The following is a 57,671-nucleotide window of genomic DNA, read 5'->3' on the forward strand; positions in this document are numbered from 1 at the left end:
TCGACGACAGGGCTTACAGATTGAACGACTTGTGATACTTTTTCGATATTGTTTATCATATTAGTTGGATTCGAAATTAAATTCGAAAAAAAACTGCCGATGCCGCTGCTAGATGCTGCTGTAGTGGCTGCACCGCCGCGCGTTTCGTTTGATTCATACATTTGAGGGGGAATCATTTGCTCTGGATACTGCTGCATGTATGGTTGATATTGCTGTGAGTATTGATGCGGGTATTGTTGTTGGTATTGTTGTTGGTATTGCTGTTGATATTGCTGTTGATATTGGGGTGGCTGTTGTTGGTGCATCATTGGCGGCTGTCCTTCTATTTGTCGATAAGGCGGAACCATTTGCATGAAAGGTTCGGTTGGATCGTGTTTTTTAAAGAGTTTAGCAAGGAACCCTTTCTTTTTTTGTGCCATCGGTGGTAGTTGTGGAATGGGGTATGGTGTATAAGGTTGTTGGCTTGGATGTGGATACATTTGCCTTACGGGAGATTTTGGAAACATGTGAGAAATCCTCCTTTCTTCAGTTAGGTATATACACATACAATATGCAATAAGAGTGAAGAAGGTTAGTTTTTGAAGTAAAAACCTAAACTAAAGATGGATTTTACTTGTAGATTTCGATATAATGTAGACTTGACTGATTTGTGCGCGCAGTAGAAATTTAGAAAGAAGGTGTAACTTATGACACAACAAACTTTTACACAGTATGATTTTAAACCATTTTTAATAGATGCAATTCGTGAACTACGCTTTACAGAGCCGACAGGAATTCAACAGAAAATTTTCCCGGTCGTGAAAAAAGGTGTAAGTGTAATTGGACAATCCCAAACAGGTTCTGGGAAAACACATGCATACTTACTTCCTACATTAAACAGAATTAATCCAAGTCGTGAAGAAGTACAGCTTGTTATTACAGCGCCTACTCGTGAGTTAGCACAACAAATTTACGAAGAAATCGTGAAATTAACAAAGTTCTGTGCAGAAGATCAAATGATTACAGCACGTTGTTTAATTGGTGGAACTGATAAACAACGATCGATTGAAAAGTTGAAAAAACAACCTCATATTGTAGTTGGAACACCAGGACGTATTAAAGACTTAGTAGAAGAAAAGGCGCTATTTGTTTATAAAGCGGATACTATTATCGTCGATGAAGCGGATTTAATGCTTGATATGGGATTCATTCAAGATGTAGATAAAATTGCAGCACGTATGCCTAAAAACTTGCAAATGCTAGTTTTCTCTGCAACAATTCCTCAAAAATTAAAACCATTTTTGAAGAAATATATGGAGAATCCAGAACATATTCATATTAATCCGAAACAAGTTGCAGCAGGAAATATTGAGCATTACCTTGTGCCTTCAAGACACCGTAATAAAATTGAATTAGTGAAAAATATGCTACTTCAATTTAAACCGTACTTAGCAATTGTATTTACAAACACGAAGAAGAAGGCTGATGAAGTAGCCGATGGATTAGCTGAACGTGGGTTAAAAGTAGGGCGTATACACGGTGATTTATCACCACGCGATCGTAAAAAAATGATGAAACAAGTTCGTGATTTAGAGTTCCAATACATTGTCGCAACAGATTTAGCGGCACGCGGTATTGATATTGAAGGAATTAGCCATGTTATTAACTATGAACTTCCATCGGATTTAGATTTCTTCGTTCACCGCGTTGGAAGAACTGCACGTGCGGGTCATTCAGGGATTGCAGTGACAATTTATGATCCAGCAAATGAAGAAGCGTTAGATAGTTTGGAAAAACAACGTCATATCGAGTTTAAGCATGTAGATTTACGCGGAGATGAGTGGGCGGATTTAGGTGACCGTCGTCGTCGTAAGAGTCGTAAAAAACCAAATGATGGACTAGATGTTATGGCAACAAAAGTTGTTAAAAAGCCGAAAAAAGTAAAACCAAACTATAAGCGAAAACTTGCAACAGAACGTGACAAAGTGAAGAAAAAATATAGCAATAAAAAAAGATAAGGGATTTCCCTTATCTTTTTTTTATCCAGCTATTTGTGAGAGTCGTAATCAATATGGGTAGAAAAATATGGATTAAAGCTTCACTTAATCCAGTTCATTTAAATGAAGAGTATAGTCTGTTTAAATAGTTATATAAATTTGTGTAGTGCGTTTTTTGTGAACAAACAATTCACTACATATTTCTACAAATTATGCTATCATTATAACTATTGTATATTGAAGAGGTGATTGTATGTTAAAGATTGGATCTCATGTCTCAATGAGTGGTAAGAAAATGTTATTAGCAGCAAGTGAAGAGGCTGTTTCATACGGTGCAACAACGTTTATGATTTATACAGGTGCACCGCAAAATACACGAAGAAAACCAATTGAAGAATTGAACATAGAAGCAGGACGTAAACATATGGAACTGAATGGTATTAAGGAAATTATCGTCCATGCACCATATATTATTAACGTTGGTAATACGACGAAGCCAGAAACATTCCAATTAGGTGTAGACTTCCTGCGCATGGAAATTGAAAGAACAGCGGCATTAGGTGTTGCGAAACAAATTGTTCTTCACCCAGGAGCGCACGTTGGTGCTGGAGCAGATGCGGGTATTCAACAAATTATTAAAGGGCTTAATGAAGTAATAACGCCTGAACAGACGGTTAACATTGCGCTAGAGACGATGGCTGGAAAAGGAACAGAGTGCGGTCGTAGCTTTGAGGAAATTGCAAAGATTATTGATGGTGTAAAATATAATGAGAAGCTATCTGTATGTTTTGATACGTGTCATACGCATGATGCGGGTTATGACATTGTAAATGATTTTGACGGTGTATTGAACGAATTTGACAAGATTGTTGGTGTAGATCGATTACAAGTGCTTCATATTAATGATAGTAAAAATGTGCGTGGGGCCGGAAAGGACCGTCACGAAAATATCGGTTTTGGTCATATCGGTTATAAAGCATTGCATCATATTGTACATCATCCGCAGTTAATGAACGTGCCAAAAATTCTTGAAACACCATATGTAGGTGAAGATAAAAAAGATAAGAAGCCACCATATAAATTAGAAATCGAAATGCTGAAAAACGGTACTTTTGATGAGGGGATTCTTGAAAAAATTAAAGCGCAATAAGGAGGGGGTTATCCCCTCCTTATTTTAGTAGTTGCTGAAATAAAGTGTTTACTTGTTGCGCGGTAGCAGGGGAAGTTACTTTTGCGATTTGTTTTAAGAGTTCTAGTCGCTCATTATTATCATAAATGTTAATATTCTTTCCTTTCATAAGTAAAACAATTTGATCAGCTTGTGCAGTTGTAATTGAAACTTCATATTCTTTACTATATTTCAATAACTCTTTTGTAGAAATATGATTTAATTTTTTATTCACAATTTGTTTAATGAGATTCATCGAGTTATCCTCCTTCATACGTTCTTCTATCGAAATATATGAGTGCGTAGCTTGTACATATTCTTATAGAGTTTCTTTTTTCATGAGGAAAAGAAGCGTATGTTATAATGTAAGGACAAAACTACAGAAAAAGAATATAAGGAGGACTTATGGAACAAAAGCAACATCGAAAAGAAAGCGTTATCCATCTCATTTATCGTTTAGTAATGATTATTTTTGGGGCAGCGTGCGCGGCGGTAGCGATTGAATTATTCTTAATGCCAAATAAAATTATTGATGGTGGAATTATTGGTATTTCTCTTATATTAGATTATCTTACTCCTAATATTTGGTGGTTAAGTTTTTCTACTTTAGTTGTTATCCTCAACATTCCGTTTATGTACTCTGGGTATAAGCAAATCGGAAAAACATTTATGTTATCCTCAGCATTTGGGATTGTAGCTTTAGCATTTATTGAATCGACATTACATGCTGTTCCACCATTTACAACTGAGCCCATTTTAGCAACAGTTTTTGGTGGCCTTATTTTGGGGCTTGGTGTAGGACTTGTTATTCGTCATGGCGGATCAATGGACGGAACAGAAATTATGGGGATTTTATTAACGAAGAAATTACCGTTTTCTGTTGGTGAATTCGTAATGTTTGTGAACTTATTTGTTTTTGCATGGGCAGCATTTGTATTTGGTGTCGAACAAGCTATGTATTCTGTTATGACGTACTATATTGCATTCAAAACAATTGATACGGTAATTCAAGGTTTAGATGAAACGAAAGCAGTTTTAATTGTATCAGATCAGTATGAGGAAGTATCAAATGCCATTTTGCATCGTCTCGGTCGTGGAACTACAAAGCTTGTAGCCAAAGGTGGTTACACGGATAAAGAAAAAGAAGTTATTTATGCAGTTGTAACGCGTTTGGAAGTGACGAAGTTAAAATCAATTGTGCATGAAATTGATGAAAATGCGTTTGTTACGATTATGAGTACACAAGAAACAAATGGTGGTAAGTTTAAATCAGCTATCCACTAAAAAGTTACTTGGAATATTTTTCGAAAGCAGAGAATTTTTCTCTGCTTTTTGTTATAATAGTAAGGTTTCTTGAAAAAATAGATATAATTTAGGCAGATTGGTTTACAACTATAATAAGCTGTACTATAATTCAAATAGATATAAATCGGAATCATTCTGAATTAAAATAGGTGAGATGCTATGAATAATATATTGGAAATAGAAGGATTAACGTTTCGATATGAAGATCGAAATGTGTTAGAAAATATTAATTTGCAAGTTCCGAAGGGAGCTTTTTTAGGTTTAGTTGGGCCAAATGGTTCTGGGAAATCCACTTTACTAAAATGTTTATTAGGCGTTTTAAAGCCTAAACAAGGGAGTATTCGCTTGTTTGGTGTTGATAGCAAGAAGTTTAAAGAATGGAACAAACTTGGCTATGTATCCCAAAAGGCAAATAGTTTCAACTCTGGTTTTCCAGCAACTGTTTTTGAAGTTGTGTCAATGGGGCTCGTTTCGAAAAAAGGTCTTTTTCGCTTTTTCACGAAAGACGACAAGGCGAAGGTAGAAAAGGCGATTGCTGATGTAGGGATGAGTGAATTTCAAGGTCGCAATATTGGAGAGCTTTCTGGTGGACAACAACAACGTGTATTTATTGCTCGTGCGCTCGTTAGTGATCCTGAATTACTTATTTTGGACGAGCCTACTGTTGGGATTGATGTGAAAAATGTGGAAAGTTTTTATGAGATATTAGAGGATTTAAACAAAAGGCTTGGGATTACATTGATTCTTGTTACTCATGATATGGGGGCTGTTACCGAGAAAGTAACACATGTTGCATGTCTAAACCAACATTTACATTTTCATGGGAATGTAAAGGAGTTCCGAGAGTTAGAAGATGCAGAAATGTCCGTCTTATATGGACATCATGTCCATCGTTTAAAACACGAGCATGAGCATCACGGGAGGATATAATGATACAAGATTTTTTACAATATGACTTTTTACGTAATTCTTTATATGCAGGTATTTTAATTGGACTTGTTGCACCGCTTATCGGTGTGTTTGTTGTTATTCGTCGTTTATCTCTTATTGCAGATGCATTAAGTCACGTGACGTTATCAGGTATTGCAGCAAGTTTACTACTTGAAAAAACAATTTTTACAGGTGGCTTTTTAAATCCCCTATATATGGGGATGATTTTCTCGATTGGGGGAGCGTTACTAATTGAAAAGTTACGAACTGTATATAAGCATTATCAAGAATTAGCAATTCCGATTATTCTTTCAGCAGGAATGGGAATTGGAGTTATTTTCATTTCACTTGCAAATGGATTTAACACAGACTTATTTAGTTATTTATTTGGTAGTGTAAGTGCTGTAACGAGTACGGATTTAATTATTATTGGGATTGTAGCAATTGTTGTTATTGCGACAATTATTTTATTATATAAAGAGCTGTTTTTATTATCATTTGATGAGGAATACGCAGTATCAACTGGTCTAAGGGCAAAATGGATTCACTTTATCTTCATTATATTAGTTGCTCTTGTCATTGCAGTATCAATGCGTGTAGTAGGTGTTCTTCTCGTATCCTCATTAATGACGTTACCAGTTGCAGCAAGTATTCGTATTGCTAAAGGATTTAAACAAACAATTTTCTTTTCCATTTTATTTGGTGAAATTGCAGTAATTGGTGGAATGTTTGCTTCGTATCAACTTGATCTAGCACCAGGTGGTACAATTGTTATGATAGCAGTTCTTATTTTAATCGGTGCGATTTTATGGAAGAAGAAAAAAACTGCATAAAGTAGGGATAGGTATGAATCTAACAGAAGCTTTACGCCTAATGAAAGAAAAAGGATACAAGCATACTGGGAAAAGGGAAGAGATGCTCAGATTATTTGCAGCTCACAATCGTTATTTAACAGCAAAAGATGTTTTAGAGCATATGAAGGATGATTATCCAGGTCTTAGTTTTGATACGATTTATCGTAACTTAACGGTTTTTGCTGAAATCGGCGTTTTAGAACAAACAGAATTAAATGGTGAAAAACATTTTCGTTTTACATGTTCCATTATGGAACATCATCATCATTTTATTTGTTTAGATTGCGGGGGAACGAAAGAGATTACTTCCTGTCCAATGGATTTTATGAATAAAGATTTTAACGGTTATGAAGTAACAGGGCATAAATTTGAAATATACGGCCGTTGTCCAAAATGTGCAAAATAAAAACTCGTCGGTTATATAACTGACGAGCTTTTTTGCATAAAAAAGAAGGTTGCTCACAAATATTGTGGGCAACCTTCTTTTTATTGTTCTTGTGTTTCTTTTTCTTTATCTCTTTCAGCAGCCATTTCAGCAGCAATTACATCGATTTCTTTTTTCAGTTCTTCTACCATTGTTTCTTCTGGTACTTTACGAACAACTTGCCCTTTACGGAATAATAATCCTTCTCCACGTGCACCGGCAATACCGATATCAGCTTCACGAGCTTCACCAGGGCCGTTTACAGCGCAACCAAGTACTGCAACTTTAATTGGTACTTGCAGTGTAGAAATATATTCTTCCACTTCGTTAGCGATGCTAATTAAATCAATTTCAATACGACCGCAAGTTGGACAAGAGATAAGTGTTGCTGCATTAGATGCAAGACCGAATGACTTTAATAGTTCACGTGCAACTTTTACTTCTTCAACTGGATCAGCACTTAATGAAATACGAAGTGTGTTTCCGATGCCTTTACTTAAAATTGCTCCAAGACCAGCGGCACTTTTTACAGTTCCAGCAAACAATGTGCCAGATTCTGTAATACCTAAATGTAATGGATAATCAAAAGCGCGAGCAGCTTTTTCATATGCTTCAATTGCTAAATTAACATCAGAGGCTTTCATAGATACGATAATATCGTGGAAATCTAAGTCCTCTAAAATTTTAATGTGATGTAGTGCGCTCTCAACCATGCCATCTGCAGTTGGGTATCCGTACTTTTCTAAAATGTGACGCTCTAATGAACCAGCGTTTACACCGATACGGATTGGAATGCCGCGCTCTTTTGCTGCATTTACAACAGCTTCTACTTTATGGCGACGACCAATGTTACCTGGATTGATACGTACTTTATCAATGCCACCTTCAATTGCTTTTAAAGCAAGGCGATAATCAAAATGAATATCAGCAACAAGTGGAATGTTGATTTGTTTTTTAATATCAGCAATAGCATTTGCTGCGCGTTCATCTGGAACGGCAACACGAACAACCTGACAACCAGCTTCTTCTAAACGTTTAATTTCAGCAACTGTTGCTTCAACATCATGTGTTTTTGTTGTTGTCATACTTTGTATAATTAATTCATTATTACCGCCAATTGTTAAATTACCGACTTTAACTGGACGTGTTTTTGTACGATGAGTCATTTCATTCACGAATAGATCGCTCTCCTTATAAAAGAAGTTTCTTATTTAGTCCCTCATATCAATGATAGTATACGTGATATAGGGCTATAGAAACCGAAGTGCTCGGTTTCACTTTTACTATTGTATCAGCGCCTTTATGTAATTGACAAGGATTAAGTGATCGCTTATTGATATAACGGGAATTTATAAGTCTTTCCAATTTGAATTTTTGTAGCAGATGTACTGTTATTTAATTGTTTAAAGTCATCAATTACCTTTTCAATAGAAGGGATTTTTTTCTTATTAATTTGTTCTGTAATCGAAAGAACGGTCTCACCAGTTTTTACTTCAATGGCTTTATAAGTAACATCTGTTTCTTCCTTTTTGCTTTGTTTTGTAGTTGTTTCTTCTTTTTTTATAGTTTGAGCAGCTGTTGTTTTTTTGTATGAACTTAACATCGGTAAAGTACCGATTTTTATATCGTAATAAAATATATAACCGAGAACAAGCACGAATAAGAATATACCTAATCTCTTCATATTCTTCACTCCTTTGCTAGGAATATATGCTTGTCCAAAAAAAAAATGCCTATTTAGGCATTTTTTATCGTTCTTATTTTTCTTTCGGTTGTGGAACTTCTTTAAGTGTTAAGTATAGAACAATTAAAACAACTGCGATATAAATGAATGTTGAACCAGGTACGACGATTTTAAATAAATCCATAATCATAAAGAAGATTGTTGGAATTGTGTAACTGTAAGCAGTTAATGTCCAAACTTGTTTGTAGGATAATTTACGTTGTCCGCTCATAGCAGAACCGATGAACGCAAGTAAAGTCACGCCTACAAAAGTAATGAATAATTGGAATAGGTACACTAAAAACCCGATAACAAATAATAAAATTGGATAGATACTATCGAATAGAGAAATAAAGTCTTGTAAATCTTTTTTCTCAAGAGATGCACCTAATAAGTCGTTATAGGAATACGTTTGTGTTTGACCATTTCCCATGGAGACTACTTTATCTTTTAAAACAAATAAACCCGTTTTATTTTGATATTTTTCTAAGTCTGTTGAATTTGGATCAAATACGAAAAGGGCATTGCCATCTTCTTTTTCGATAGGTTGATCAATATCTGCTGTTAGTTCGCCATTTTCAATTTTAAAATTAGGTAAATCTTTTTCGATTACTTTATTTACCATATTAACACCGTCTTGAATAACGCTACCGTACAAGAAAGTTCTTGGAATAGTAGTGATTAGGCAAAGAAGCATAATATACAAAATGGTTTTACCGATTTTTTGAAAACGGAAAAGCGCAATATCTTTAGGCGAATATACGCTTTTTGCTAGCTGTTTAAAAATGGACATAGATTCACTTCCTTTATGTATGTATAAAGTCATTGTAACGTAGGAATCTAGAGAATCTCAAGATATATTATATTTACATATAGTGGAGATAACTAAATTTCTTTTTAATAATTTTCTTCTTTTAAATGAGAAAAATACAATTGACACTTTTCTTTTTTATATGGTAAATTTATCTTACATTTCTTAAAGGATATATCCGATAGGAATTCAATTGTTTAATATGTTATTACATACATAATTATGGACCCTTAGCTCAGCTGGTTAGAGCAGACGGCTCATAACCGTCCGGTCGTAGGTTCGAGTCCTACAGGGTCCATACCCATTTCACATGTTTATTATGTCAGCAGGAAGCTTCCTTGTAGAAGGAAGCTTTTTTTACGGAATATATGAGCATTTTAATTGAAAAGAAGTGGGAATTTTGCTACTTTAATGATAGCAAGACAATGTGATTTATTTGTTTGCACCCTATGGCAATTAGGGTAGAATGAAGTTGTATGTCACACATATGGTGGCAATACATAAACTGGGAGGAATATAACAATGGCAAAACACGAATTACCAAACTTACCTTATGCGTATGATGCTTTAGAGCCTCACTTTGACAAAGAAACAATGAACATCCATCATACAAAACATCACAACACGTACATTACAAACTTAAACGCTGCTTTAGAAGGTCATGCAGAACTAGCTGACAAAAGCGTTGAAGAATTAGTTGCAAACTTAAACGAAGTACCAGAAGCAATCCGTACAGCAGTACGTAACAATGGTGGTGGACATGCTAACCATACATTCTTCTGGACAATTCTTTCTCCAAACGGCGGGGGACAACCAGTAGGCGAACTTGCAACTGCGATTGAAGCGAAATTCGGTAGCTTCGATGCATTCAAAGAAGAATTCGCAAAAGCTGGCGCAACTCGCTTCGGTTCTGGTTGGGCTTGGTTAGTAGTAAACAATGGTGAGTTAGAAGTAACAAGCACGCCAAACCAAGATTCTCCTCTAACTGAAGGTAAAACTCCAGTTATCGGTTTAGATGTTTGGGAGCATGCTTACTACTTAAATTACCAAAACCGTCGTCCAGACTATATCGGTGCATTCTGGAACGTTGTAGATTGGAACGCTGCTGAAAAACGTTACCAAGAAGCAAAATAATTATAATAATTATAGAAAAAAGCTAGGAGAATGCTCCTAGCTTTTTTCTATGCTTTCCTTTTACATAATTGGGCTTGTCTTTGGAAGACTAGAACATGAAGTAAAGGAGAGTTGTGTATGAAGTGGAAACATATAATTGGTGACGTTGAAGTGAATCGGGATTTAGTGTTATTGCTCCTTATTGGAGGTTTATACACGCTCGCAATTTCTTTATCGAATACGTTTGTTAATATTTATTTATGGAAACAAACACAAAATTATGTGAATCTTGGCTTGTATAATTTGGCCAGCGTTATATTGCAGCCTCTCACATTTCTTATAGGTGGGAAATTAGCGAAACGTATTGACCGCTCAATCTTGTTACGAATAGGCGTAGGCACGTTAGCAATTTTTTTTATCGTTGTTTTAGTAGCGGGAAAAAGCGCTTCTCACTATATTTTATTAATGGGGGCTCTTTTAGGAGTCGGATATGGTTTTTATTGGCTCGCGTTTAACTTATTGACATTTGAGATTACAGAACCAGAAACAAGAGATTTCTTTAATGGGTTTCTTGGACTTCTTACATCCTTCTCTGGAATGATTGGACCGATAGCGGCAGGATACACAATTTCACGTATGGCAAAATGGAGTGGTTATACTGTCATATTCTTTCTTTCATTAGTGCTATTTGCAATTGCTGTCGTTTTAAGCTTTTTTTTATCTAAGAGAGAATGTGAAGGGCGTTATGAAATTACAAAAGTATTGAAAGAGCGACGGATTGATAAAAATTGGGGGAGAATTACACGTGCTCATTTTTTCCAAGGGTTGAGAGAGGGAACATTTATTTTTGTTATTTCAGTATATGTGTACTTAGCAACCGATAGTGAGCTCGCATTAGGGAAATATAGCTTAGTCAACTCCGCTGTATCATTTGTATGTTACTACTTAGTTGCTCGTATGTTAAAGAAAGAGTGGCGAAAAAAAGCGATTTTGCTTGGAGGCATTATTTTATATGCGGTCGTATTTTTAGTTATATTCAATGTTACATACACAAAATTACTTATTTATGCAGCATGTATCGCGATCGCATACCCTATTTTACTCGTTCCGTACGGGTCAATGACATATGACGTAATTGGTAGAGCGAAAAATGCGAGAGAGTGGCGTGTAGAGTATGTAGTTGTCCGGGAATTATGGTTAAATGCTGGAAGGATTTGTTCGGTTTTAAGTTTTTTATGTGCTGTGTTATTCTTTCCGCCTGAAAAAAGTTTACCTTTCTTACTATGTATTTTAGGTGCTGGACATTTTCTTATTTATTTTGCAGTTAAAAATGTCAAATATGATGAGGGAAATGTGGGGAAAACCAGCGTTGTAGCGCAAGAAACTACTCAGAATCAAACTGAACCAGAAGGTTAACTTATCGTTTGTTTTATGCTAAAATAGAAAAAGATGTAAGACAGCAGTGAGGACACCTGTATGAAGGTGTCCCTTTCACATTACATAGCTGTTGGTAGAGGGGGTTTGTATGAGCAAGAAGCAGAAACAACAAAAGAAAAAAACTCACGTTCCTTTTCGATTAAACGTGCTGTTTTTTTGCGTATTTTTAATGTTCTCCGCGGTTATTGTAAGGCTCGGATATGTACAAATTGTTCGTGGTGAGGAATATAAGAATGAAGTAGAGAAGAAAGAGAATTCAACGATAAGTAATCCTGTACCGCGCGGGAAAATCTTTGACCGCTATGGGCGACCTGTAGTAGATAATACAGCTGTTCGTACTATTACATTTACAAAAATGAAAGGATCAACTGCAGAAGATCGCTTAGAAACAGCGAAAAAATTAGCAGAGTTGATTGAAGTACCGACAGATAAATTAACAGATCGAGATAAAAAAGATTATTGGATTGCGATGCATAAAGAGGAAGCGAAAACAAAAATTACGAGTAAAGATCGTCAAGAATTGAAAGATAACAAAATTGATGATAAAGAATTAGACGAGCGTCAACGAAGTCGTGTGACAGAAGAAGAGATTAATCAATTATCCGCAAAAGATTTAGAAATACTAGCGATTAAAAGTAAGATGGACGGCGGATATGCAATGACACCTCAAGTTATTAAAAAAGATGCTACAGAAAAAGAATATGCGATTATTAGCGAGAGCCTAGCAACATTACCAGGTGTAGATACGAATGTTGATTGGGATCGAAAATATACGTATGATGATTTATTCCGAAGTGTTCTTGGTGGGGTGTCGACGGCGGATGAAGGTTTACCGAGAGAAAGACTAGATTACTATCTTGTTCGTGATTATAATCGAAATGACCGAGTAGGGAAAAGTTATCTTGAACAGCAATATGAAGATAGCCTGCACGGTACGAAAGCAGAAGTGAAAAATATTACAGATAAAAATGGTAATATTTTGGAAACGATTAATGTATCGCAAGGACAAAGCGGTAATGACCTGAACTTAACAATTGATATGGAATTACAAAAGCGTGTGGAAGATATTCTTGCGAAAAACTTAATGAGATTTAAAGGAGCGGAACCTCTTTTAGATCGTGCTTTCGTTGTTATGACGAATCCGAAAAACGGTGAAGTGTTATCTATGGCTGGAAAACAGCTTGTTACGAATGATGAAGGAAAAACTGATGTGAAAGATTTCGCTTTAGGTACGATGACAAGCTCGTATCCTGTAGGTTCAACAGTAAAAGGTGCAACGATTCTGACAGGGTATCAAACAGGTGCAATTCAACCAGGATCGGTACAGTTAGATGAACCAATCAAATTAAAAGGTACACCGACGAAATCATCTTGGAAAACAATGGGATATATTAATGATCTTACAGCGTTAAAAATGTCTTCTAACGTATATATGTTTAAAACAGCGATGAATATTGCTAATGTTCCATATGTGAGAGGTGGTACGTTAGATATAAAACAAAAATCATTTGATACGATGCGTTACTATTTCGGGCAGTTTGGATTAGGTGTAAAAACAGGAATTGATTTACCGAATGAATCTGCTGGTCAGATGGGTAGAACAGACAATATCCCAGGGTTTTTACTTGATTATGCAATCGGTCAATATGATACGTATACACCACTTCAATTAGCTCAGTATATTTCAACAATTGCCAATGGTGGATATCGTATGCAGCCGCAAGTTGTGAAAGAGATTCGTCAACCGGCAGTGAAACCGGAGGAAGTTGGAAAAGTTGTTCATTCGATGGAACCGAAAGTGCTAAATCGTATTGATATGCCTGAATCACAAATTAAACGTGTTCAAGAAGGATTTAGACAAGTATTTAACGATTCGGGTGGTACAGCTACAAAATACTTTACAGGTGCAAAATATAAAGCTGCAGGGAAAACCGGTACAGCCCAAACTGTGTATGGCGGAGATAAAGAGATTGGTAGAAATGCAAAAGGTGAGCGTGTTCAAGTTTATAACTTAACATTAGTAGGTTATGCGCCACTTGAAGACCCTGAAGTAGCATTTTCTGTTGTTGTTCCGTGGGTACATGATGATAAGACTGGTATTAATGGATATATTAGTCGTGAAATTATGGATGCTTACTTTGATTTGAAAAACCAAGAAATAAATGGTGAAGCTCCAAAAGATGCAAAAGATAATAAAAATGAAAAAGAAGATCAAGATGAGGAATAAAAAAGTTGTAAAAAAAGCACACTATCTGAAAAGATAGTGTGCTTTTTTTTATGGTTTATGCATATCGTGTAATAAATGTGGACAAGTATAAAATGTTGGAAAAAGCACGCGGTCTCACAAATGATAATTTTATATTGTGTATAGGGGGATAACTGTCTTATGGACTAATTAATTATCAGTGGAAATGAATAGCGGCTACTGATTAAACTTTTATCTTATGTTGATTCCTGTGGAACTTTACAAAACTTTTACAAACAATTAAAACCGAATTAATAGTTTAGCAGTATTCTTATATCTGTAATCCTGTTATTTCCGGTTACTTCTAGGAGGAAGAACACGTGAAATGGATGAGTGCATCGATTAAAGTTTTTATATTATCGACATGGTTCCTTTGTTTTGGCATGTCTACTGCATTTGCTGTGAACGAAATGGGAGAAGTGAGAGTTGATGGATCCTCAACGGTTTTTCCTATTATAGAAGCAGTAGCGGAGGAATATACAAAGGAGCATCCAAACGTGAAAATTTCTATTAGTGTTTCTGGAACTGGAGGAGGATTTAATCGTTTCAGTAAAGGAGAAGTGGATATAAATAATGCTTCGAGAGTAATGAAACAAGTGGAAGAAAATGAAATGAAGAATAACTCCATTCAGTTTACACCCTTTGAGGTTGCTTATGATGGTCTTACGATTGTTGTAAATCGTCACAATACTTGGGTAGACAATATGACAGTAGACGAGTTACGTCTCTTATGGAGTGAAGATGGAAGAGAGAAGCGATGGTCGCAAGTTCATTCAACATGGCCACGTGCACAAGTGAAGTTTTATGCACCAGGTGTAGACTCTGGTACTTATGATTATTTTCAAAATGTCATCTTACAAAATCGTCGCATTGTAAAAAAAGTCTCTTTGTCTGAAGATGATCAAGTTATTATGCAAGGAGTAATGCATGATAAAAATGCCATTGCTTTTGTAGGATATGCTTATTATATGGCCAATCGAGATAGGGTGAAAGCGATAAAAGTGAACGGTGTATTTCCGACGAAAGAGACTATTCAATCAGGTGATTATAAGCCGTTATCTAGATCGTTATTTACTTATGTGAATGATGCATCTATCCGACAAAAAATAAATGTAGCAAATTATGTTGAGTTTATGATCAAACATGTTGGTAACCTCGCTGAAGAGGTTGGATATGTAAAATTACGAAAAGAAAAATATAATGAACAGCTGCGAATGTTAACAGAAATCAAAAGGTAATGTCAGGGTGGAAAGGGGTTTTCATCTTTGGCTCATAATGACAAAAGTCAAATTACATTTTCTGTACAACATTTGATTGAAAGAAATACAAAACAAAGAAAAAAAACGCAGCGAATCAATCAAATAGTTCCATTATTATTAAAAATAATTGCTAGTGTGTCTATTGTGACGACAATTGGAATTATTTTTACGTTGGCAAATGAAACAATGATGTTTTTTCAAAAAATATCATTATACTCCTTTTTGACGGAGAAAGAATGGTTACCGTTTTTTGAAGATCCTAAATTCGGTATATTACCACTTATATGTGGAACAGTCCTTGTAACAGCAATCGCCATGTTTGTAGCAATTCCTATCGGTTTAGCGTGTGCTGTATTTTTGAGCGAATACGCTTCAAACGGTGCGCGAAAAATATTAAAGCCGATGTTAGAACTATTAGCAGGTATCCCGACAATTGTATATGGTTTTTTTGCATTAACAGTTGTCACGCCACTTTTACAACGAATGATACCGGATTTACAGTTTTTTAATGCAATTAGTCCAGGAATCGTGATTGGATTTATGATGATACCTACAGTTGCATCTTTATCTGAAGACTCGATGAGAGCTGTGGCGAAAGGAACGAAAGAAGCCTCGTTAGCGCTCGGTGCGACTCGGTTTGAGATGGTAAAACAAGTAGTGTTTCCCGCAGCTTTTACAGGAATTATGGCAGCGATTATATTAGCGGCTTCTAGGGCAATCGGTGAAACAATGATAGTTGTAATTGCAGCGGGATCCACACCGAATGTATCGCTGGATCCGACGCACTCTATTCAAACGTTAACAGCCTATATTGTGCAAGTGAGTTTAGGCGATGCTCCGCATGGAACGATTGCTTATTACAGTATGTATGCCGTAGGCGCAACGTTATTCTTGTTTACTTTTATAATGAACATCATTTCACAGTATATTGTGCGCCGTTTTAGGAGGGTGACATAATATGCGAATGTTGAATCATAAAAAAATACAAGAAAATATGGCATCACGTTTTTTTAAAGATCGAATTTACAAATTGTTATTTTATATAGCAATTTTGTTTTCAATCGTAATTTTGCTTATTTTGCTTTTTCAAATTTTTGAAAAAGGGTTAAGCTATCTTTCAATAGATTTCTTTACAAACTTCGCTTCACGTAATCCGAAAGAAGCCGGGATTGCTGCAGCTTTGTCGGGGACAATATTATTTATGAGTATTGTTATACCGGTCTCGTTTATATTTGGAGTCGGGACTGCCCTTTATTTAGAGCAATATGCGAAGGAATCTATATTTAAAAAGGTAATAGAAATTAATAATCAAACGTTAGCAGGAGTACCTTCCGTTGTATTTGGATTACTTGGCTTAACTATTTTTGTATATGCTCTTCATTTAGGCGAGAGTATTGTTGCAGCGGCGCTGACGATGAGTTTGCTCGTCTTACCGACAGTTGTTGTAGCTAGTCAAGAAGCGATACGATCTGTACCAAGTTCATTATTAGAGGCTTCTTACGGATTAGGTGCTACGAAGTGGCAAACGATGTATCAAATTGTATTGCCGGTAGCTTTCCCAGGAATTATAACGGGTTGTACGTTAGCGGTATCAAGAGCAATTGGAGAAGCGGCACCGTTGTTAGTAATCGGAGCATTAGCGTTTGCAAATTATGTTCCATTTAGTATGTTTGATAGATTTACAGTTTTACCAATTCAAATTTTTAATTGGATGAGTAGACCACAAGAAGAATTTCAGTATGTAGCAGCAGCTGGGATGATTGTTTTGCTAGGTCTGTTACTCTTTATCAATATATTTGTCTTATGGTTACGGAATCGAAAATAAGTTGGAAGTGGATGAAAGGGGAATTCAAATGGTAGCAACAGTAGTAAATGTACAGGTGAAAAACGAAGAGAAAATCCAGACTGCTCCAAAAAAAGTAGTATTTGATACGAAAAACCTAAATTTATGGTATGGAGAAGACCATGCTTTAAAGGATATTAACTTAAGTATTCATGAGAATGAAGTTACAGCAATTATTGGACCAAGTGGTTGCGGTAAATCAACGTACTTAAAAACATTAAATCGTATGGTAGAGTTAGTACCGATCGTTCGAACTACAGGCGTGATTGAATATAGAGAACGTAATATATTTGATAAATCGTATCCAGTTGAAGAATTACGCACACATGTAGGAATGGTGTTCCAAAAGCCAAATCCATTTCCAAAATCTATTTATGAAAATGTAGCATATGGACCGAAAATCCACGGTGTTCGTGATAAAAAAACGTTGGACGAAATTGTTGAAAAAAGTTTACGCGGGGCAGCAATTTGGGATGAATTAAAAGATCGTTTGCATGATAACGCATACGGTTTATCTGGTGGACAGCAACAACGCTTATGTATTGCACGTTGCTTAGCGATTGAACCAGACGTTATTTTAATGGATGAACCTACATCGGCGTTAGATCCAATTTCGACGTTAAAAGTAGAAGAATTAATTCAAGAGTTAAAGAAAGACTTTAGTATTGTAATTGTAACGCATAACATGCAACAAGCAGCGCGTATTTCAGATAAAACAGCTTTCTTCTTAAGTGGGGAAGTTGTGGAGTATACAGATACAAATAAATTATTCACAACCCCTTCAGATAAGCGTACAGAAGACTATATCACAGGACGATTCGGTTGATATCGCTAGCAAGGCTAAGAGAAAATGCCCTCTTAACAGAGGGCATTTCTTATTTTTACCTCATTTTAATAGAGAATTAAAACTTCTCCTATCTTACTGCTTATGGCAAGTATAAGAGGTTAGATAGGAGATTTATATAAAATGGCACATAATATTGAGGGGGAAGAAACGATGGTAAGAGAACAGTTTCAGTGTGATTTAAAAACGTTACAGCAAAAGGTAATTGAGCTTGGTGAATTAGCAAAGGAAGCTTTATTAATTGCTATGGAAGGTCTGCATACAAGAGATGTAGAGAAAGCGTTAGAGGTCATTGATGGTGATTACCGCATGGATAATTTAGAAGAGGAAATAAACGATCTTGCTCTTATGCTTATTACGAAGCAACAGCCTGTAGCAAGTGATTTAAGAAGAATTTTTATTTCAATTAAAACAGCGACAGATTTAGAGCGTATTGCAGACCATGCTGTTAATATTGCGAAATCCACAATTCGTCTTGGAGAAAAAGAAGTAACAGTTAGTTTGCAAAATCTTGATGAAATGTTTGCGATTGCTCATAAGATGCTAAATTTAGCATTGGAAGCATACGAACAAGAAAATTTAACTTTTGCTAAACAAATTGCTGAGATGGATGATTCAGTTGATGAAATATATGGGAAGGCAATTCGTGAATTTATATCCTCGATCCCTGAACAACCAGAGGCTATTACACAAATTACACAATTATCCTTTGTTGCAAGATATATTGAGCGTGTAGCAGATCATGTTACAAATATTGCTGAGAATGTATTTTATTTAGTAAAAGGAAAGCATTATTTATTGAATGAATAGGAAGGAAAGTAGGTGATGAGAAATCACCTGCTTTTTTTAGTCAAAACATGACAAAAAAAGCTCATTGTTTCCTTTAGTTTATGATGATAAGATGTATCATAATATAATGGGAAAATTAGTATTATTGGTTTTTATTCAGTGCTTTTTTACTAAGTTAATAGTAAGCGCTTTCTTTGTTGTTTGAGGGTGATAAAAATAGCCCTTCTTATTAAAGTTTCATTTTATATGGAAGAAGATTATAAGCAGAGATTTTCCATAGCACAATGATTTGTTGAAACAATCAAGCTTATATTGCTAGTTCATGTGGGATAGAGAATATACATATGGTGTATGGATTTATTGAACATTATATAAGTGGAGGCTGAAGTATATGAAGGGGGTTATTTTAGCTGGAGGAAAAGGAAGACGCCTTAGACCATTAACATGTAATACTCCAAAGCCGATGTTGCCATTATTAGAAAAACCAGTTTTGGAATACAATATTGAATTGTTACGTCAGCATGGTATTCGTGAAATTGCAATTACAGTTCAATATATGAGTGCGGCCATTAAGCAATATTTTGGCGATGGTAGTAAATGGGGAGTTAACTTGTACTATTTTGAAGACTCCCCTCCACTTGGAACGGCAGGAAGTATTAAACAAGCGGAAAACTTTTTAGATGAAACATTTGTTGTTATAAGTGGAGATGCATTAACTGATTTTCGATTATCAGAAGGAATTGCGTTTCATGAACAAAAGAAAAGAATGGTAACTATGTTTGTAAAGGAAGTAGAAAACCCACTCTCATTCGGTTTGGTTGTAATGAACAAAGAGCAAGAGGTTACACGATATATAGAAAAACCAAGCTGGAATGAGGTAATCTCCAATATTGTGAATACAGGGATTTATATTATGGAGCCAGAAATCTTTTCTTACATACCACCCCGAGAATTTTTTGATTTCAGTCAAGATGTGTTTCCATTATTAGCAAATAAGAACGCGTTATTTGCATATTTGTCAGAAGGTTATTGGTTAGATATCGGTACATTTGATCAATATCGACAAGCACAATTTGATTTGTTAACGAAAAAATTGCAAGTACCTATTCCTTATACGGAAGTGTTACCGATGGTATGGATGGGAGAAGGTGTGACGATTGGAAAAGGGACGAAAATTCATGGCCCATCTTTTATTGGAGAAGGAGCAAAGATTGGTGAGGGGGCTGTAATTGAGCCGTACTCTATTATTGGGAAAAATAGTATTGTTTCAAGTTACTCTCATCTTCAAAAAAGTATTGTTTTTGCAAATGCTCACATTGGGGAGTATTGTGAGCTATTAGAAACGACAATAGGAGAGCATACAATGGTTGAAGATGACGTTACGTTGTTTCAAAAAAGTATTGTAGCGGATCATTGTCATATAGGGAAGAGTACGGTCATTAAGCAAAAAGGAAAATTATGGCCTTATAAGGCCATTGATAGTCATTCGATAGTAGGATCGGCTGGTGTTCAAGAAAGTGAAAAAAGCGCTGGCTGGTTACAAAAAAGCCGTATTGTAGGGAGAGGGAATGTTGAGATTACTCCGCAATTTATTGTAAAAGTGGCGATGGCGTATGGATCTCTTTTCGGAAAAGGGGAAAGCATACTAATTGGGAGTCAAGAACATATAGAAACAACTTCTTATAAAAATTTATTTTTACATGCTATTCATGGTATCGGGATTCATACGATGGAATGTAAAGAGATGAACGAGTCACTTTTTCAGTATAGCATTCATAATTTGCAATGTGCAGGTGGGGTTTTCGTTCAAGTGGAAAATGAAAAAGAAGTTGTTATAAAGCTGTATGGTAAGGATGGGATGCTGTTAACGTATAAGCAGCAAAAAGCAATAGAACAAGTATATATGTCCGAGTCGTTTTATTACGTATGTGAGAAAGAAATGGGACAAAATACGCCAGTCCACGTTTCTTTAAATGACTATATAGAAGCTGTATTAGAATGCATTGATATTGAACAAATACAAAAACAAAAGTTTCATCTTCTTATTAATAAGAGAAATGATATGTTACAACATTTACTTATGCTCTTTCTTCAAAGGCTTGGGTGCACAGTTACATGGATTTATGCGGGCGAACAAAAAGATCATGTGAAAGCTTTGATGAAATCAAGTAAAGCGAATATGGCGCTTATGTTTTCTGAGCAAGGAAATTATTTCGAGTTATATGATAATCATAGTAATATTTACCAAGGTACAGATTTTGAAGAAATAGATCTTCCTGACTTATTACTGGAATCAAAAGGGAATATTTACCCAATGTCTTTGAAATTAGGAGAATGTTACCTTCTATTTTATATACATGATGAAAAAAAGGCGTTTCAAGTAAAGTGGAAACGAGATATTTTATATCGAATTGGAAAGTTATTCGAGTTAATAGCACTGCAAGAAAAGGCGTTTCTTAGCATAGTAGAGCAATCACCGCCTCTTTATTTACTTTATGATGAAGTTGTGTGTTCATGGAACGAAAAAGGGAAAGTGATGAGGAAATTATTGGCCGATATGGAAAGAAAGGAAGAAGGTATATTTGAAGGAGTGCAGTTCAAATATACCGAAAAAGAGTGGTCTTATATCGTTTCTGATACAAAACAACCAAAATTTTTGGTGTATTCACATGCTAGAAATCCAGTGATAGCAAGGGAAAACATGAAAAATCTTATAGAAAAAATTAGACAATATCAAAAGGTGTAGAATTTTTATTTTAAAAGTGGTATTATGGTATAGTCTGATTTAAGTTATTAGTACTGGAGGGAAATAAGAATGCGTGTGAATATTACTCTAGCATGTACAGAATGCGGAGATCGTAACTATATCTCAAAGAAAAATAAACGTAACAACGCTGAGCGTATCGAGCTTAAAAAGTATTGCAAGCGTGACAAGAAGTCTACGTTACACCGTGAAACAAAGTAAGCAGTAGGAATATTTTCCTACTGTTTCTTTTTTTATTCGATTCCTATATTAAAAGTGATACACTATCATCATAGAGTAAAGTGTCACTGTAGGGGGGAAGATGTGTGAAAGAAGAGAAAATACGTTTACGTAAAAAAATAATAGAACACATGAATTCTTTATCGGAAGAACAGTATACAACTTTATCAGAGCAAATCGCAGTTTCGTTGTATGCGCAAAAAGAGTGGGTTGAAGCTGAAACAATTGGAATCACTCTTTCAATGGAAAATGAAGTGAATACATATCCTATTATCGAAAAAGCTTGGGAAGAAGGAAAGAAAGTTGTAGTTCCGAAGTGTAATAAAGGAACAAGAACAATGTCCTTCCGGCAAATTAGTAATTTTGATCAATTAGAAACAGTGTATATGCATTTGCGTGAACCGATTCCATCGCTTACTGAAGAAGTGAATGCGGATGAAATTAACCTTCAAATCGTACCAGGCGTAGCTTATACAGAGCGAGGAGAACGGATTGGATACGGCGGGGGCTATTATGATCGTTATCTCGTGCATTATAAAGGGAAAACGCTATCATTAGCTTATGATTTTCAAATGGTAAAACAAATTCCAGTGGAACCATTTGATAAAAATGTAGAAAAAATTATTACAGAAAAAGGAACAATGGTTATAAATGGGCTTGTATAGACAAATAAAAATTGACGAGACTTTTTCTTCTTGATTATAATAAAATATGTGAACGTTTTCTTATTATAATTTTTTATAGTAAGTGAGCATAGAGGGTGATGAAATGGTATCTATTTATGATATTCAGCAATTGCTAAAGAAATTTGGTACGATTATTTATACGGGTGATCGAATTGCAGATTTGCAATTAATGCAAGATGAGCTACGTGAATTAAATCAGTCACAGCTAATCGATCCACAAGACTATCAAACAGCTTTATTTTTATTGAAGCAAGAAATTCAAAAAGAGCTAAATAAGAATTAGATAAAGGTAGGTAAGCAACATGGAAGAGAAATGGTTAGTTGGTGTTGACCTTGGTGGTACAACGATTAAATTAGCATTTATTAATGTATACGGTGAAATTTTACATAAGTGGGAAATCCCTACGAATACAAATGAGCAAGGAAAACATATTACACTTGACGTAGCGAAGGCAATTGATAAAAAATTAGAAGAGTTAGGCGAATTAAAAAGCAAGTTAATTGGTATTGGTATGGGAGCTCCTGGTCCTGTGCATGTGGCATCTGGAATGATTTATGAAGCGGTTAATTTAGGGTGGAAAAACTATCCATTAAAAGATTTACTAGAAGTAGAAACAGGGTTACCTGTTGTAATTGATAACGATGCAAACTTAGCAGCGCTTGGCGAAATGTGGAAAGGTGCTGGCGAAGGAGCAAAAGATTTAATTTGTATGACGCTTGGCACTGGTGTCGGTGGTGGTGTAATCGCCAATGGTGAGATTGTACACGGTGTAAGTGGTGCTGCTGGTGAGATTGGACATATTACAGTCGTTACAGAAAATGCTTTCCCATGTAATTGCGGAAAATCTGGTTGTTTAGAAACAGTAGCTTCTGCAACGGGTATTGTGCGTGTTGCTATGCAGAAAATACAAGAGACTGATAAAGAAAGCATGTTACGTTCTATGTTAGCAGAAGAAGGACGTATTACATCAAAAGATGTTTTTGAAGCGCACGGACAAGGTGATGAACTAGCAAATGAAGTAGTAGAAAAAGTAGCTTCTTATTTAGGATTAGCTGTAGCGAATCTTTCTAGTACGTTGAACCCAGAGAAAATTGTTATTGGTGGAGGCGTGTCTAAAGCTGGAGATGCACTATTAGAACCAATTCAAAGTTATTTCGAGCAATATGCTTTCTCACGTGCTGTAAAGAGTACGAAGTTAGCCATTGCAACACTTGGTAATGATGCAGGTGTTATTGGAGGAGCTTGGCTTGTAAAAAAGCACAAATACGAAGCGAAGATGATATAAGTTGTGAAATGTGAAAAGAGGAAGGGGGAAACCCTTCCTCTTTTTGCGTAAAATCTTGATGAAGAATAACATGTAAGTGAATTAAGCTGCTGGCGGATACCCGTTATATAGAACAGTCATGATCGTAAACCATCCGAAAACGAGTACAGTCGCAATTGCAAAGCCGCCTGCGAAAAAGTTCTTTTCGCGAAGTGTTCTAAGCGTAGCAAAAACAGCTAACAGAGTGACAAGCGTAAAAATAATAACAAGGCCCATACAATATCCTCCTCTGTCTACCTATTCTTAAATATGAGTTTTTAGAATATTTACTCTTTTACATTGTACATGTTTTAAAAATGATTGTCGAGATAGCATCCTTTCTTTTCCTAAGAGAAAGAAATGTTGTATCATTAAAAGTAAGTTTAATAACTGGAGGAGATTTTCATATGAAATGGACACAAATGCCGTTAGGACCATTACAAACAAATGCTTATATTTTAACGAATGATCAAAATGAGTGTATTATCTTTGATCCTGGTCATGAAGGAGAGAAGCTCGTTACATATTTACAAGAAGAACAATTAAAACCACTGGCGGTTTTATTAACGCATGCCCACTTTGATCATATTGGTGCTGTTGATGCGGTAAGAGACGCTTTCCATATTCCTGTATACGTACATAAAGAAGAAGCAGATTGGTTAGGAGATGGAACTGTAAATGGCTCTCAAATTTTTATGATGAACCGTAGTATTACAGCTAAGCCAGCAGATCATATTATTGATGCAGAAGGTACATTAACAGTCGGTTCATTTAATTTTGAAATTTTTGAGACGCCAGGACACTCTCCAGGAAGTATTTCTTATTATAGTAAAGAGGCGAATGCAGTGTTCTCAGGAGATGTATTATTCCAAATGAGTATTGGAAGAACTGATTTACCTGGTGGAAGTTTTGCTGAATTAATTGGAAGTATTGAAGAGAAATTATTCGTATTGCCAGATGAAACAGCGGTGCTATGTGGACATGGTCCAGAAACAAGCATCGGTTTTGAAAAAGAAAATAATCCATTTTTACAATAAGGAGTCATTATGGGGATGGAGCTCATTTTAAGAGAATGGATGGGGAAAGAGAAAGATTATTCGATTTCATATAGTACGTATATGAACCTCGTATTGTATGCAGAAGGGCATGGCTATTATATGAAGGACCGTGAAAAGATTGGAAGACAAGGCGATTTTTTTACAAGTAGCAATGTATCCTCTGCTTTTGCAAAAACATTTGCTAAGTTTTTTATTCGTCTTGTTGAGAATGATGAAGTCGCTCCAAATATTTGTGAGATTGGCGGGGGAACAGGAAAGTTTGCCTATGATGTTTTACAAGAATGGAAGCAATTATCTCCGGAAACCTTTATTGATTTAAACTATTCAATGATTGAAGTGAGCCCTTTTCATAGAAAATTACAACAAGAGAATCTGTGCTCATTTTCTAATGTATCGTATTATACATCTTATAGTAAAATGGGAGAGTCATTCGAAGGAATTCTTTTTTCGAATGAGTTATTTGATGCATTTCCTGTTGAAGTAATTGAGAAGAGAAATGGAATGTTGTATGAAGTACGTATTACGTATACAGAGGAAGGGAACCTTGCTGAAGTATGTAGACCGTTAGATAAAAGAATCGGTCGCTACTTACTGAAATATAACATTCATATTGCAGAAGGGCAGCGTTTTGAGGTGCCAATTGCGATGGAAGATTATATAAAAGGAATTGCAAAATGGTTTCAAAAAGGTATATGTATTACAGTTGACTATGGATACACAAAAGCAGAATGGACGTACCCTGCGCATCGAGAAGGAAGTTTACGTGGGTATTATAAGCATAAGTTAATATGTAATCCTTTAGCGTATCCAGGGGAAATGGATCTTACTACTCATATTCATTGGGATGAGTTAAAGGAGATTTTTAACCTTCAGGGAATGAGTGCAGTATGGCATAAGAAGCAATCTGAGTTTTTGTTAGCTGCAGGAATATTAGAACAGCTTACGAGTCATCAAGATACGAATCCTTTTTCTGAAACTCAAAAACAAAATCGAGCAATTCGTTCTATGATTTTGAACGGAGGATTAGGGAATGCCTTTGATGTTGTTATACATACGAAAGACATACAGAATTTACATCTGAATCGGTATTTAACAATATAAAAAACAAGACACAGCATATTTCTGTGTCTTGTTTTTTAATACGACGTATGTAGTATTATATATTTCCTCTCATGATATATATTTATATTAAAGATATGAGATGAAAAATATAGAATACGTTCTTTTTCTCTGTTTATTAGTCCCTAACCTAATAATACGCGAACGAGTTGAATAATTGTTTCGTTTTCTACTTTGTAGTAAATTTCTAATCCTTTTCTTTCACTAGAAACGATTTTAGCACTTTTTAATTTTGCTAAATGCTGTGAAATTGTAGACTGTGGCATGTTTAAGCCAGTGTACATTGTAGAAACGTTGCTTGGACCACGCTCGATTAATCCTTTTACGATACATAAACGAACTGGGTGAGCAAGTACTTTCAATAATTCTGCATTGCTTTCATAAAGTTCTATTTCTTTTTGAAAGGTTTCTAACATGTTCTTTTCCACCTCCGTGTGAGCTGTTATACCATACTATACATACCAAAAAATTAAAGAAAAGAAAACAGTTGTTGCAGAAAAAATTTCCTAAAGTAAAGAAATTGTAAGAAAAGAGACCCTGATGTAAATAAAATGGATAAATTAGCACAGTTTTGTAAAATGACGCTTTTGGGCGAAAATTTTGATGCGTTTTAAAAATTGAAAGATATAGATATATTTGTAACACAATTTTATCATGATTTTCTTATTCTTTCAAATGAATATACAAAATTTTTAAAATAATATGACAAAGGAATTATAATGCTATATATAGAATATAAAACAGGTTAAAAGAAGCCCGATGTAATCAGCTTTTTTATGAGGATAATGAGACACTTGAGTGTAGCTGATCAATCTTAGAATGATCAAGTCATTCGTCATTTATGCTAGAGCTCATCTTTTAGCAACTTTAAAAATCTGTGATTCCATATATTCTCATAAAAGTCAATTGTCTCTTTTGCGGACATAAATGGATTGTTTAATGTAGAAGTTATTTTAGGTGCCATAAAGTTTTCGTACCCTAGTCCGTGAGCAAATTTAATCGTAGCATCCATACAGTACTCTGTTTGGGCGCCACAAAATTCAATACGATGTACAGATAATTGATCTAAAATTTCTTTTAAGTTTGTTTTATAAAATGAATTTGCATGTGTTTTTCTCACAAAGAAATCTTGGTCTTGAACATCTAGATCAGTATGAATAGCCCAAAGTTCTTCTTCGGGTACTAAATGATCATCACAATGTTGAACAAAAATGATTGGTTTATTTGATTTTCTGTATGAAGAAATTCTTTTATTTACTTTTGTAAGCAAGTTTTGTAAATCAAATAAATGCTCTCCGCTATAACATACCCCATTTTGTAAATCGATAACGATTAAAATATCAGAACAAGTATCCATTATTTTTACCCCCTTTTATTTCTTAATATATCGATAAAACCATTATTTGTAAATAAGTGATGTGCTTTTATCCCACTATTTGTGGGAGGCGGGCTGCCCGTAAACGCCCGATTGGTGAAGGCTAATAATGAGTGGGAATGAACAAAACCCCCAATGATTAAATTTTTGTACAGAGATAATAAAGTAGTTTCATTTACAATAAAATTCTTTAAAAAACAATAAAGTTGTTTTATTATAATTGGGGTAGAGTCAAGAAAATACACATTTACAACGATAAGTATTTTGATACAAGTCTTATGAGACATTATGAGGTCTAATTGAAAGGTGATTGGATTATGTACCGATAGGTTTTACTCTATTGAGATTGTGAAGTTTCCTACTTAAACTAACGGGGCAGGTTAGTTAGATAAAGGGATATTTGGATTAAGATAGATGTAAGTAGAAAAACTACTAAAGTAATAAAATTTGCTTCAGTAAAATAAGGTATATTATATTTGTTGAATAGATTCTCTGTAAAGACAAGAAAAGTAGGTGAACAAAGTGGGCAAATATCAATTGGATTACAAAAGTCAGGTAGCTGTGGCAAAGTTTCATGAAAAACAGACGCCTGCCAAATTTGATAAAAAGCAGCAACTTGAAAAATTGCGTGCGGAGTATTTGAAAAAGAAGCAAAAACAAACAGATAAATAATATGTTTTGTTTGTCTGATTGTTTTGTATTCGGTGTAAACAAAAGGAAATAGGTAAGTTATTCATCGTTCAAATATATACAGGCTATTTTTTCAAACATCTTTCTTAATGAACTAACGCATGCGTTAGTTCATTAAGAATAAATAAAAAAGTCGATTCCTTGAGAGGGGAATCGGCTTTTTTTAATAAGTGATATTTCCTTAGCGTTGTAAATCCGCATTTTCCTGACGCTACCCCTCATTAGACTAACGAGGAGGATGGTTGAAGAAGACAAAAAATTTGAGTACAAAAAGAAAAAACACTAAAAAGAAGATATGAAAACTTAATCTCATATCTTCTTTTCTCTCTACGCATTTACAGGTTCTTCTACATAAGAGAGGGCATTTTCAAAATCGGATATTAAATCGTTAACATTTTCAAGACCGACTGATAAGCGAAGTAATGAATTAGAGATACCTCTTTCATCACGAGCTTTTTGCGACAGTGCGGCGTGGGACATTTTAGCTGGGTAGGAAAGAATCGATTCGACAGCTCCTAAACTCACTGCAAAAACAGGTAATTTTACTTTTGATAAAAATTGGCGGAGTGCATCTTCTGACTGCAAAGTAAACGATAAGACCGCTCCAGCTGACGTTGCTTGAGATTGTTGAATATTAAATCCAAGATGTGTTTGTAATCCCGGATAATAGACATTTTGTACTTTAGCATGCTCTTGTAAATAGTGTGCAATTTTATTGGCATTTGCAGCTGAGTGCTCAAGACGTACATGTAATGTTTTTAGACCGCGAAGTACGAGAGAACAATCTTGAGGTCCTAAAATAGCGCCAAATGCATTTTGTAAAAATCCAAGCTTTTGAGCGAGTTCGGCATCTTTTACGACCGCTAATCCGGCAGTAACATCACTGTGACCAGCAATAAATTTTGTAGCACTATGAAGAACGACATCGGCGCCAAGATCAAGTGGCTTCTGGAATAATGGTGTCAAAAAAGTATTATCAACAAATGTAAGAGCACCAATAGATTTTGCGAGTTTAGAAACCTCGCGAATATCTGTTACTTTTAAAAGTGGGTTAGATGGTGTTTCTACATAAAAGAGTTTCGTATTCGATTTAATATTTTGCTTTATTTCTTCTAAATTGGTCATATCAACAAATGTATGTGAAACACCGTAACGGGAGAGTACTTCAGTTATAATTCGATAAGTGCCTCCGTATACGTCTTCTGAAATGAGAACGTGATCGCCTTGTGAAAGAAGGAGAAAAGCAGTAGAAATCGCTGCAATGCCTGAGGCAAAGGCGAATCCTTTTGTTCCGCCTTCTAATAAAGCAATGATATCTTCCAGAGCTTCACGAGTTGGATTTCCAGATCGGCTATAGTCGTATTTGCCAAAAGTATCTACATCAAACTGGTGAAATGTTGATGTGTTATAAATGGGAACGTTAACAGCTCCTGTTTGTGCATCGTGTTTATATTGGTTGTGTAGTAAGAGTGTATCTATAGAATAACTCATATTCTCACACCTTCTTTTACAAGTTTAATGGCTTGATTTAAGTCTTGAATTAAATCATTACTGTTTTCAATGCCGACGGAGAATCGAAGAAGACGATTACATACACCGTTCGCCGTTCTGATTTCTTCTGGAATATCAGCATGTGTTTGCGTTGCTGGATAAGTCATTAAACTTTCTACACCACCAAGACTTTCGGCAAATGTGATTAAGGATAAAGATTGTAAGAATGGATTAATCCAAGCTTCATCTTTAAGTCGGAATGAAATCATACCGCCTCTCCCTGGATAAAAGACATCTGTCACACCATCCTCATCATTTAAATAAGCAACAACTGCTTTCGCATTTTCTTCATGTTGTTTCATGCGAAGCGCTAAAGTTTTCATACCACGAATTAATAGCCATGAGTCAAATGGGCTTAAGACAGCACCGGAGGCATTATGATAATGAGCGATTTCCTCACAAAGTTCCTTTCCTTTTGCAACGACAAGTCCGCTTAATACATCATTATGCCCACCTAAATATTTCGTTGCACTATGAAGTACGATGTCAGCACCTTCTGTTAATGGCTGCTGTATATAAGGCGTGTAGAATGTATTGTCTACGATAAGAAGTAGTCTGTGTCTTTTCGCTACAGTTGCGACAGCGGCAATATCAGTAACTTGCATTAATGGATTAGTCGGAGTTTCTATGAAAATAGCCTTCGTTTCAGTTGTGATAGCTTGCTCAATTTGTTTAATAGATTGTGTATTTACGTATCTACATCGAACATTCCACTTTTTTTCGTGTTCGGAAAATAAGCGATACGTTCCCCCGTATAAATCTTCGGATACAATAAGTTCATCTCCAGAACGGAATAATGAAAGGACGAGGAGAACAGCTGCCATACCTGAACTACAGGCATAACCTTGTTGGCCATATTCTAAGTCTGCGATTGCCTGTTCTAAAAGACCACGAGTTGGATTTCCAGTTCGTGAATAGTCAAAGCCGGTAGATTTACCAAGTCCTTCGTGACGATAAGCGGTTGAGAAATAAACGGGTGGATTAACAGTTCCTGTTGTAGTTTCGCTACGATTTCCGATTTGTGCTAGTTTTGTTTCGATAGTTGACATGTAAAAATTCCTCCTTTTTAAATTGAACCAGTAGTTGAATATAAAATAAAAAAAGCCTTCTAAGAAGAAGGCTTTTGGATTGAATAGAGTCTTCTTCTCATCTGTCAAATCTTTCACAATTTGCTGGAATTAGCACCTTATTAACAAATGTTAATGGTTGCTGAGGCGTCATAGGGCCAGTCCCTCTACCTCTCTAGATAAGAATGTTCGTATGAAATTTTTATTATGTTTTTAACTTTACAACAAAAGTTAATTGAATTGCAACTTTATTTTAAATAATTTTTATTTTTCCGCAAGTGTCATTGACTTTTATATTTGTGCATGCTAAATTTATAAAAAATTAACAAACATTGTTAAAAGGGGAACGCATTTCCTTTTAGCTACATAAATAAAATAATAAAGACAACTCTTATTGAGAGCGGTGGAGGGAAAGGCCCTGTGAAACCCGGCAACCTTCAAACGAAATGTTTGAAACGGTGCTAATACCTGCAAAACGAATGTTTTGCATAATAAGAGGCGGAACAATTATGTCCCCCTCTTCAAAGTGAAGAGGGGGTTTTTATATTGATAGAAATGAGGGAGATTCGTGAAATTACTAGATTTATTATCAAAAGGAATTGTAATAGGTGATGGTGCGGTTGGAACGTTATTACATTCACATGGTTTGCAAAGTAGTTTTGAAGAATTGAATGTATCTGATCCAGACCTAATTATATCGATTCATAAACAATATGTAGCTGCTGGTGCAGATGTGATTCAAACAAATACGTATGGAGCAAATGAGGCGAAATTACGTATGTATGGCTTAGAAAATCAAGTTGTTCAAATTAATAAAGCGGCAGTGAAGCTTGCGAAAGCATCTGTTACAAACAGAAATGCAATTTTAGGAACAATCGGTGGTATGAAACATATCGGAGCTGTCACAACGACTGATATGGAGCGAGAATTTATGCTACTTGAACAGGCAGGTGCTTTACTAGAAGAACAGGTTGATGGATTACTATTAGAAACTTTTTACGATGAATTTGAATTACTTCATGCCGTTAAAGTATTGCGTAAGCAAACGAATATTCCGATTGTTGCTCAAGTAGCGTTACATGAAGCAGGTACGACTCAAAATGGAAATGATGTCAATGAAATATTAAAGCAGCTTATAGATTACGGTGCAAATGTTGTTGGATTGAACTGTCAACTAGGGCCACTTCATATGACGGAAGCTTTCAAAATGATATCGATTCCGCAGAATGGCTATTTATCAGCATACCCAAATGCAGGTCTCCCAAATTATGTGGAGGGGCGTTACGTATATGAGGGAAGCCCAGCTTATTTCGAAGCGATGACACCAAAATTTATTGAGCAAGGTATTCGGTTATTGGGGGGGTGTTGTGGTACGACTCCAGAACATATTCAAAGTATGAAGCGCGCTGTTGCGAATGTTACACCTGTAATAGAAAAAGACACGATTCAAAGACCGAAAGTAGTTCATACACACGAGAAGCGTTCGAAGGCACAGGTTACTCTTGCGGAAAAGGCAAAAAAACAAACGACAGTTGTAGTGGAATTAGATCCGCCGAAAACGTTAGATACACAGCGGTTTTTTGAAGGAGCAAGAGCGTTAAAAAGAGCGGGAGCAGACGCTATTACTCTAGCAGATAATTCATTAGCATCGCCTCGTGTTTCGAATATGGCAATGGGCGCACTATTAACGAAGCACGATATTCCAGTATTGACACATTTAACGTGTAGAGACCATAACGTCATTGGACTACAATCTCATTTACTAGGTTTATCAGCGCTAGGTATGGAGGAAGTATTAGCTTTAACTGGTGATCCAGCGCGCGTTGGTGATTTTCCGGGAGCAACTTCTGTATATGATCTGTCCTCTATAGAGTTAATTAAAATGATTAAAGAAATGAACGATGGACGTTCCATTTTAGGGAAATCCATTGGACCGGCAACAAGGTTTTCAGTCGGAGGTGCTTTTAATCCTCACGTAAGGCATTTAAAAGCAGCGGTAAAGCGAATGGAACGAAAAATAGATGCTGGGGCTGAATATTTCTTAACACAGCCGATATATGATGTTGCTTTAATAGAAGAAGTATATGAAGCAACAAAACATTTGGAACAACCTATTTTTATTGGAATTATGCCATTAGTAAGTAAGCGGAATGCAGACTTTCTCCATTTTGAGGTGCCGGGTATTACTCTTCCTGAAGAAATAAGAGAGAGAATGGATGGACACGAAACGAAAGAGGCAGCTATCGAGGAAGGGATTCGTATTTCACAAGAGTTGATCGATGCAGCGATGAAATATTTTAACGGTATCTATTTAATTACACCATTTCTAAAATATGAAATTACAGAACATCTTGTTAAATATGTGAGAGAAAAGCAAGAAGTGAAAGAAGGTATTAATTGATGAAGTGTATAGAAGAAAAATTACAAAATAACATTTTAATATTAGACGGTGCAATGGGGACAATGATACAACAAGAGGACTTAACTGCGGAAGATTTCGGAGGAGAAGAGTACGAGGGCTGTAATGAATATTTAGTAGAAACAAGGCCGGATGTTATTTTAAAGATTCATAAAGCTTATATTGAAGCTGGAGCTGACATTATTGAAACAAATACATTTGGGGCGACAAATATCGTATTAAGTGATTATGAGCTGTCTCATTTAGATGAAGAACTAAATGAAAAGGCAGCACGATTAGCGAAACGAGCTGTTAAAGAAAGCGGGAATGAAGTATATGTTGCAGGTGCGATGGGACCGACAACGAAAGCAATTAGTGTTACAGGAGGAGTTACATTTGAAGAACTAATAGAAGCTTATACTAGGCAGGCGAGGGGATTATTAAATGGCGAAGTTGATGTGTTACTCGTTGAGACGAGTCAAGATATGCGTAATGTGAAAGCTGCTTATATTGGAATTCAAGCTGCTTTTGAAGAACTAAATAAAATTGTTCCTATTATGATCTCTGGGACGATTGAGCCGATGGGGACGATTCTGGCTGGGCAAACAATTGAGGCTTTTTACTTATCCGTAGAACATATGAAGCCATTATCTGTTGGATTAAACTGTGCGACTGGTCCGGAGTTTATGAGAGACCATATTCGTTCTTTATCTGATTTATCGGAGTGTTACATTTCTTGTTATCCAAATGCAGGTCTTCCTGATGAAGATGGACATTATCATGAATCTCCATCTTCTCTCGCTGAAAAAGTGAAGCGATTTGCTGAAGAAGGATGGATTAATATTATTGGTGGTTGTTGCGGCACAACACCAGAACATATAAAAGCAATGAAAGAAGCGCTAGCATCTCTTACACCGCGTGAGCAAAATGAACGAGCCGGACATGGAATTAGTGGATTAGAGGCGCTGCAATATGATGAGTCTATGAGACCGTTATTTGTGGGTGAAAGAACGAATGTTATAGGGTCACGTAAATTTAAACGATTAGTGGCAGAAGGTAAATTTGAAGAGGCTGCTGAAGTGGCAAGAGCACAAGTGAAGAAAAATGCTCATATTATTGATATTTGTATGGCAGACCCTGACCGTGATGAAATAGAAGATATGGAAAAATTCTTATCAGAAGTTACAAAAGTGTTAAAAGTACCGATTATGATTGATTCAACAGATGAAAATGTAATGGCGAGAGCACTTACTTATATTCAAGGGAAAGCTGTTATTAACTCTATTAACTTAGAAGATGGAGAAGAGCGTTTTGAAAAGGTAACGCCACTGCTTCGCAAGTATGGTGCCGCAATTGTAGTTGGGACAATTGACGAAGATGGTATGGCAGTAAGTGCTGAAAGAAAACTAGAAATTGCGAAAAGAAGTTATGAATTATTGACGACGAAATATGGTATACGCCCGTCAGATATTATTTTTGATGCACTTGTATTTCCAGTAGGGACAGGTGATGAAGAATACATCGGTTCAGCGGCAGCGACGATAGAAGGAATTCGACTTATTAAAGAAGCGTTACCAGAATGTTTAACGATTTTAGGTGTGAGTAATATATCATTTGGTTTACCACCAGCTGGACGTGAAGTGTTAAATTCTGTCTTTTTATATCATGCAACGAAAGCAGGATTAGATTATGCGATTGTTAATACTGAGAAATTAGAGCGCTATGCGTTAATTCCAGAGGAAGAAAAACGTCTTGCAGATGCATTATTATTTGAAACGACGAAAGAGACGTTAGAAGAATTTACGAATTTTTATCGTGTTGCTAAAAAGAAAGAGGTTGTTGTTCAAGAAACATTAACGCTTGATGAGCGACTAGCCAACTATATTGTAGAAGGTACAAAGCAAGGATTACATGAAGATTTAAGTCTCGCGCTGACAGAGGGAAGAAAACCTTTGGATATTATTAATGGTCCACTTATGACAGGAATGGATGAGGTTGGACGATTATTTAATAATAATGAACTTATAGTTGCTGAAGTATTGCAAAGTGCTGAAAGTATGAAAGCTGCTGTAAGTTATTTGGAGCCGCATATGGAATCTAGCGATAGTGCGAAAAAAGGAAAAGTATTATTAGCGACCGTTAAAGGGGACGTACATGATATTGGGAAAAATCTTGTTGAAATTATTTTATCAAATAACGGATATGAGATTATTAATTTAGGAATTAATGTTCGTTCGGATCGAATCGTTCAAGAAGTGCAAGAAAAAAAACCTGATATTATAGGTCTTTCTGGCTTGCTAGTAAAATCAGCACAACAAATGGTAACAACTGCTGAGGATTTAAAAGCGGCGAATATTGATATTCCAATTGTTGTTGGTGGTGCAGCGTTAACGAGAAAGTTTACAGATAATCGTATTTCTCCATCGTATAAGGGGCTCGTATGTTATGCGAGCGATGCGATGACAGGTCTTGATATTATTAATAAGCTTCAAAAAGAAGAAGAGCGTGAGAAGATGAAACAGGATAAAAAAGAACGTCATCTTCATATCGTAAAAAAAGAAGAGAAGAAAGTGGAAATTCCAGCAGTAATTGAGCCATTACCAAAATCAGAGGTTATGGTGCCTGATTCAACAAAACGAATTGTATTACGAGATGTTCCTGTCTCACATCTTGCCCCATTTTTAAATAGACAAATGTTACTTGGACATCACCTTGGATTAAAAGGAAATGTGAAGAAGCTTTTGAAAGAGGGGGATAAAAGAGCGCACGAATTAAATGATTTAATAGACGAATTATTGGTGGAAGGACAATCTTGGTTAAAACCGAAAGCAGTGTATCAATTTTTCCCAGCGCAAAGCGATGGACAAAACATCGTAATATATGATCCAGAAGATCATACGCGCGTAATAGAGCGTTTCACATTTCCTAGACAAGGAAAAGCACCATACCGTACTTTAGGTGATTATTTGCGCCCTATTGGAGATGAGATGGACTATGTCGCTTTCTTATCTGTTACTGTTGGGGAAGGAGTTCGGGATATTGCTGAGGAGTGGAAGGCGAAGGGAGATTATTTACGCAGTCATGCAATTCAATCGTTAGCGCTTGAATTAGCAGAGGGGCTTGCTGAAAAAACACATATGCTCATTCGTGACCGCTGGGGCATTCCAGATTCACCTGAACTGACGATGGAAGAGCGTTTCCGTACGAAATATAGAGGAATACGTGTGTCATTTGGTTATCCAGCATGCCCAGAACTTGCGGATCAAGAAAAATTGTTCCGTCTAATTCATCCAGAGGAAATAGGTATTTCATTAACGGAAGGATTCATGATGGAACCAGAAGCATCAGTAACGGCTATGGTATTTTCTCACCCTGAGGCAAGGTATTTTAGTGTACTATAGTGTAGAAGGGGGAGACGTATGAAGAAAATAGTCTTTACAGGTGGCGGTTCGGCAGGGCATGTAACACCTAATTTAGCCATCATTCCATATTTACAAGAACAGCATTGGGATATCTCTTATATTGGTTCTCATCAAGGGATTGAGAAAGCGATTATAGAAAAAGAGGGCATTCCGTACTATAGTATTGCGAGTGGAAAGCTACGTCGTTATTTTGATTTGAAAAATATAAAAGATCCTTTTCTTGTAATGAAGGGGGTTATGGATGCGTATGTAAGGATTCGAAAACTAAAACCGGATGTAATTTTTTCAAAAGGTGGTTTCGTATCTGTACCAGTCGTAATTGGAGGATGGTTAAATAGAGTCCCAGTTTTATTGCATGAATCCGATATGACACCAGGACTAGCAAACAAAATTGCGCTCCGTTTTGCTTCGAAAATATTTGTTACATTTGAGGAAGCAGCGAAACATTTACCGAAAGAAAAAGTAATATATACGGGAGCTCCTGTACGTGAAGAAGTGCTAAAGGGAAATCGTGAAAAAGGTTTAGCGTTTGTAAGTTTTTCACGTAAAAAGCCGGTTATTACAATTATGGGTGGAAGTTTGGGTGCGAAGAAAATCAATGAAACAGTTCGAGAAGCGTTACCAAAACTTCTTAAAAAGTATCAAATTGTTCACCTTTGCGGAAAAGGTAATCTTGATGAAAGCTTACAAAATAAAGAAGGATATAAACAATTTGAATATATCCATGAGGAGTTACCAGACATATTAGCGGCAACAGATTTTGTTATTTCACGTGCGGGATCCAATGCAATCTTTGAGTTTTTAACATTAGAAAAGCCAATGGTTTTAATTCCCTTATCAAAATTTGCTAGTCGTGGAGATCAAATTTTAAATGCAGAATCCTTCGAAAAACAAGGGTATGCCTCAGTATTGTACGAAGAAGATGTTACTATGAATTCTCTTATAAAGCATGTCGAAGAGTTAGATCAAAATAATGAGGTGTATAAAAGGGCATTAAAGAAATACAATGGAGAAGAAGCGATTAAAACTATTATTAAACATATTTCAGAGGCATGATTATACAATCATGTCTTTTTTAATAGGATGAAAGATTCCAAGAATTGATATTTTTATGTTACAATAACAAATGGTTAGTAGGGAAATTCCAATTGATTAAGCGTGAAAATACGAATGGATTAGGAGTGACTGTGTTGGAGCTAAGTCTCTATGAAAATACTGCACTTATTATATGCTTTGTGTTGTACGTTGGTAGTGTGATTGTTTATATTTCAAGGAAATTTTCGCAAGAACGAGAGCTTGAAAAATCAGAAATAACAGCAGAACTAGAAATGTTAGCTGATGAAAGTTATAAAAAACAAAAAATAAAAGAAGACCATGAAGCAACCCATCATTTAAACGCAAATAAGTTCTAAAGATGGGGATTTTTTTTGATGTCGTTCTTTATTATATCTATAGCAAGTAACGCTAAAAGGAGTTTCCCCATACATATTTAAAGGATGAACATAAATGAAATTTTATATAGCATCGGGATTTCAAAATAAACACATTGTTCGTTTTGTATCAGGCCAGTTAAAAGAAGCAGGATGGCACCATACATATGATTGGACAAAAAACGAAAGAGCAGTTAATCAAGAACAATTAAGAGAAATTGGTGAGGCGGAAAAGAATGCTATAAAGGAAGCTGATGTCTTTTTACTTATATTAGATGGTGGAAATGGAAGTCATACAGAGTTTGGAATGGCCATTGCACTAGAGAAAAAAATATATATGTATCATGAAGGAAATTCGCTGCAAACAACATTTTACCATTTGCCAGAAGTACATATTTTTGAAGGGGATGCAAAAGAGTTTGTAGCTCACGTTATGAATAATGTGGATGTTTAAAAGGTTATAAAGATAATCTTTTGGGTACAGTGATGATAAGGAAAGTATATAAAGGAGCTATATAATATGAAATTAGAAAATGGTTGGGAAACAAGTTTTTTAGAAGTGGTACAAAAGAGTGAATTTAAGAAAGATGCGCTTCTTAGTCAATTGCTTTTTGCAGATAGTGAAGAAGTAGAAGAGCTTACTGATGATTACGGATATGAAGAGATTATTGAACGCGAACATGATGATGAATTAGCAGAAGTTTTAGGCGAAGAACTATTCAGTGAGATGGAGCGATACGTATTCTTATCTTCACAACCAGAAGAGAAACTGATTTCATTCGTAAATGGATTAGGTTTTCATGTGTTAGATTGGATCGTGCTTCTTGAAACAGAATTTGGTGTTGATAGTGCAAACTTTACATCAGATGCTGTGAAGATGTTAGAAAAGCGTTTCAGACAGTTTCCATACATAGAGGATAAGACGATTTTTGATATGACGTTTGGAGAAGCGATGGATGTATTAGAATCCATTACAGGATTACAACTGAAGGAAAAGATGAACGTATAATGAAAAAAGAACGTGAGGATATCACGTTCTTTTTTTTACATAATAATAATTTTATCATCTAGTTTTGTCTGCCCAGTAAGAAGTGCGTTTAAATATTCCACTTTTCTTATACAAGCTTGTATATGTCTTTCAACCTCTTGTAACTCTGCTTGATGATGTGTTTCAATTGGATGAATTTGTACGTTAAATTTTTCAAATTGACTACTATATGTTATTTCTGCATAGCCGCTCATAATATCCGTTTCGTTATAAAATAAAAATTGTTTCGTTTTGTCACAGAATGATACATCCTGAAAGCCATATACTTTTAATGCGTCAATTACTTTTTTTATTATTTTTGTATTCATTTTTTAACCCTCTTTACGAAGTTCTACTTTTATATTATAACATAAAAAATTACATAGAAAGCGCTTCCAAGTGTATTTTATTATAAACTTTACGTTTCAATCATAAAAATGAAACAAAGAAAAAATAATTGTAAAGAAGGAAGGACTCTTTTATTGTTTCGTCATATATATAGAGAAATAGTGCAATGAAAGGAAATTTTCCGAGGTGGAGATTGTATTTCCAATTTGAGCGCAGTAAAAGAGGTGAGAATCTTGAACTTTGATATTGTAGGGCAAAAAGCATATATAAAAGATGGACCGCATCGGAACCGAATTGGAATTGTAAAGAAAAACGAAGAACAATTAAAACCACACTTCGCTATTATAATTGGAGAACAAAGTATTGATGTCGAGCTAAAGGATATCGTGTTAGTTGGAGTGGACGTAGGACAATTTCATAAATGGTGCGAGCAGAATGGTTATTTGTGAAAAGGACGGGCTGTGAGATAATGAAATATATTTGAGAAAAGAGAATATGTTATTGTATTCTCTTTTTCTATGTGTAAGGAGACGGAAATGAAGTATAAAGAACGAGATTTTACATTGGAATTGAAGGAGAAAATTCAATGTATGGAAAAGGAGATAGAGCGAATATCACTTAAACTTTTTAGAGAGTATGCGCATTTATATATTGAGAAAAGTATGGAATTTGACATTGGATTCGAAAGAGAAAAAGAGGATCCCTTTGAAACGGGGTATTATTCATCAGTTTCTATGGCGATAGTAGATGAAGAAGGTGAGATGATTGACTTTTATATCATTCCAATTTGGAAATGTGAAAATATCCTTTTAGGAATGCTAACTCAATCAAGAATTTGGGGGAGTAAGAAAGTAGGAAAACTTGTTGATTATTCTTATTATGAGATTGAGGAGGAGTTAAAAGAGCAACTAGAAGAATGCTTGGAGTGATACTTTTCAAGATGGGATGTAAAAAAAGACGCTAACAGTTTTATGTTAGCGTCTTTTTCTTATTATGAAGCAATTTCACCAGTTTTTGTATCATCTTGATTGTACGTATCTTGATCTAATTCACCAAGCCATTTACTAGAAATAAGACCTGCTGTCATAGAACCACTTACGTTAAGAGCTGTACGGCCCATATCGATTAATGGTTCAACCGAGATAACAAGAGCGACAATGCCAATTGGTAAGTTCATTGTAGATAGTACGATTAACGCTGCGAATGTTGCACCGCCACCAACACCGGCAACACCGAATGAGCTAATAGCAACGACAGCGATTAAAGTTAAAATAAATTGTGGTTGTAACGGATCAATTCCTACAGTTGGAGCGACCATCATTGCAAGCATTGCTGGATAAATACCTGCGCAACCGTTTTGACCGATAGATACTCCGAATGAAGCTGCGAAGTTTGCAATCCCTTCGGAAATACCAAGCTTTTCTTTTTGCGCTTCAATATTTAATGGCATTGCACCAGCACTAGAGCGAGATGTGAATGCAAATGTTAATACAGGGAATACCTTTTTCAAATATTGAATTGGATTTAAACCAGATAGAGCAATTAATAATAAGTGAATAACGAACATTACGATAAGTGCTACGTAAGACGCTAACACGAAGTTACCAAGTTTTAAAATAGCATTTATATCGCTACCAGCAACTGTTTTTGCCATAAGAGCTAATACGCCGTATGGAGTAAGGCGTAAAATTAATGTTACCATACGCATTACGATTGCATATACAGCATCAAGCATCTTCTTAAATAACTCTGCTTGTTCTGGATATTTTCGTTTTACACCTATAAAGGCAATGCCGATAAAGGCTGCAAATATTACGACAGAAATTGTTGATGTTGGACGAGCACCTGTTAAATCAAGAAATGGATTTGTAGGTAATAGCTCTAATAATTTGTCTGGAATTGTTGTCTTTTCAATAGAAGTAAATCTTTCTTCAACTAGTTTCAGACGAGCAGATTCTGCATCACCTTGTTGTAGGCCTGTTGCTGATACATCAAATCCTGCACTTGCAGCGATTCCGACAGCTGCAGCAATTCCTGTAGTAAGAATTAAAATTCCGATAATAAGGCCACTGATTTTACCAAGATTTTTCGTTAATTGTAATTTTGTAAAGGCTGAAATAATAGATACTAAAATAAGTGGCATAACGATCATTTGAAGCAATTTCACATAACCGTTACCGATTAAGCCAAACCAAGTATTTGATTCAATAATTACTTTAGAAGTAGGCTCATAAATAAATTGTAATATAAGACCAAATAAAATTCCGACTCCTAAAGCAGTAAATACACGTTTATTAAAAGATACATGCTTACGTTGCATATAATATAATACGCCGACTAAAATGAGCATGACTGCAACGTTAATTCCGACAAGCAGTGTATTCATGTTGATTCCCCCTAATTCCAATCTGTTATATAGAATATAAGGTAATAAAACCTATAAGTCAACTAGGAAATTCCGCGATTAAAAAAAAGATGGCAAATTGCCATCTTTTAATGTCCAGCCCCAGGGACAAGTAAAAACGTCGTGTAGTATGTAAATCCTATGAAGAAAACAGTTAAGTAGGCCCCAAATACGTATATATACATACGCTCTGTTAATTTTAAATAACTTAAAAGTACGAAGAAACCTGTTTGTCCTAAAAATAGTAGTGCAGCCTGTTGCATATCCCCTACGTAAAACATAACCGAGAAAATTCCAGTCCAAAAGCCGAGAACGCGAAACATGCGCTCCATGCCATCTCCCTCCTTTTCTAGAAAAAGTAAACCTCTCCTCATTATAGTTTATTTTTCTTACTATTGTAAATATTCGTTCATATAAAAAGAAGCCAATTATAATTGGCTTCTTTTTATATGAGAAATTAAATTGTTAATTTATAATTACAAGATTTACATCCATCTAGTAGACTATCATTTCGTGTTAATTCCATGTTAGGGAATAGGATTTCAAAAATCCCTTTCATCATATCCCCATGCATATTACAAATTTCAGTTGGGTGATGAACAGCAACTTCTTTAAATGGACAATTGTGTACATCATAGAAAATTTTTGTTCCATCTGCACTTAATTCAAATGCAGGTGATAAACCAGCTGTTGAGAAAGCTTCTTTTGCAATTTGAACTTTTTGTTCTACTGTTAAGTCTTCTTCACTCACATTTAAGCGGTGCATATGTTGTTGCATTAATTCTGCTCCGAATTGTTTTCCTGTTTCGTATAGCGCTTTTTCACCAGCAGCTCCAAGGCTAAGGAGAGAATTGAACGCTATTTTTGCTAATAATTGATAATCACGGAATGGAAATTGCAATTGGATAACATCATCAGATAATACATATAATCTGCTTGGCCTTCCACCCTTTCCAGTTTTCTTTGTTTCAGATTTAAGCATATGAACATCTTCTAATTTAGATAAATGTAAGCGTGCTACGTTTGGATGAATGTCAAACTCATCTGCAATTTCTTGTACAGTTACGTAACTATGTTTTTGAGAAATATATTTATAAATGTAATAACGAGTTGGGTCAGATAATACACCTGTAATTTTTAAAGCTTGTTCCATTAGGATCTCCACCTTTATCACTTTATCCAAGATAATAACATTATAATACAGATAAACTTCCATATAGGTAATTTCAGACAATAATTCGGAAATTGTTCATAATTTCACAAACATAATTTTCCTTTTTATTCAGGTGAAAATACAAAAGTCCCAATTTTTATTGTGCATTTTTTTATGCTATATACATAGTGAGGAGGGAAAATGATGAATGGAATTGAAATTTTTGCGAATACAATTTTGAAAGAAGCGTGTAGGGTACAAGCATCGGACTTACATATTGTGCCCCGGCAGAAGGATGTAGCGGTTCAGCTACGTATAGGAAAAGATTTAATTACGAAACAATGTATTGAAAAGGAGTTTGGAGAAAAACTTGTTTCGCACTTTAAATTTTTGGCATCCATGGATATAGGAGAGAGGCGGAAGCCACAAAATGGTTCATTGTATTTACAAATTGATGGACAAGAAGTGTATTTACGCCTTTCAACACTTCCGACTGTATATCGAGAAAGTCTCGTGATTCGCCTTCATTTACAAGCATCTGTGCAGCCGTTATCTCATCTTTCGTTATTTCCAAGTACGGCGGAAAAACTCCTCTCTTTTTTACGTTATTCACATGGTCTACTCGTATTTACTGGACCGACTGGTTCTGGGAAGACAACGACAATGTATGCATTATTAGAGGTAATTAGAAAAAGGAAAACACGTCGAATTGTAACACTTGAAGACCCAGTTGAAAAAAGAAAAGACGATTTATTACAAATTCAAATAAATGAAAAAGCAGGTATCACATATGAGGCTGGACTAAAGGCTATTTTACGCCATGATCCAGATATTATATTAGTTGGTGAAATCCGAGATGAAGAAACAGCAAAAATAGCTGTAAGAGCAAGTTTAACTGGACATTTAGTAATGACGACCCTGCATACGAATGATGCGAAAGGAGCGATACTCAGATTTATGGATTATGGCATAACGAGGCAAGAAATTGAACAATCTTTATTGGCTGTAGCTGCACAGCGACTTGTTGAATTAAAGTGTCCATTTTGCAGAGGAAAGTGCTCAATTTTATGTAAATCAATGCGACAAGTAAGACAAGCAAGCGTTTACGAGTTGTTAGATGGATATGATTTGCAACAAGCGATTAAAGAAGCGAACGGAGAATGTGTTACGTACAAACATGAAACATTAGAATCTTCGATACGAAAAGGGTATGCTTTAGGATTTTTAGAAGAAGATGTTTATGTTTAAGAAAACATGGAGTTTAAGTGAGCAATTAGTATTGTTGAAACGATTAGGAGAATTATTAGAAAAAGGATACTCCCTTTTGCAGGCACTAGAATTTTTACGGTTTCAATTACCCATAGAAAAGAAAGTACAATTACAGCATATGATTGAGGGATTAAAAGAGGGGAGAAGTCTACACGATTCATTTCATCAATTAATGTTTCATCAGGAGATGTTAAGTTATTTATTTTATGCTGAGAAACATGGTGATATTTCTTTTGCATTGCAACAAGGGAGCGCACTTCTTTATAAGAAGGATAAGTATAGGAAAGATATGATGAAAATAATGCAGTATCCTATGCTATTAGCATTCTTTTTAATGATTATGCTTGCTGTTTTCAATCTCATCTTATTACCGCAGGTTGAAATGGTGTATAGTTCATTTGGTTCTACAGTGCCGCTATTTACAGAACAAATTTTAAGTGCAATTAAACGAATACCTTACATTATTTTTAGCGGTATTCTTATCTTTATTATTGGATGTAGCGTATATTTGTTTTATTTTCGGAAACTCCCACATATTGAACAGGTAAAAATCATGCTTCGTATTCCTCTCATAAAAGTATTTCTTATTTTAAAGCATTCGCATTATTTCTCCACTCAATTGAGTGGTTTATTGTACGGCGGACTATCGGTGCTCGAAGCACTCACAATAATGATGGAGCAAAAATATAATCGATTTTTTCAGTATGAAGCGGCCCGAATTGAACGGCAATTAATTGCAGGAGAATCGTTACAATCTATCATTGCTAAAAGTGGTTATTATGAAAAAGAACTTTCTTATATTATTAGGCATGGACAAGCAAACGGTAATTTGGCAGTTGAATTAGAGGACTATAGCGATCTTGTTATAGAAAAGATGGAACAAAAAATGAAACGTATGTTAGTTATCATTCAACCGATTTTATTTACATGCATTGGAGGAATAGTTGTTCTTATGTATTTAGCGATGATTATGCCGATGTTTCAAATGATGAATTCCATTTAGGAGGCATTTACATGCAGAATGAGGAAGGATTTACTCTGTTAGAGATGTTATTAGTTATGGTTGTTATAACTGTATTATTACTATTAATTATTCCGAATGTAGTGAAGCAGCGCTCATCAGTTCAAGGAAAAGGATGCGCAGCCTATGTGAAATCTATAGAAGCGCAAATACAGGTATATCAATTACAGCATAATAAAATTCCTTCGTTAAAAGAGCTAAGTGACGAAAAATATATTACAACTCATAAGTGTCCGAATGGTGAATCTATTCATATTTCAGATGATGGCACAGTATCAATCGGGACATTGTGAAACAAAAAGGATTTACTCTTTTAGAAATGTTGCTCGTTTTATTTGTAATTTCTGTCTTAAGTATGATTACGTATTTTAATGTTCATTCATTATATAAAAAACAAAAAGTCGAACAATTTTTGAGCCAATTTTCAAATGATATTTTGTATATGCAACAATTAGCGATAAATCGTCAGAATTACTATACGCTACGGTGGTATAAAGAGAAAAACACGTATTACATTGAGGAGTCGGGTACGAATCATTTTATTGTGTCGAGAGACTATGGTAACGATATACAAATTGATTTGCATACATTTCCAAATCCGATGACATATAATCCGAGCGGAAATATTAATAGAGGTGGTACAATTTTACTTTCGTATCGAAGTTATAAATATGAGATTGTATTTCAGCTCGGAAGAGGGAGATTTACGTATCGTGAAATATCAAAAAGGATCCATAATGGCTGAAATGCTTGTATCGTTAAGCATACTAATGATGGCGGTATCGGTAGTACTGCCGCAAACAGTATTGGTCATGCAAGAAAGAAAAAATATACAACTCCGCTATAAGGCATTCGTATTATTAAAAAAAGAAGCAGCTTTATATATGTATGAGAATGAGGAAATGCGAGTAAAAGAAAAAATTATAAACGAACTTGTATATTACACATATTGGGGAGGAAGTGAAGTGTGTACTATGTGGAAAGATGTGAAGGGAAGAATGATGGAACAATGTTTTTATGTGGGAGGAAAAATAAATTAGAAGTTGGATTTACATTAATAGAAATGATCGTATGTTTGTTTCTAGTATCACTGTTCTTTTTACTTTTACCGAGTCTTCATTTTATCGGAATGGAGAATAAACACTCAAAAGGATTAAATGAGTGGGAGTGGGATGTGTTTTTAGGCCAAGTACAACTGGAGTTTCGTGAGGTATCGTTTGGGGAACATATAATGGCCCTTGAAAATAAAGGTAGTATTTTACGCTTCCGTTTGCGTAATGGGGATGAAGTGATATATGAAAAAGTGAATAATCATCTTATAAGAAAAGTGAATATGCGTGGAAGGGAAGTTATATTACAAAAGGTTGGCAATGTTTCGTACAAACTAACACCTCATGTGCTCTTTATAAATATGAAAGATACTAGTGGGAAAATACATGAAGGTGTAGTTGTAAGATATAGCGAAATGGAAATAAAGGAATGAAAAAACAAGATGGATTTACAATGCCAGCAACAATCATTTTTTTAATTTTATTAACCTCTTTTTTTGTATACGAAACGAATATGTTGCTTTCTGATAAAAAATTTTATACTGAAATAGAGCAAAAATTTTTAGTGGAAGAGTTGATTAATCGAGCTATTGCAGATATAAAAGTAGACTTACAGAAAACAGAAAGAGATGGTACCTTTTTCTTTCCATATACAAAGGGAAAAGTGAGTGGAAAGTACGAATTTGAAAATGATATGATTCTCGTTTCTTTGCAGTGCGAGACAAAACAAAGAATTTTCTATACGGTGAGCTTTCGGTATAGAAAAAATGATGAGAAAATATTTGATTGGATAGAAGGATGACAGGTAAAGTATGCGGAGTAAAACCATGAATTTCCATTGTGAAGAGCTTCAATTTCTTTTGGGAAATGGATAAATATAACGATCAAAAGTTTAAATTTTCTCAAAAAAGAGAAAGGTAGAAAGAATATGATATATTCATGCTATCCAATCATTTTTTTTAGGGAGAATAGGGAAATGACAAATAACAATCAAATAGGTGAAAATAAAGAACAAACTATTTTTGATCATAAAGGAAATACGATTATGACAGAAGATAGGGAAATACAAATTATTTCGAAATTCGAAGAACCTCTTATCGTCGTATTAGGAAATGTAATAAGTGACGAAGAATGCGACGAATTAATTGAAATGTCTAAAAATAAAATAAAACGTTCTACAATTGGTTCAGCACGTGATGTAAATGATATCCGAACAAGTAGTGGCGCATTTTTGGAAGAGAATGAACTTACTTCGAAGATTGAAAAACGTATTTCATCTATCATGAATGTTCCGGTGACGCATGGAGAAGGATTGCACATTTTAAATTATGAAGTGGATCAACAATATAAAGCGCACTATGATTATTTTGCGGAACATAGTAGATCAGCTGCTAATAATCGTATTAGCACGCTTGTAATGTACTTAAATGATGTAGAAGAAGGCGGAGAAACGTTCTTCCCGAAATTAAATCTTTCTGTACACCCTAGAAAGGGAATGGCAGTATACTTTGAGTATTTTTATCAAGATCAATCACTAAATGAGCTTACGTTACACGGAGGGGCACCTGTAACGAAAGGCGAGAAATGGATTGCAACGCAGTGGGTGAGAAGAGGTACTTATAGGTAAAAGCGAGTATGTTACGTTTTGTTCTTCTTAGTATAAGAAGAACAAAACGTTTTTTTATTAAACAAAGTAGCATCTTTCGTTATAATAACAATTAATACATGACGATTGAGAGGACAGAAAATGAAATCTATATACATAACCGGCTATATGGGAGCTGGGAAAACAACAATTGGAAAAGCGTTAGGTAAAGAACTGCAAATGGATGTTGTAGATACAGATCAAAAAATCGAAGAGAAGCAAGAGAAGGCAATTCGAAATATTTTTGCAGAAGAAGGCGAAATAACTTTTCGAGAATATGAAAGTGAGATGTTACGTTCACTACCAGTTCATAATGCAATCATTACAACTGGTGGAGGGATTATTGAGCGAGTGGAAAATCGAAAGTGGATGAAAGAGAACGGGACTGTCGTGTATTTATATTGTGATCCGCATGTAATTGCAGAAAGGCTTCGTGAAGATACGACACGTCCACTATTTCAGAAGAAAGATATAGAGGCATTTGTAACGAAATTCGAATCGCGCCGAGCGTATTATGAAGAGGCACATATTCATATCGACACGACAAATAAGTCAGTAAAGCAAATTATGAATGAATTAAAGGAAAAGATTAATGAATAAAAAAGTGGACATACTAATCAAGTAGAGGTGATGATAATATGTCTACTAATGATTATGTTCGCTTTGTGACGCAGCAGTTTGTGTCATATATGGATGCACCAAAAGAAGATCGTAAACAAAAGAAAGAACAACGCCGCTCTGAAAAAGAGCCATTTTTAAATAAATGGTTTGGTGTTATGCCGCTTAGTGCAGCTTTATTTTATCGAAACGTAAAAAATAAAAGGAAAAAATCAAGTTAATTATTTTCTACGAGTTTTTACGGTGAAAATACATTGGATCCTTTTGTGATAAGTATATGGGATGAAAAATTCCTAGTGCAATAAGGAAAGCTACTGAAAAAATTCCTCGGGATATTATTTTTAGCGGCTTTTCTATTTGCTATAGAAGGTTTTTTATATGGGAAAATATTATCTATGCCAATGAAATTAAACAAGATTAATGGCTATATGAAAAGTTATGTATTTATTTAATCTGTATCCTTTGTAAAGGACAATAAAAAAAGTTAGGCGGCAGTAAGAAGATGGTTTCTGTATCCAACAGGAATCATCTTCTTTAAATTTCACTGATATCTATGCTGGTTATAGTATTTCATATAATCTTTAAATTCTTAAGACGAATTAAGAATAGTATAATATCCGCTATCATATACTAATAAAATGTTTTCATTCGATAGTTACGTAACGAATCTCGTATTAGGTATGGTGACCCCTACTAGACAATATCGCATACATGCCATTTGAGAGAGTGGGTCTGGAAACTTGGGCTCTCGAACGGGAGAACTTTCTAGGGGCATTGGATGAGTTCGGGATATGTTCGTTTCCAACAATCCAGTTCAAATATAGCTTTCTACGAAACTATTTATTCGTCATAGTATTTCTTATGCTCTTTTTTCATTGAATATACAAGAAGGTCAATATATAGAGCAAACAAGAGACTTATTTGATAGCTTCTCTATCGGGTTTGTTGCACTGTGTCACAAAGACAAGAAACAAATTGAATCAGACTATATAAGTATAGTGAATGCTGTAGACAAAGCCTTAAATTAATCAAAACCACCCGTCATGAACGGGTGGTTTTGATGATACAACAAATGATCCACTCCAAGTGTATATTTATGACGTATTGAATTCAAACCTGATACTTGGCTTCACAGGTTTTTCATCTTCTCCAATCATATGAATCAGACTACGCATGATTACACAACAACCCGTTATTGTAATTTCGTTATCTTGCTGTTACATTTCAAAATGCTTACAATAACTCGCTCCAGGTTTATACTGAAGCTAGAGGTGATTCAAAATGAAATACGATTGGAAAACGAATCCAAACCGAATTAATCAACAACCAGACTCTGACAATCCAATTCTACCCTTCCCTGTTTCTGATGAACAATGGAAAGCTGTTGTAGATAATAATGCTTCTTATGACGGACATTTTTTTTATGCAGTGAAAACAACAGGGATTTTTTGTCGGCCTTCTTGCAAATCAAGAGTACCCAAAAGAGCAAACATTGGCTTTTTTGAAAATAGTGATCAAGCACTAGCCGCACATTTTCGTCCCTGCAAACGGTGCAAGCCAACCGGGCAAAGATTACCCGATGAAGAGTGGATTGCTTTCATAACCGAATATGTGGATAGCCACTGTGATGAAAAGTTGACGCTTGAAGCTCTTGCGCTTCTGAGTCATGGAACCCCTTATCACTTGCATAGAACTTTTAAAAAAATCAAAGGCATGACCCCGGTGGACTACATCCAGCATGTTCGAATAGAAAAAGCGAAAATGTTATTGACTACTTTGGATGACCCAGTTTCTGAAGTTGGTGAGTCTGTCGGCCTTTCCAACACACCATATTTTATCACGCTGTTTAAGAAGAAAACCGGACAAACGCCGGAAGCTTATCGTAGACAGCAAAAACAAAACCTGAAGGAGGCGTTTTCAAATGACATCTAAAAAAAGCAATTCTCTCTATTGGTCCTTGTTTTCTTATGAAAACTGGAAGATGTACATTGCCGCAACAGATAATGGCCTATGTTTTGTCGGATCACAAAATCAGCCATGCGAAGAATTGGTGAAATGGGCAAATCATTATTGGCCTGGAAACGACCTGATTCGAGATGACGAAAAATTGCAACTTTTTGCAGATGAGCTTGTTCATTATTTTCAAGGCAAGCTCAATCGGTTCAGCATTCCAATCTTTTATCGCGGCACACCTTTTCAGGAAGCTGTATGGAAGGCTCTATGTGATATTCCGTACGGTCAAACTCGATCTTACTCGGATATTGCTCAACAAATTCAAAAACCGACTGCGGTTCGGGCCATTGGGAAGGCTATTGGAATGAATCCGATCCTCATTACTGTTCCATGCCATCGCGTTATCGGGAAAAATGGATCGCTGACGGGCTATCGCGGCGGAATAGAAATGAAAACGAAATTGCTGGAACTTGAACGAGGCTTTACAAACAGTAGGAAGGAATTACAACATGTCTGATCAGCATATAGCATCTTTAGCCGAACTTAACTGGGCTGAGTTACATCAAATGCTTGATAAACAGGGATACGCTAAACTGCCGCCTCTTCTAAATGCGGAATCATGTGCGAGTCTAATCAAAGGCTATGAAGACGAATCTCTATATCGCAAGACCATCGACATGAACCGATATCGTTTTGGAATCGGGGAGTACAAATATTATCATTCGCCTCTTCCTAATCGGTTACAACAAATCCGGGATAACTTGTATCCAGAGCTAGCCAAAGCGGCAAATCGCTGGCTGGAACAGTTGAATAGATCACCCGAATACCCAGAAACCCTGGCGATGTTTCTTGATCAATGTCACCAGGCGGGGCAGAATCGCCCTACTCCGCTAATTTTGAAGTATGAAGCAGGGGGCTACAATTGCCTCCATCAGGATTTGTACGGGGATATATTCTTTCCTTTTCAAGTCGTGTTTACTCTGAATCAACAGAACGAAGACTATACAGGCGGTGAATTTTTACTCATTGAACAGCGACCACGGGCACAGAGCAGAGGTCATGTCATTACGCTTAATCGGGGTGAAGGTCTCATTTTTCCAACTCAATATCGACCGATATTGGGGACGCGTGGATATTACAAGGTGGCTCTGCGACATGGCGTCGGTACCGTCAATTCGGGAATGCGGTATAGTCTGGGGGTTATATTTCATGATGCGAAGTGAACCCAGACCCAAATTACATCCTTATAAGCATGTAACAATTCAGGATTGTTGCTTCTTCTCCAATCCATACGACAGATATGATTTAGTAGGTGATTGAGGATGACAATTGAATATTTATATAAAACACCTAAAACACTGCTGAATAAGGGGACTGGTTTTTTGTCCGGCTATAGTCATTCGTTGAATCCTTATACGGGATGTGCGTTCGCCTGCTCGTATTGCTATGTGCGGCAAATGCCTGTCTCCATCTTTCGTAACTCGGAATGGGGGACTTGGGTAGATATTAAAAAAGATGCTGCACTCACATTCCAAAAAGAATTGCTTAGAGCTAAGACTAAAGGCACGGTCACCATTTTCATGTCATCCAGTACGGACCCTTATCAACCAATTGAACACAAGGAGAAAATTACGCAGTCTTTACTGGAAATTATGGTCGACAATCCCCCGGACTTCTTGCTTGTTCAAACACGAAGTCCACTTGTCCGTAGGGGCATAAAGATGCTGCAACAGTTGGGAACTAAAGTTCGGGTAAGTATGACAGTAGAGACCGATAGGGAAGATATTCGCAAGCATTTTACGCCCTATGCTCCCCCTATTCCAGCAAGACTTAAAACACTCGAACTGCTTGCGGAATTCGGTATTCCTGCACAGGTTGCCATTGCACCCATATTACCAAGTAGCGAGGGATTTGCAGAAATATTGCGCCCTTTGGTTAACCGTGTATGTATTGACGATTATTTTATGGGGGATGGCAGCGGTGGTAAACGAACACACAGGATGGGCTTACAAGCGTTATATAGAAGTCTAGGAATGGAAGAGTGGTATCATCCATCCGTCTACCAATTGGTTCATAAACGAATGCGGCAGTATTTTTCGGAAGATGAACTTTTCATTAGTCAGAAGGGTTTTGAGCCCTAACGTTATGATTAAAAACATCAAGTCTTCATTTCGGAACTAAAATCGTTTTTATAACAGGTTTCGAATTTTTATGTAGTACAGACATTAAGTGAAAGGTGGATTTTAACTAAGTTTACTTATATCGTAAACTTGGTAATTTATAAATGTAAATTAATGGGGGGTTATTATGAAAGATAGCAAACATTATAATTTTCACAAGCTTTGGCTAGGACAATCTATAAGTTTATTAGGTACTCAGTTTACAATAGTAGCTTTGCCACTTTTTGCATTAGAGGTGTTACAAACAAGTGAAGCAAATGCTGCTATGCTTCGTGGGGTTATATTCGTCCCTTATCTAATTTTCGGGTTAGTAGCTGGTGCTTTGATAGACATCTTTCATAGAAAAAATGTTTTGCTAATTTGTAGTATATGTCAAGGTGTACTATTTTTATCAGTATTCATACTGACTGTAACTAATATTATAACGTTCCCTTTATTGGTGTTTATCATGTTTTTAAATGGAATATTTACTACATTTTATAATATCGCCATTCCTTCTTTCTTACCAGAAATAGTAACAGATAAAGATCAGTTAAAAAAAGGAAATGCTCAACTAGCACTTTCGGAGTCTCTTTCTATAGTAATTGGTCCTATGCTAGCTGGAATTATCATTACTCTAGTTGGATTAACAGGCTCATTTACTGTTGACGCAGTAACGTATTTTGTTTGTTTTGTATTTGTATTGTTTATTTCAAAGTTTAAACCGCATACAGAGGGTACCTTAAAAGACGTAAATATAAAATCCATATACCAAAACATATATGAAGGCTTGATATATTTCAAAAAACACCCTGTATTAGAGCCGATTGTAACCTGTGGCGCTGTTTACGGTTTTTTTAAGTACATACTAAATAGCATTTTAGTAATATTCCTTTATAAGGTAATGGGTCTATCTGAAATTGAAATAGGGTTTGTTGTAGGTTCAGCAGCGGTGGGATTTTTAATAGGTAATACGATACTCATGAAAAAAAGTCAACAAATTAATAATACAAAAATGCTTATTTATAGCGCTACTGTATCAGTTACCGGTTTGGCCTTTATACCAATAATGGGATATATGGGAACAGTTTACGGTATAGTAGCCGCAAGTATCATACATGGTATGGGAGAAGGTGTATTTGGCCCTTACGCTGCAACTATACGACAACTTGCCTCACCAAATCACATGCTAGGTCGAGTAAATGCTGTACAGCGTACGCTGAATTGGGGAGCTTGGGCATTGGGGAGTTTTGCTAGTGCATTTTTAATTTCGATATTTGGGCTTCAAATTACGTTATTTATAGGAGGATTCGGAACAACATTGTGTTTAGTGGCGTTGTTAAGACGAGGTGTATCAAAAGGAAATGATATTGAATATACGAGTTCATTTTAGAGGGGATGATTATGATGTATAAGGTATTAAAAGAAACTGACATAGAAAATAAACCACACATTTTATTTATAGGGGGATGGACAAAGCCTATACAAGATGCATTAGACAGTGGATATACTGTTTCGTATATAGGATCTTACGCTAAACACATATACTTTGATGGTGCTATATTAGAAAAATGTTTCTATAAAAAGGAATTAGACACAACAAACATACCCTTGTCTATATACTATGCTGAAGAATTATTCAAAGAGAAAGCCTTTGATGTGGTTGTATCTTTCAACGAAACAGCATTAGATACGGCTTGCATAATTGCAAAGATTTTTAATGTTAAAGGACCTTCTTACAATGCTAATATGATAACCCGCAATAAAGACATGATGCGTGAAATTCTAGCAGACAAAGACTTTTCGATAGATTCGACAGTTTGCAATACTATTGAAGACATTAATGAATTTTTGAACAAAAAGGATAGTATTATAATAAAGCCGCCGATTGGGGCAGGGGGTAAAGGAGTATCTAAGCTAGACACGGGAGATTACGTAGGGATATTTATTAAAGAAAATGGTATTCAACTACCTGTTTTAGTGGAAGAGTACATTGAAGGTGATGTAGTTTATACGGTTGAAACCGTTACGTATAACAAAAAACATTCTATACTAGCTATATCAGCTGAAGTATTTAAAGAAGATACGTTTATAATAAATTATACTATTATGCCGGCACCTATAGATGAATCTCAAAAAAAATTAATTATGGAGAAAGTAATGCTATTTTTGGATGACATGCAAATGGAAAAAGGTATTACTCATACAGAAATAAAGATAGATAAACACAATAAGCCAATAATCATAGAGTCTCAAGTTAGAATAGGTGGCGGAAACATCTGGAAGATGGTGGAACTAACAACCGGCATATCTCAATTTGGATACTATTATGATGCGTTAGCTACTGAGACTATAGATGAATTCAGATGTGTACCTTCAAAATGTCAAGCTATGTCTTTAAGTCTAATTCCAAAACCAGGTTGCATAAAAGAAATTAAGTATAAAGAGTTAGCTAACATATCCGAGGTCGTATTAATTGATCTATTAGTAAAAGAGGGTGACACCATACCAACTATTGTAGACAGTACTCAACGCAAAGGAAGTATATTATTTACGGCTAATGATATAGAACATATGTATAGAGTTGCAGACAAAATATGTGACAATATAACGTTTGTTTATCAGGACTTGTCAGAATGGAAACCTTCTTTTGTCCATTGCAAGAAAACAGAATAAAAAGAAAATAAAAAACACAGGAAAAATGCTTTTTCTGTGTTTTTTTTTGCAGTCATTATTTTTAGTTTATTTAAAGTGTTTCCGTTTCATACTACGAATGAGAGCTTTCGTTTCTTTATCTACACGATAAGATTCTGTAATTTTTTGCAAAGCTTTATTATAAGTGAAATCATCGAGAGTATTATGTTTTAAATAGTCCAATGTTAAATCGGGGAACTTTATATAGCAGATAGACACCGCCCAAGCAATAGCCATTTTTGCGTAAAAACCATTATGTTTTGTGTTATCGAGTAGAGTTAGAACTTTACTAATGTACCCATTTTCAATATAAAAGTCTAAAAGCATAACTACGCCAAATCGAACTTCATATTCATTTTTTGATGAAAGATAAGACTGTAAAAATTCCCATACAGCCTCTCTATGTTCTTTGGTAAATTTAAGTCCTATGCAGAAACTATCGCAAACTGACCAATTATCTATTTTGGGTACGAAAGAAGCTACATAAGATAATTGGTCATTAATATCCGTTTTAACATAGCCAATAACCATACCTTGTAACATAATTTCCTCAAAATATTCATCTTCGGCTGTTTTTAGATAAGTTCGCCAATCATCCTTTGCAATCTTCTTTGCTATTTTACGTAATTCGGGTAGTCGAACACCCAAAACATTATCAATATTAGGTATGAGTGCTGCTGAAAATTTTTGATATTCTGGATCAATAAGTTCAAAAATTTGTGTTCTAATTGTATTTTTCATCCCTATCCTCCTGGTATTTAACTATGGTAGAAAATGATATATCAATATAGGGTTCTCCATAAATAAAACGTTGCATAGGATTCCCAATTTGTCCAAGTGGTAGCATATTCTTTAATTTCTTTTTTTGTTGGTGTTGTTTCAGATCCTGTGAGTAGCTTAATTACATTATGCAAACCGACATCATCGATTGGAAAAGCAGTAGGAAACCGCAAGCATCGCATTAGAACGTAATTCGCTGTCCATGGACCAATACCACGAATACTAACTAAAAGTTTTTCAGCTTTTTTATGGTCATTAGTATGTAACAAGGATTGTTTTGTTAATTTTCCGTCTACCATAAGTTGTGCAACACCAATCAAATACTCACATTTCTTTATGGTCATTTTTAATGGAAGTAAATCTTCGACAGTCAATTTAGCAATCTTTTGTGGCAGTGGGAAAATCCAATATTTATTTCCATTCCATTCCACATGTTCACCAAAATTTTCTACTAAACGTCTTTTCAATGTATACGCATAGGTGAGGTTGATTTGCTGTCCAAGAATTCCCCAACATAAGGCTTCAAATAAATCGGGAATTCCCATATTACGTAAGCCATAGTGCTCTTTGATAGGCGTATTTAATAATTTATCTTTTTCAGCTAAAACATAAAAGGGAGATAGATTAGTGTCTAAATCAAACCATTCACGTACAAAACTAGCAACAGTCGCACGAATCCATTTTGGTTGTATAACTGTATTATTTATAAAGCGTATAACAAGATTATCTTCTTCGTCCGCGCTAATTTCAATTAATGGTTTTTCTTGTTCTATAGATAATATACGATAGATCTTATCATCTTTAATATCATACATACATTCATTTGGAGAACGTTGTAGGTATTGTAAGTTCTCTTTGAAAGCAAATTCCTTAGGCACGAATAATTTTATCTCTTGCTCAAAATCTTGCCAAGAACCATGTGGGAGAATGGAACAACAATTTTTACAAGGGAGATAGCCAGAATGCATAACCTCTTTTCTAGATTTGAATACTGTGATATTTTGTTCTTTTTGTCCATTTTCACACCATGGAAAGCAATATATTTTACTAGTTATATCACCTATAAAATATGGAGCATCCCATTCAGTATTGTTAATATACTTTTTCATCAAATTCCTCCTGTTTTTTCATACATAACTCTAATATATTTTTATCATAAATTTCTTTTATTTGATTTTGTAATCTTGCTCTTATATTCCCAAATCCGTACAAATGATGAATTCTGGGTTTATACTAGTTTTCCATGGAGGCGATTACATGAGAAAACAAAATAAGCCAACAGTTGTAAATGCAATAGACGAAATCAATTTAACTGATGAGAGATGGTGGGCTATCATACAAAATGATGCATCATACAATGGGAAATTTTATTACGCAGTAAAAACAACAAAGCTTATTTGTCTTCCATCTTGTCAGTCACGTATTCCAAATGGAGTATGTATATTGCCACTACTAAAAGAGAGTTATGTTGGTTCACTTAATGAATCTTTGTATAAGCTTACAAATTGGATTGAAACGAGACTTCTAAATGATGTTCTAATTCCAAAAGATGAAAAGTTAAAGCTATATGCCGAGGAATTAATCGAATGTCCAAAATAAAATACGTTATGGGAAAACATACTCATATACAGACATAGCAAACCTTATTAAAAAACCTTATACCGTTCGCGCCATTGGAGAAAATCCAGTACTGGTCACCATGTAGTCGGAACAAATGGTTCATTAACAAGGTATAGAGGGGGGAGTA

General features: G+C 35.4%; 63 protein-coding genes, 1 tRNA gene, 2 pseudogenes and 2 riboswitches (1 of these 68 running past the window's edge). Of the genes and pseudogenes, 49 read left to right on the forward strand and 17 right to left on the reverse strand.

What is annotated here, in order from left to right; genetic code table 11:
* Positions 1 to 506 carry the 5' portion of a VrrA/YqfQ family protein gene (gene vrrA, locus JDS81_RS02135; RefSeq protein ID WP_097952939.1) on the reverse strand. It extends 235 nt beyond the left edge of the window, so 506 of the gene's 741 nt are visible here — the first part of the coding sequence; it begins with the start codon at positions 504 to 506; the stop codon falls past the left edge of the window.
* Between the two features lie 180 nt (positions 507 to 686).
* Between vrrA and JDS81_RS02140 the strand changes: the two genes are divergently transcribed.
* Positions 687 to 1,997: a DEAD/DEAH box helicase gene (locus JDS81_RS02140; protein WP_000194009.1), complete on the forward strand. Its 1,311-nt coding sequence runs from the start codon at positions 687 to 689 to the stop codon at positions 1,995 to 1,997.
* Between the two features lie 232 nt (positions 1,998 to 2,229).
* The gene (locus JDS81_RS02145) at positions 2,230 to 3,126 is read left to right on the forward strand and encodes a deoxyribonuclease IV (protein ID WP_016109103.1); all 897 of its coding nucleotides are present in this window, start codon (positions 2,230 to 2,232) and stop codon (positions 3,124 to 3,126) included.
* A 19-nt stretch (positions 3,127 to 3,145) separates the two neighbouring features.
* Here the strand turns inward: JDS81_RS02145 and JDS81_RS02150 are convergent, their stop codons facing one another.
* Positions 3,146 to 3,400, reverse strand: a complete 255-nt coding sequence (locus tag JDS81_RS02150; protein WP_001048958.1) for a DUF2624 domain-containing protein — start codon at positions 3,398 to 3,400, stop codon at positions 3,146 to 3,148.
* Between the two features lie 149 nt (positions 3,401 to 3,549).
* Here JDS81_RS02150 and JDS81_RS02155 point away from each other — a divergent pair, with 149 nt between their 5' ends.
* The 4 genes from JDS81_RS02155 to JDS81_RS02170 all read left to right on the forward strand — a co-directional run bounded on the left by JDS81_RS02155 (position 3,550) and on the right by JDS81_RS02170 (position 6,639).
* Entirely contained in the window at positions 3,550 to 4,428 is an 879-nt protein-coding gene (locus JDS81_RS02155) for a YitT family protein (RefSeq protein WP_000435959.1), read from the forward strand.
* 180 nt (positions 4,429 to 4,608) lie between these two features.
* The gene (locus JDS81_RS02160; protein ID WP_001059665.1) at positions 4,609 to 5,379 is read left to right on the forward strand and encodes a metal ABC transporter ATP-binding protein; all 771 of its coding nucleotides are present in this window, start codon (positions 4,609 to 4,611) and stop codon (positions 5,377 to 5,379) included.
* Entirely contained in the window at positions 5,379 to 6,212 is an 834-nt protein-coding gene (locus JDS81_RS02165; RefSeq protein WP_000613814.1) for a metal ABC transporter permease, read from the forward strand. The genes JDS81_RS02160 and JDS81_RS02165 overlap by 1 nt, the downstream gene beginning before the upstream one ends.
* A gap of 13 nt (positions 6,213 to 6,225) precedes the next feature.
* On the forward strand, positions 6,226 to 6,639 hold the full coding sequence (locus JDS81_RS02170; protein ID WP_001054515.1) for a Fur family transcriptional regulator: 414 nt from the start codon (positions 6,226 to 6,228) through the stop codon (positions 6,637 to 6,639).
* 80 nt (positions 6,640 to 6,719) lie between these two features.
* Here JDS81_RS02170 and ispG read toward each other — a convergent pair whose 3' ends face one another.
* The 3 genes from ispG to JDS81_RS02185 all read right to left on the reverse strand — a co-directional run bounded on the left by ispG (position 6,720) and on the right by JDS81_RS02185 (position 9,173).
* A complete protein-coding gene (ispG, locus tag JDS81_RS02175) occupies positions 6,720 to 7,823 on the reverse strand; it encodes a flavodoxin-dependent (E)-4-hydroxy-3-methylbut-2-enyl-diphosphate synthase (RefSeq protein ID WP_162861751.1) in 1,104 nt (367 codons plus the stop codon).
* Positions 7,824 to 7,987: 164 nt separating this feature from the next.
* Positions 7,988 to 8,341, reverse strand: a complete 354-nt coding sequence (locus JDS81_RS02180) for a hypothetical protein (RefSeq protein ID WP_097952941.1) — start codon at positions 8,339 to 8,341, stop codon at positions 7,988 to 7,990.
* A 73-nt stretch (positions 8,342 to 8,414) separates the two neighbouring features.
* On the reverse strand, positions 8,415 to 9,173 hold the full coding sequence (locus JDS81_RS02185; protein WP_087949261.1) for a DUF1189 domain-containing protein: 759 nt from the start codon (positions 9,171 to 9,173) through the stop codon (positions 8,415 to 8,417).
* A gap of 242 nt (positions 9,174 to 9,415) precedes the next feature.
* Here JDS81_RS02185 and JDS81_RS02190 point away from each other — a divergent pair.
* From JDS81_RS02190 to glcK, 14 genes are all read left to right on the forward strand, one after another.
* A tRNA-Ile gene (locus tag JDS81_RS02190) sits at positions 9,416 to 9,489 on the forward strand.
* Positions 9,490 to 9,713: 224 nt separating this feature from the next.
* Complete coding sequence (gene sodA / locus JDS81_RS02195; protein WP_001052031.1) at positions 9,714 to 10,325, forward strand: superoxide dismutase [Mn]; 612 nt, start codon at positions 9,714 to 9,716, stop codon at positions 10,323 to 10,325.
* Positions 10,326 to 10,442: 117 nt separating this feature from the next.
* A complete protein-coding gene (locus JDS81_RS02200) occupies positions 10,443 to 11,720 on the forward strand; it encodes an MFS transporter (protein WP_097952943.1) in 1,278 nt (425 codons plus the stop codon).
* Positions 11,721 to 11,829: 109 nt separating this feature from the next.
* Positions 11,830 to 13,968, forward strand: a complete 2,139-nt coding sequence (locus JDS81_RS02205) for a peptidoglycan D,D-transpeptidase FtsI family protein (RefSeq protein WP_000038999.1) — start codon at positions 11,830 to 11,832, stop codon at positions 13,966 to 13,968.
* Between the two features lie 338 nt (positions 13,969 to 14,306).
* Complete coding sequence (locus tag JDS81_RS02210; RefSeq protein WP_085450594.1) at positions 14,307 to 15,224, forward strand: PstS family phosphate ABC transporter substrate-binding protein; 918 nt, start codon at positions 14,307 to 14,309, stop codon at positions 15,222 to 15,224.
* Positions 15,225 to 15,251: 27 nt separating this feature from the next.
* Entirely contained in the window at positions 15,252 to 16,202 is a 951-nt protein-coding gene (gene pstC, locus JDS81_RS02215; protein WP_000940899.1) for a phosphate ABC transporter permease subunit PstC, read from the forward strand.
* A 1-nt stretch (position 16,203) separates the two neighbouring features.
* Complete coding sequence (gene pstA, locus JDS81_RS02220) at positions 16,204 to 17,070, forward strand: phosphate ABC transporter permease PstA (protein ID WP_001242538.1); 867 nt, start codon at positions 16,204 to 16,206, stop codon at positions 17,068 to 17,070.
* A gap of 28 nt (positions 17,071 to 17,098) precedes the next feature.
* A complete protein-coding gene (gene pstB / locus JDS81_RS02225; protein WP_000226691.1) occupies positions 17,099 to 17,914 on the forward strand; it encodes a phosphate ABC transporter ATP-binding protein in 816 nt (271 codons plus the stop codon).
* Between the two features lie 171 nt (positions 17,915 to 18,085).
* Positions 18,086 to 18,742, forward strand: coding sequence for a phosphate signaling complex protein PhoU (gene phoU / locus JDS81_RS02230; protein WP_033657342.1), 657 nt, complete (start codon positions 18,086 to 18,088; stop codon positions 18,740 to 18,742).
* Positions 18,743 to 19,112: 370 nt separating this feature from the next.
* The gene (locus tag JDS81_RS02235) at positions 19,113 to 21,467 is read left to right on the forward strand and encodes a sugar phosphate nucleotidyltransferase (protein WP_097952945.1); all 2,355 of its coding nucleotides are present in this window, start codon (positions 19,113 to 19,115) and stop codon (positions 21,465 to 21,467) included.
* A 69-nt stretch (positions 21,468 to 21,536) separates the two neighbouring features.
* Positions 21,537 to 21,686, forward strand: coding sequence for a 50S ribosomal protein L33 (rpmG, locus tag JDS81_RS02240; protein ID WP_001265616.1), 150 nt, complete (start codon positions 21,537 to 21,539; stop codon positions 21,684 to 21,686).
* A gap of 104 nt (positions 21,687 to 21,790) precedes the next feature.
* Positions 21,791 to 22,369 carry a 5-formyltetrahydrofolate cyclo-ligase gene (locus JDS81_RS02245; RefSeq protein ID WP_000656839.1) on the forward strand — a complete coding sequence of 193 codons (579 nt, stop codon included), beginning with the start codon at positions 21,791 to 21,793 and terminating at the stop codon, positions 22,367 to 22,369.
* 103 nt (positions 22,370 to 22,472) lie between these two features.
* Positions 22,473 to 22,673 (forward strand): YqgQ family protein, encoded by a 201-nt coding sequence (locus JDS81_RS02250; protein ID WP_000253699.1) that lies wholly within the window; start codon positions 22,473 to 22,475, stop codon positions 22,671 to 22,673.
* 19 nt (positions 22,674 to 22,692) lie between these two features.
* Complete coding sequence (gene glcK, locus JDS81_RS02255) at positions 22,693 to 23,676, forward strand: glucokinase (protein ID WP_000391710.1); 984 nt, start codon at positions 22,693 to 22,695, stop codon at positions 23,674 to 23,676.
* Positions 23,677 to 23,757: 81 nt separating this feature from the next.
* Here glcK and JDS81_RS02260 read toward each other — a convergent pair whose 3' ends face one another.
* Positions 23,758 to 23,931 carry a DUF2759 domain-containing protein gene (locus JDS81_RS02260; protein ID WP_000524850.1) on the reverse strand — a complete coding sequence of 58 codons (174 nt, stop codon included), beginning with the start codon at positions 23,929 to 23,931 and terminating at the stop codon, positions 23,758 to 23,760.
* 170 nt (positions 23,932 to 24,101) lie between these two features.
* On the opposite strand from JDS81_RS02260, the gene JDS81_RS02265 reads away from it, so the two are divergent.
* Both JDS81_RS02265 and JDS81_RS02270 read left to right on the forward strand, forming a co-directional pair.
* Positions 24,102 to 24,731 carry an MBL fold metallo-hydrolase gene (locus JDS81_RS02265; protein ID WP_000872319.1) on the forward strand — a complete coding sequence of 210 codons (630 nt, stop codon included), beginning with the start codon at positions 24,102 to 24,104 and terminating at the stop codon, positions 24,729 to 24,731.
* 9 nt (positions 24,732 to 24,740) lie between these two features.
* A complete protein-coding gene (locus JDS81_RS02270) occupies positions 24,741 to 25,853 on the forward strand; it encodes a class I SAM-dependent methyltransferase (RefSeq protein WP_097952948.1) in 1,113 nt (370 codons plus the stop codon).
* A gap of 143 nt (positions 25,854 to 25,996) precedes the next feature.
* On the opposite strand, the gene JDS81_RS02275 is transcribed toward JDS81_RS02270, so the two are convergent.
* Together JDS81_RS02275 and JDS81_RS02280 are read right to left on the reverse strand one after the other, a co-directional pair.
* Positions 25,997 to 26,287: an ArsR/SmtB family transcription factor gene (locus JDS81_RS02275; protein ID WP_000894375.1), complete on the reverse strand. Its 291-nt coding sequence runs from the start codon at positions 26,285 to 26,287 to the stop codon at positions 25,997 to 25,999.
* 428 nt (positions 26,288 to 26,715) lie between these two features.
* Positions 26,716 to 27,228: a cysteine hydrolase family protein gene (locus JDS81_RS02280; RefSeq protein ID WP_097952950.1), complete on the reverse strand. Its 513-nt coding sequence runs from the start codon at positions 27,226 to 27,228 to the stop codon at positions 26,716 to 26,718.
* Between the two features lie 540 nt (positions 27,229 to 27,768).
* Between JDS81_RS02280 and JDS81_RS02285 the strand changes: the two genes are divergently transcribed.
* Positions 27,769 to 27,918, forward strand: a complete 150-nt coding sequence (locus JDS81_RS02285) for a hypothetical protein (protein ID WP_000521653.1) — start codon at positions 27,769 to 27,771, stop codon at positions 27,916 to 27,918.
* Between the two features lie 345 nt (positions 27,919 to 28,263).
* On the opposite strand, the gene metC is transcribed toward JDS81_RS02285, so the two are convergent.
* Positions 28,264 to 29,427, reverse strand: a complete 1,164-nt coding sequence (gene metC / locus JDS81_RS02290) for a cystathionine beta-lyase (protein ID WP_000122267.1) — start codon at positions 29,425 to 29,427, stop codon at positions 28,264 to 28,266.
* On the reverse strand, positions 29,424 to 30,536 hold the full coding sequence (gene metI, locus JDS81_RS02295) for a cystathionine gamma-synthase/O-acetylhomoserine thiolyase (protein ID WP_000103906.1): 1,113 nt from the start codon (positions 30,534 to 30,536) through the stop codon (positions 29,424 to 29,426). Before metI ends, metC begins: the two co-directional genes overlap by 4 nt.
* Positions 30,537 to 30,630: 94 nt before the next feature.
* Positions 30,631 to 30,740, reverse strand: a riboswitch (SAM riboswitch).
* A gap of 202 nt (positions 30,741 to 30,942) precedes the next feature.
* Positions 30,943 to 31,052, forward strand: a riboswitch (SAM riboswitch).
* Positions 31,053 to 31,122: 70 nt separating this feature from the next.
* On the opposite strand from metI, the gene JDS81_RS02300 reads away from it, so the two are divergent.
* The 6 genes from JDS81_RS02300 to JDS81_RS02325 all read left to right on the forward strand — a co-directional run bounded on the left by JDS81_RS02300 (position 31,123) and on the right by JDS81_RS02325 (position 38,813).
* Entirely contained in the window at positions 31,123 to 32,955 is a 1,833-nt protein-coding gene (locus tag JDS81_RS02300) for a bifunctional homocysteine S-methyltransferase/methylenetetrahydrofolate reductase (RefSeq protein WP_000770362.1), read from the forward strand.
* On the forward strand, positions 32,955 to 36,353 hold the full coding sequence (gene metH, locus JDS81_RS02305) for a methionine synthase (RefSeq protein WP_097952952.1): 3,399 nt from the start codon (positions 32,955 to 32,957) through the stop codon (positions 36,351 to 36,353). The genes JDS81_RS02300 and metH overlap by 1 nt, the downstream gene beginning before the upstream one ends.
* 18 nt (positions 36,354 to 36,371) lie before the next feature.
* Positions 36,372 to 37,430: an undecaprenyldiphospho-muramoylpentapeptide beta-N-acetylglucosaminyltransferase gene (locus tag JDS81_RS02310; protein WP_097952954.1), complete on the forward strand. Its 1,059-nt coding sequence runs from the start codon at positions 36,372 to 36,374 to the stop codon at positions 37,428 to 37,430.
* Positions 37,431 to 37,525: 95 nt separating this feature from the next.
* Positions 37,526 to 37,786, forward strand: coding sequence for a DUF3966 domain-containing protein (locus JDS81_RS02315; protein WP_079519680.1), 261 nt, complete (start codon positions 37,526 to 37,528; stop codon positions 37,784 to 37,786).
* A 94-nt stretch (positions 37,787 to 37,880) separates the two neighbouring features.
* Positions 37,881 to 38,258 (forward strand): nucleoside 2-deoxyribosyltransferase, encoded by a 378-nt coding sequence (locus tag JDS81_RS02320; protein ID WP_097952956.1) that lies wholly within the window; start codon positions 37,881 to 37,883, stop codon positions 38,256 to 38,258.
* Between the two features lie 66 nt (positions 38,259 to 38,324).
* The gene (locus tag JDS81_RS02325) at positions 38,325 to 38,813 is read left to right on the forward strand and encodes a hypothetical protein (RefSeq protein WP_000764243.1); all 489 of its coding nucleotides are present in this window, start codon (positions 38,325 to 38,327) and stop codon (positions 38,811 to 38,813) included.
* A gap of 35 nt (positions 38,814 to 38,848) precedes the next feature.
* Here JDS81_RS02325 and JDS81_RS02330 read toward each other — a convergent pair whose 3' ends face one another.
* Positions 38,849 to 39,160, reverse strand: a complete 312-nt coding sequence (locus JDS81_RS02330; RefSeq protein WP_001092835.1) for a hypothetical protein — start codon at positions 39,158 to 39,160, stop codon at positions 38,849 to 38,851.
* Positions 39,161 to 39,412: 252 nt separating this feature from the next.
* On the opposite strand from JDS81_RS02330, the gene JDS81_RS02335 reads away from it, so the two are divergent.
* Both JDS81_RS02335 and JDS81_RS02340 read left to right on the forward strand, forming a co-directional pair.
* A complete protein-coding gene (locus JDS81_RS02335) occupies positions 39,413 to 39,628 on the forward strand; it encodes a DUF3912 family protein (protein ID WP_001008324.1) in 216 nt (71 codons plus the stop codon).
* An 87-nt stretch (positions 39,629 to 39,715) separates the two neighbouring features.
* Entirely contained in the window at positions 39,716 to 40,108 is a 393-nt protein-coding gene (locus JDS81_RS02340) for a hypothetical protein (RefSeq protein ID WP_097952958.1), read from the forward strand.
* A 62-nt stretch (positions 40,109 to 40,170) separates the two neighbouring features.
* On the opposite strand, the gene JDS81_RS02345 is transcribed toward JDS81_RS02340, so the two are convergent.
* The 3 genes from JDS81_RS02345 to JDS81_RS02355 form a co-directional block, all read right to left on the reverse strand.
* Complete coding sequence (locus JDS81_RS02345; RefSeq protein ID WP_001094345.1) at positions 40,171 to 41,565, reverse strand: L-cystine transporter; 1,395 nt, start codon at positions 41,563 to 41,565, stop codon at positions 40,171 to 40,173.
* A gap of 107 nt (positions 41,566 to 41,672) precedes the next feature.
* Positions 41,673 to 41,915: a DUF2626 domain-containing protein gene (locus tag JDS81_RS02350; protein WP_000440717.1), complete on the reverse strand. Its 243-nt coding sequence runs from the start codon at positions 41,913 to 41,915 to the stop codon at positions 41,673 to 41,675.
* A 125-nt stretch (positions 41,916 to 42,040) separates the two neighbouring features.
* Positions 42,041 to 42,736: a helix-turn-helix transcriptional regulator gene (locus tag JDS81_RS02355; protein ID WP_000434114.1), complete on the reverse strand. Its 696-nt coding sequence runs from the start codon at positions 42,734 to 42,736 to the stop codon at positions 42,041 to 42,043.
* A 204-nt stretch (positions 42,737 to 42,940) separates the two neighbouring features.
* Between JDS81_RS02355 and comGA the strand changes: the two genes are divergently transcribed.
* From comGA to JDS81_RS02405, 10 genes are all read left to right on the forward strand, one after another.
* Entirely contained in the window at positions 42,941 to 43,984 is a 1,044-nt protein-coding gene (gene comGA / locus JDS81_RS02360) for a competence type IV pilus ATPase ComGA (RefSeq protein ID WP_001013173.1), read from the forward strand.
* The gene (comGB, locus tag JDS81_RS02365) at positions 43,971 to 45,008 is read left to right on the forward strand and encodes a competence type IV pilus assembly protein ComGB (protein ID WP_275952053.1); all 1,038 of its coding nucleotides are present in this window, start codon (positions 43,971 to 43,973) and stop codon (positions 45,006 to 45,008) included. The genes comGA and comGB overlap by 14 nt, the downstream gene beginning before the upstream one ends.
* An 11-nt stretch (positions 45,009 to 45,019) precedes the next feature.
* Positions 45,020 to 45,319, forward strand: a complete 300-nt coding sequence (comGC, locus tag JDS81_RS02370) for a competence type IV pilus major pilin ComGC (protein ID WP_001178691.1) — start codon at positions 45,020 to 45,022, stop codon at positions 45,317 to 45,319.
* Entirely contained in the window at positions 45,316 to 45,771 is a 456-nt protein-coding gene (gene comGD / locus JDS81_RS02375; RefSeq protein ID WP_097952962.1) for a competence type IV pilus minor pilin ComGD, read from the forward strand. The genes comGC and comGD overlap by 4 nt, the downstream gene beginning before the upstream one ends.
* Positions 45,764 to 46,066: a competence protein ComG gene (locus JDS81_RS02380; protein ID WP_141499334.1), complete on the forward strand. Its 303-nt coding sequence runs from the start codon at positions 45,764 to 45,766 to the stop codon at positions 46,064 to 46,066. Before comGD ends, JDS81_RS02380 begins: the two co-directional genes overlap by 8 nt.
* On the forward strand, positions 46,036 to 46,509 hold the full coding sequence (comGF, locus tag JDS81_RS02385; RefSeq protein WP_000477948.1) for a competence type IV pilus minor pilin ComGF: 474 nt from the start codon (positions 46,036 to 46,038) through the stop codon (positions 46,507 to 46,509). The genes JDS81_RS02380 and comGF overlap by 31 nt, the downstream gene beginning before the upstream one ends.
* Complete coding sequence (gene comGG, locus JDS81_RS02390) at positions 46,506 to 46,877, forward strand: competence type IV pilus minor pilin ComGG (protein ID WP_000743703.1); 372 nt, start codon at positions 46,506 to 46,508, stop codon at positions 46,875 to 46,877. Before comGF ends, comGG begins: the two co-directional genes overlap by 4 nt.
* A gap of 174 nt (positions 46,878 to 47,051) precedes the next feature.
* Entirely contained in the window at positions 47,052 to 47,702 is a 651-nt protein-coding gene (locus JDS81_RS02395; RefSeq protein ID WP_098911397.1) for a 2OG-Fe(II) oxygenase, read from the forward strand.
* A 120-nt stretch (positions 47,703 to 47,822) separates the two neighbouring features.
* Positions 47,823 to 48,320 carry a shikimate kinase gene (locus JDS81_RS02400; RefSeq protein WP_097952966.1) on the forward strand — a complete coding sequence of 166 codons (498 nt, stop codon included), beginning with the start codon at positions 47,823 to 47,825 and terminating at the stop codon, positions 48,318 to 48,320.
* Positions 48,321 to 48,358: 38 nt separating this feature from the next.
* Positions 48,359 to 48,559, forward strand: a complete 201-nt coding sequence (locus JDS81_RS02405; protein ID WP_000106086.1) for a YqzE family protein — start codon at positions 48,359 to 48,361, stop codon at positions 48,557 to 48,559.
* A 263-nt stretch (positions 48,560 to 48,822) separates the two neighbouring features.
* On the opposite strand, the pseudogene JDS81_RS30885 reads toward JDS81_RS02405, so the two are convergent.
* Positions 48,823 to 48,927: pseudogene (locus tag JDS81_RS30885) on the reverse strand (IS3 family transposase); the annotation flags it as partial.
* 692 nt (positions 48,928 to 49,619) lie between these two features.
* Here JDS81_RS30885 and JDS81_RS02410 point away from each other — a divergent pair.
* From JDS81_RS02410 to JDS81_RS02435, 6 genes are all read left to right on the forward strand, one after another.
* A complete protein-coding gene (locus JDS81_RS02410; protein WP_097952968.1) occupies positions 49,620 to 50,270 on the forward strand; it encodes a bifunctional transcriptional activator/DNA repair enzyme AdaA in 651 nt (216 codons plus the stop codon).
* Positions 50,260 to 50,808, forward strand: coding sequence for a methylated-DNA--[protein]-cysteine S-methyltransferase (locus tag JDS81_RS02415; protein ID WP_087969684.1), 549 nt, complete (start codon positions 50,260 to 50,262; stop codon positions 50,806 to 50,808). The genes JDS81_RS02410 and JDS81_RS02415 overlap by 11 nt, the downstream gene beginning before the upstream one ends.
* Positions 50,801 to 51,514 carry a 2OG-Fe(II) oxygenase gene (locus JDS81_RS02420; protein WP_097952970.1) on the forward strand — a complete coding sequence of 238 codons (714 nt, stop codon included), beginning with the start codon at positions 50,801 to 50,803 and terminating at the stop codon, positions 51,512 to 51,514. Before JDS81_RS02415 ends, JDS81_RS02420 begins: the two co-directional genes overlap by 8 nt.
* A 99-nt stretch (positions 51,515 to 51,613) precedes the next feature.
* Complete coding sequence (locus tag JDS81_RS02425) at positions 51,614 to 52,432, forward strand: SPL family radical SAM protein (RefSeq protein ID WP_097952973.1); 819 nt, start codon at positions 51,614 to 51,616, stop codon at positions 52,430 to 52,432.
* 166 nt (positions 52,433 to 52,598) lie between these two features.
* Positions 52,599 to 53,843: an MFS transporter gene (locus JDS81_RS02430; RefSeq protein WP_097952975.1), complete on the forward strand. Its 1,245-nt coding sequence runs from the start codon at positions 52,599 to 52,601 to the stop codon at positions 53,841 to 53,843.
* Positions 53,844 to 53,857: 14 nt separating this feature from the next.
* A complete protein-coding gene (locus JDS81_RS02435; RefSeq protein ID WP_142316297.1) occupies positions 53,858 to 55,126 on the forward strand; it encodes an ATP-grasp domain-containing protein in 1,269 nt (422 codons plus the stop codon).
* Positions 55,127 to 55,192: 66 nt separating this feature from the next.
* Here the strand turns inward: JDS81_RS02435 and JDS81_RS02440 are convergent, their stop codons facing one another.
* On the reverse strand, positions 55,193 to 55,885 hold the full coding sequence (locus JDS81_RS02440; protein ID WP_097952977.1) for a DNA alkylation repair protein: 693 nt from the start codon (positions 55,883 to 55,885) through the stop codon (positions 55,193 to 55,195).
* Positions 55,886 to 55,926: 41 nt separating this feature from the next.
* A complete protein-coding gene (locus JDS81_RS02445) occupies positions 55,927 to 57,033 on the reverse strand; it encodes a DNA glycosylase (RefSeq protein ID WP_097952978.1) in 1,107 nt (368 codons plus the stop codon).
* Positions 57,034 to 57,181: 148 nt separating this feature from the next.
* Here JDS81_RS02445 and JDS81_RS30255 point away from each other — a divergent pair.
* Both JDS81_RS30255 and JDS81_RS31030 read left to right on the forward strand, forming a co-directional pair.
* Positions 57,182 to 57,355: pseudogene (locus JDS81_RS30255) on the forward strand (Ada metal-binding domain-containing protein); the annotation flags it as partial.
* Positions 57,356 to 57,557: 202 nt separating this feature from the next.
* Complete coding sequence (locus tag JDS81_RS31030) at positions 57,558 to 57,629, forward strand: hypothetical protein (RefSeq protein WP_371399163.1); 72 nt, start codon at positions 57,558 to 57,560, stop codon at positions 57,627 to 57,629.
* Positions 57,630 to 57,671: the final 42 nt, after the last annotated feature.

Origin of the sequence: Bacillus cereus group sp. N31 (assembly GCF_016483245.1) — a bacterium.
GTDB lineage: Bacteria > Bacillota > Bacilli > Bacillales > Bacillaceae_G > Bacillus_A > Bacillus_A toyonensis.

Coding starts and splice junctions, on each gene's coding strand:
- JDS81_RS02445 (WP_097952978.1), bottom strand. CDS start 57,033: ATGAAAAAGTATATTAACAATACTGAATGGGATGCTCCATATTTTATA.
- pstB (WP_000226691.1), top strand. CDS start 17,099: ATGGTAGCAACAGTAGTAAATGTACAGGTGAAAAACGAAGAGAAAATC.
- JDS81_RS02260 (WP_000524850.1), bottom strand. CDS start 23,931: ATGGGCCTTGTTATTATTTTTACGCTTGTCACTCTGTTAGCTGTTTTT.
- JDS81_RS02250 (WP_000253699.1), top strand. CDS start 22,473: ATGGTATCTATTTATGATATTCAGCAATTGCTAAAGAAATTTGGTACG.
- JDS81_RS02270 (WP_097952948.1), top strand. CDS start 24,741: ATGGGGATGGAGCTCATTTTAAGAGAATGGATGGGGAAAGAGAAAGAT.
- JDS81_RS02330 (WP_001092835.1), bottom strand. CDS start 39,160: ATGAATACAAAAATAATAAAAAAAGTAATTGACGCATTAAAAGTATAT.
- JDS81_RS02415 (WP_087969684.1), top strand. CDS start 50,260: ATGACATCTAAAAAAAGCAATTCTCTCTATTGGTCCTTGTTTTCTTAT.
- JDS81_RS02355 (WP_000434114.1), bottom strand. CDS start 42,736: ATGGAACAAGCTTTAAAAATTACAGGTGTATTATCTGACCCAACTCGT.
- JDS81_RS02345 (WP_001094345.1), bottom strand. CDS start 41,565: ATGAATACACTGCTTGTCGGAATTAACGTTGCAGTCATGCTCATTTTA.
- JDS81_RS02320 (WP_097952956.1), top strand. CDS start 37,881: ATGAAATTTTATATAGCATCGGGATTTCAAAATAAACACATTGTTCGT.
- JDS81_RS02400 (WP_097952966.1), top strand. CDS start 47,823: ATGAAATCTATATACATAACCGGCTATATGGGAGCTGGGAAAACAACA.
- pstA (WP_001242538.1), top strand. CDS start 16,204: ATGCGAATGTTGAATCATAAAAAAATACAAGAAAATATGGCATCACGT.
- JDS81_RS02440 (WP_097952977.1), bottom strand. CDS start 55,885: ATGAAAAATACAATTAGAACACAAATTTTTGAACTTATTGATCCAGAA.
- JDS81_RS02350 (WP_000440717.1), bottom strand. CDS start 41,915: ATGGAGCGCATGTTTCGCGTTCTCGGCTTTTGGACTGGAATTTTCTCG.
- comGF (WP_000477948.1), top strand. CDS start 46,036: ATGTTTTTATGTGGGAGGAAAAATAAATTAGAAGTTGGATTTACATTA.
- JDS81_RS02205 (WP_000038999.1), top strand. CDS start 11,830: ATGAGCAAGAAGCAGAAACAACAAAAGAAAAAAACTCACGTTCCTTTT.
- JDS81_RS02265 (WP_000872319.1), top strand. CDS start 24,102: ATGAAATGGACACAAATGCCGTTAGGACCATTACAAACAAATGCTTAT.
- JDS81_RS02395 (WP_098911397.1), top strand. CDS start 47,052: ATGACAAATAACAATCAAATAGGTGAAAATAAAGAACAAACTATTTTT.
- phoU (WP_033657342.1), top strand. CDS start 18,086: ATGGTAAGAGAACAGTTTCAGTGTGATTTAAAAACGTTACAGCAAAAG.
- JDS81_RS02140 (WP_000194009.1), top strand. CDS start 687: ATGACACAACAAACTTTTACACAGTATGATTTTAAACCATTTTTAATA.
- JDS81_RS02430 (WP_097952975.1), top strand. CDS start 52,599: ATGAAAGATAGCAAACATTATAATTTTCACAAGCTTTGGCTAGGACAA.
- comGG (WP_000743703.1), top strand. CDS start 46,506: ATGAAAAAACAAGATGGATTTACAATGCCAGCAACAATCATTTTTTTA.
- JDS81_RS02185 (WP_087949261.1), bottom strand. CDS start 9,173: ATGTCCATTTTTAAACAGCTAGCAAAAAGCGTATATTCGCCTAAAGAT.
- JDS81_RS02180 (WP_097952941.1), bottom strand. CDS start 8,341: ATGAAGAGATTAGGTATATTCTTATTCGTGCTTGTTCTCGGTTATATA.
- ispG (WP_162861751.1), bottom strand. CDS start 7,823: ATGACTCATCGTACAAAAACACGTCCAGTTAAAGTCGGTAATTTAACA.
- JDS81_RS02170 (WP_001054515.1), top strand. CDS start 6,226: ATGAATCTAACAGAAGCTTTACGCCTAATGAAAGAAAAAGGATACAAG.
- JDS81_RS02235 (WP_097952945.1), top strand. CDS start 19,113: ATGAAGGGGGTTATTTTAGCTGGAGGAAAAGGAAGACGCCTTAGACCA.
- metH (WP_097952952.1), top strand. CDS start 32,955: ATGAAGTGTATAGAAGAAAAATTACAAAATAACATTTTAATATTAGAC.
- JDS81_RS02425 (WP_097952973.1), top strand. CDS start 51,614: ATGACAATTGAATATTTATATAAAACACCTAAAACACTGCTGAATAAG.
- JDS81_RS02380 (WP_141499334.1), top strand. CDS start 45,764: ATGGCTGAAATGCTTGTATCGTTAAGCATACTAATGATGGCGGTATCG.
- sodA (WP_001052031.1), top strand. CDS start 9,714: ATGGCAAAACACGAATTACCAAACTTACCTTATGCGTATGATGCTTTA.
- JDS81_RS02435 (WP_142316297.1), top strand. CDS start 53,858: ATGTATAAGGTATTAAAAGAAACTGACATAGAAAATAAACCACACATT.
- JDS81_RS02200 (WP_097952943.1), top strand. CDS start 10,443: ATGAAGTGGAAACATATAATTGGTGACGTTGAAGTGAATCGGGATTTA.
- comGC (WP_001178691.1), top strand. CDS start 45,020: ATGCAGAATGAGGAAGGATTTACTCTGTTAGAGATGTTATTAGTTATG.
- metC (WP_000122267.1), bottom strand. CDS start 29,427: ATGAGTTATTCTATAGATACACTCTTACTACACAACCAATATAAACAC.
- metI (WP_000103906.1), bottom strand. CDS start 30,536: ATGTCAACTATCGAAACAAAACTAGCACAAATCGGAAATCGTAGCGAA.
- JDS81_RS02160 (WP_001059665.1), top strand. CDS start 4,609: ATGAATAATATATTGGAAATAGAAGGATTAACGTTTCGATATGAAGAT.
- JDS81_RS02165 (WP_000613814.1), top strand. CDS start 5,379: ATGATACAAGATTTTTTACAATATGACTTTTTACGTAATTCTTTATAT.
- JDS81_RS02150 (WP_001048958.1), bottom strand. CDS start 3,400: ATGAATCTCATTAAACAAATTGTGAATAAAAAATTAAATCATATTTCT.
- glcK (WP_000391710.1), top strand. CDS start 22,693: ATGGAAGAGAAATGGTTAGTTGGTGTTGACCTTGGTGGTACAACGATT.
- JDS81_RS02325 (WP_000764243.1), top strand. CDS start 38,325: ATGAAATTAGAAAATGGTTGGGAAACAAGTTTTTTAGAAGTGGTACAA.
- comGB (WP_275952053.1), top strand. CDS start 43,971: ATGTTTATGTTTAAGAAAACATGGAGTTTAAGTGAGCAATTAGTATTG.
- JDS81_RS02410 (WP_097952968.1), top strand. CDS start 49,620: ATGAAATACGATTGGAAAACGAATCCAAACCGAATTAATCAACAACCA.
- JDS81_RS02405 (WP_000106086.1), top strand. CDS start 48,359: ATGTCTACTAATGATTATGTTCGCTTTGTGACGCAGCAGTTTGTGTCA.
- comGA (WP_001013173.1), top strand. CDS start 42,941: ATGAATGGAATTGAAATTTTTGCGAATACAATTTTGAAAGAAGCGTGT.
- JDS81_RS02420 (WP_097952970.1), top strand. CDS start 50,801: ATGTCTGATCAGCATATAGCATCTTTAGCCGAACTTAACTGGGCTGAG.
- JDS81_RS02340 (WP_097952958.1), top strand. CDS start 39,716: ATGAAGTATAAAGAACGAGATTTTACATTGGAATTGAAGGAGAAAATT.
- JDS81_RS02280 (WP_097952950.1), bottom strand. CDS start 27,228: ATGGATACTTGTTCTGATATTTTAATCGTTATCGATTTACAAAATGGG.
- JDS81_RS02310 (WP_097952954.1), top strand. CDS start 36,372: ATGAAGAAAATAGTCTTTACAGGTGGCGGTTCGGCAGGGCATGTAACA.
- JDS81_RS02145 (WP_016109103.1), top strand. CDS start 2,230: ATGTTAAAGATTGGATCTCATGTCTCAATGAGTGGTAAGAAAATGTTA.
- JDS81_RS02275 (WP_000894375.1), bottom strand. CDS start 26,287: ATGTTAGAAACCTTTCAAAAAGAAATAGAACTTTATGAAAGCAATGCA.
- rpmG (WP_001265616.1), top strand. CDS start 21,537: ATGCGTGTGAATATTACTCTAGCATGTACAGAATGCGGAGATCGTAAC.
- JDS81_RS02155 (WP_000435959.1), top strand. CDS start 3,550: ATGGAACAAAAGCAACATCGAAAAGAAAGCGTTATCCATCTCATTTAT.